Origin of the sequence: Kitasatospora sp. NPDC048545 (assembly GCF_040651155.1) — a bacterium.
Taxonomy (GTDB): domain Bacteria; phylum Actinomycetota; class Actinomycetes; order Streptomycetales; family Streptomycetaceae; genus Kitasatospora.
The window spans coordinates 1-57671 of the sequence record NZ_JBEZIQ010000027.1 but is presented as its reverse complement, the minus strand read 5'-3'; the positions used below and the strand labels follow the sequence as shown (position 1 = coordinate 57671).

Below are 57671 nucleotides of genomic sequence, written 5' to 3'. Positions count from 1 at the left end.
ACACACGGAAGGGCCCGCCCGCTGTCACCAGCGGACGGGCCCTTCACCCACGCGTGTCCTCCGTCGTCAGCGCTTCTTCGCGCCGCGCAGCCGGGCCAGCCGGTCGGACAGACCCCAGGAGGTCACCCGCCACAGCGCCTCGACCACGATGGTGCGGCTCATCTTGGACGCACCCAGCTCGCGCTCGATGAAGGTGATCGGCACCTCGGCGACCTTGAACCCGGCCTTCACCGTGCGCCAGGCCAGGTCGACCTGGAAGCAGTACCCGGCCGAGGCGACCTCGTCCATGCCCAGGCCCAGCAGGGTCTCCTTGCGGAACGCCCGGTAGCCGCCGGTGACGTCCTTGATCGGCACGCCCAGCATCAGCCGGGAGTAGGTCGAGCCGCCGCGCGAGAGCAGCAGCCGCGACTTCGGCCAGTTCACGACCCGGCCGCCCGGCACCCAGCGGGAGCCCAGCACCAGGTCGGCGCCGCGCAACGCGCCCAGCAGCCGGTCCAGCTCCTCGGGCTGGTGCGAACCGTCCGCGTCCATCTCGACCAGGACGTCGTAGCCGTTGTCGATGCCCCAGCGGAAGCCCGCGAGGTAGGCGGCGCCCAGGCCCTCCTTGCCCTTGCGGTGCATGACGTGCACGTTCGAGTCCTCGACGGCCAGCTTGTCGGCCAGCTCGCCGGTGCCGTCGGGGCTGTTGTCGTCGGCGACCAGCACGTGCGCCTCGGGCACCGCGGCACGGACCCGGCCGACGATCCGCTCGACGTTCTCCGCCTCGTTGTAGGTCGGGATGATCACCAGGACCCTGCCGAGATCAGCAAAACTCTGCTGGTTCACGGTCACGTACAAACCTCTCGGCCGATGGCGGGGAATCTCGGAACACCGTCGCCCGCACTCTGGAACGCGGCTGCACCGGCAGCCCCTCCGACGGGATGACCACGGTGGAGAACTGCGCGCAGGGCGGAGACCACTGCGTCCTGGCATCCTACTACCGCGCCCGGGACCCACCGGTCCGTCCATGGCACTCCCACCGGACCCCCGCCGTTTCCCCGTGGGTGACACCGGTCGGCTAGGGTCGATGCCCTTGCCCGTGCCCGGACCGCCCGCACCGCCGGGCCCGCCCCCGGCGATCCGGCACACCCGCCCAGACAGCGAAGGAGTAGGACCGCGCGCATGGACAGGCTCGTCAACACCATCCGCCCGTACGCCTGGGGGTCGCTCACGGCCCTGCCCGAGCTGCTCGGGCAGCAGCCGAGCGGTGAGCCGCAGGCCGAGCTGTGGATGGGCGCCCACCCCGGCGACCCGTCCCGCGCCGACCGCGGGGACGGCCCGCGCCGGCTGGACGAGCTGATCGCGGCCGACCCCGAAGCCGAACTGGGCGCCGCGAGCGTGGCCAGGTTCGGTCCGACCCTGCCGTTCCTCTTCAAGGTCCTCGCCGCGGGCACCCCGCTGTCGATCCAGGCCCACCCCACGCTCGACCAGGCCCGCGCCGGCTTCGCCGCCGAGAACGCCCTCGGCATCCCGCTGGACGCCCCCCGGCGCAGCTACCGCGACGCCAACCACAAGCCCGAGATGGTCTGCGCGCTGGGCGGGTTCGAGGGCCTGTGCGGCTTCCGCCGGCCGATCGAGACCGTCGAGCTGATGGCCCGGCTCGGGGTGCCCGGACTGGACCCGCTGATCGACCTGCTGTGCGTCGAGGACGAGTCCGAGGCGCTGCGCGGCACGCTGGCCGCCATCCTCACGATGGACGAGGACACCGCCACCAAGACCGTCCGGGAGACCGCCGAGGTGCTGGCGGAGCAGGACAGCGGCGACCCGGACTGGTACTACGCCCCGTACGCCCGGATCGCCAGGGACTTCCCGGACGACCGCGGCGTGATCGCCGGCATGCTGCTCAACCACTTCCGGCTGCGGGCCGGCGAGGCGCTCTACCTGGGCGCCGGGGTGCCGCACGCCTACCTGTCCGGCGTCTGCGTCGAGCTGCAGGCCAACTCCGACAACGTGCTGCGGGCCGGCCTCACCCCGAAGCACATCGACGTGCCCGAGCTGCTGAAGGTCGTGGTCTTCGAGGCCGGCGCCCCCGCGGTGCTGACCCCCGTCCCGGTCGGGGCGTCCCCGGGCGAGGAGCTCTACCCCGTCCCGATCGACGAGTTCCGGCTCTCCCGCTTCGCGCTGGACGGCGTCGAGCGCGCGATCGACGGCCGCACCCCGCAGATCCTGCTCTGCACCGAGGGCGGCGTGCGGCTGACCGCCGCCGACGGCACCGTCCTGGACCTCGCCCGCGGTGGGTCCGCTTTCCTGCCCGCGACCGGCGAACCGACCCGCCTGTCCGGCACCGGCACCCTCTTCCGCGCCACGGTGACCATCTGACCCCCTGACGCGCCACGGACCGCGGGCCGGGCGGCGGGAACACTCCCGCCGCCCGGCCCGGGCTCAGTCGGCCTGCTTCCGCTGACCGCCCGGGTCCCCGCCCGGGGCCGTGCCCGGCCCCACCGCCGAACCCGCGGCCACCAGCACCGGCTCCGGCACGGGCCCCTGGGACTGCGCCGGGACGACGGCCACCACGGCCGCCGGCGCCGGCCGCTCCAGGGACTGCGACGGCCACCGCCGGTTCGCCGCCGTGGTCAGCCGGCGGCCCAGGTTCTGGAACGGCAGCTCCACCAGCCGGTACACCGCCCAGCAGACGGCCAGCAGCACCGCGACGTAGCCCGCCACCCACGACCACCGCTCCACGAACGGCATCGCGGCCAGCTTGTCCGGGTAGTTGATGCTGTCCCAGCCGAGCCGCCACAGCAGGAACTTCTTGACCGCCCAGTGCAGCAGGTAGACCGAGTAGCTCACCGCCCCCAGCCACACCAGCGGACGGGGCATCCGCCGGCTGCGCAGCAGGAAGAAGAAGCCGAACGACGCCCACGCCCCCAGGTAGGCGTAGGTCCACGCCGACCAGGTGAAGGTCGAGGTCGCGTTCGCCATCGCGCCCCGGTTGTACATCGGCCCCACGAGGGCGCCCGCCACCACCACGAAGCCGACCGACAGCCAGGCCTCGATCCGCTCGATCTGCCCGTGCTGCGCCCGGTAGATCACCGTGCCCGCGAACATCGTCGCGAAGATGGTGAAGGTCTCGTACGCGGTCGTCCGGCCGTTGGTGAACGCCAGCAGCAGGCCGAGCCCGCCCAGCAGCAGACCGCCGGTCCGGGCCAGGGACGCGTTCCCGCTGAGCATGCAGAACACGCCCATGACCACGACGACCACGGCGGCGACCACGAGGTTCCTGATCGCCTCGACGCTGGTCTGCAGGCTCCACGAGGGCAGCAGGACGCCCAGCACCAGTGCGACCGCCCCGGCCCCGACCGCGATCGGCGCGCTGCGCCGGTGCCAGGCGAAGGTGAAGAGGCTGCTGACGAAGAAGTAGAAGAGCATCTCGTACGTCAGCGTCCACATGATGCTGAGGCCGTTCACCACGCCCAGCACGTCCGTCAGCATCAGGCCGTTGCCCGCCAGCCAGAGCAGGTCGTGGTGGTAGCCGTCGAAGGTGAGGACCTGGTAGTCGTGCGGCAGGACCAGTTCGGCGAAGACCATGGTCACGATCAGCGCCGGGTAGATCCGGAAGACCCGGCCGATCCAGAAGGCCCGGACGTCACCGCGCCGTTCCAGCGAGGCCGGGATGATGTACCCGCTGACGATGAAGAACGCGATGACGCCGTAGAAGCCGAGGTCGAAGTGGGCCGAGACGGTGGCGCCGCCCGGGATCAGCTTCAGGACCTCGAAGTGGTGGGCCGTCACGGCGAGTGCGGCGATCCCGCGCAGTGCGTCCAGCCAGCCGAGCCGGCTCCCCGGCGCGGCGGCCCGGTCGCCCTGCCGCTCCCTCCGCACTCCCCATCGAGCCGGCGATCCCTTGGTCCTCATCCGCCGGAGATTAGCCCATCCGGGTGACCTCGCCCCCGGCCGGGGCCCGCTCCGGGCCCGCATCGGTCGTGCGCGGTCAGTCCCGGGTCATGTCGACGAAGCGCGAGTAGTGGCCCTGGAAGGCCACCGTGATCGTCGCGGTCGGACCGTTTCGGTGCTTGGCGACGATCAGGTCGGCCTCGCCCGCACGCGGCGACTCCTTCTCGTAGGCGTCCTCGCGGTGCAGCAGGATGACCATGTCGGCGTCCTGCTCGATCGAGCCCGACTCACGCAGGTCCGAGACCATCGGCCGCTTGTCGGTGCGCTGCTCGGGGCCACGGTTCAGCTGGGACAGCGCGATGACCGGGACTTCCAGCTCCTTGGCCAGCAGCTTGAGGTTACGGGACATGTCCGAGACCTCCTGCTGGCGGTTCTCGGCCCGGCGGGAGCCGCCGGACTGCATCAGCTGGAGGTAGTCGATGACGACCAGTTTGATGTCGTTGCGCTGCTTGAGCCGGCGGCACTTGGCGCGGATCTCCATCATCGACAGGTTCGGCGAGTCGTCGATGAACAGCGGCGCCTCGCTGACGTCGGGCATCCGCCGGGCGACCCGGGTCCAGTCGTCGTCCGTCATGTTCCCGGAGCGCATGTGGTGCAGCGCGACCCGGGCCTCGGCGGAGAGCAGGCGCATGGCGATCTCGTTGCGCCCCATTTCGAGCGAGAAGATCACGCTCGGCAGCTTGTGCTGGATCGAGCAGGCCCGGGCGAAGTCCAGTGCGAGGGTGGACTTTCCCATGGCGGGGCGGGCCGCGATGACGATCATCTGGCCGGGGTGCAGACCGTTGGTGAGCTGGTCGAAGTCGGCGAAGCCGGTCGGCACGCCGGACATCTGGCCCTGCCGGGAGCCGATCGCCTCGATCTCGTCGAGGGCGCCCTCCATGATGTCCGCGAGCGGCGCGTAGTCCTCGTTGGTGCGCTGCTCGGTGACGGCGTAGATCTCCGCCTGGGCAGCGTTGACGATCTCGTCCACGTCGCCCTCGGACGCGTAGCCCATGCCGGCGATCCGGGTGCCCGCCTCGACCAGGCGGCGCAGCACCGCGCGCTCGTGGACGATCTGGGCGTAGTACTCGGCGTTGGCCGCGGTCGGGACGGAGTTGACCAGGGTGTGCAGGTACGAGGCGCCGCCGACCCGCTGGAGCTCGCCGCGCTTGGTCAGCTCGCCGGCCACGGTGATCGGGTCGGCCGGCTCGCCGCGGGCGTAGAGGTCGAGGATCGCGCCGTGGACCATCTCGTGCGCGGGCCGGTAGTAGTCGGCGGGCTTGAGCACCTCGACCACGTCGGCGATGGCGTCCTTGGAGAGCAGCATGCCGCCGAGGACGGACTGCTCGGCCGCGAGGTCCTGCGGGGGGACGCGCTCGAAGCCGTCCGAGCCGCCCTCGCCGTCGCCCTCGCCCCGGCGCTGCCAGCCGCCGTCCCGCTGGCCGCCTTCGCGCCCGGAGCCGTTCCGGCCGCCCTTGCCGCCCTGGAAGCCGCCGCCCTTCTGGAAGCCGTCGCGGCCACCGCCCTGGCCGCCCTGGCCCCCCTGGCCGCCGCGGCCGCGGGAGACCGGGAGCCGGTCCCCGGGGCTCTCCGGGAAGGGCGCGTCGTCGAAGGCACCGGCCGGGAAGGGGTCCTCGGCGGTCTGCCAGTCCTCTTCCGGCGGCGGGGCGTCGTGGTCGTCGTACTGGGGGCCGGTCACGCGTGTTCCCCGATCAGCGAGTGGTGCGAGTTGGAGCGGGCCTTGCCGGTGGCTGGGTGGAGCGGATCCGCTCCTCTTTGTACGCCACGGCTCCGACAAATCGGACGCCGGGGGCGGTGGGAGTGTCGGTCGGAGGGGCCCACGCTAAGGCGCCGGACGCCCTCGCGCCAAGGCGGTTATCCACAGGGGGTGTGGATGAACGGCCCCTGCCTGTGGAGAACTGCCGCAAAGCTGTGGACACCCCTGTGGACGTCCCTGTGGATAACCGGACGATCGATCCAGCGTCAACCTGCTGACCTGGGATTCCCCCGTACCGGGCCTGTGCATGAGAAATTCTTCACACACCTCCGAACGGCTGTGGGCACCGAGCGGACGAACGGCGCCGCTCAGGATTTCGAGTAATGGTCATAGGCCATCTGTACCTATTACCTGTGGGTGAGTAGCCTGGAGCGCATGACCGCCTCGCCGCCCCACGACACCTCCCGGGCCCCGGCCCCCGCCCCGGCCGGGCGTCGGCACGACCGGGAGATCCTCGCCCTGGCCGTCCCGGCCTTCGGCGCGCTGGTCGCCGAACCGCTCTTCCTGCTGGCCGACTCGGCGATCGTCGGCCACCTCGGCACCGCCCAGCTGGCCGGGGTCGGCGTCGCCTCCGCGGCGCTCACCACCGCGACCGGCGTGTTCGTCTTCCTCGCCTACGCCACCACCGCGGCGGTCGCCCGCCGGATCGGCGCCGGGGACCGCCGGGGCGCCGTCCAGCAGGGCGTCGACGGCATCTGGCTCGCCCTCGGCCTGGCCGTCCCGGTGGTCCTGCTGACCCTGCTGACGGCCCCCTGGGTGGCCGACGTCCTGGGCGCCTCCCCGACCGCCGCGCCCCACGCGGTGACGTACCTGCGGATCAGCTCCCTGGGCATCCCGGCGATGCTCATGGTGCTGGCGGCGACCGGCGTGCTGCGCGGTCTCCAGGACACCCGCACTCCCCTGCTGGTGGCCGTGGCGGGCTTCGCCGCCAACATCGGCCTGAACGCCGGGCTGGTGTACGGGGCCGGGCTCGGGGTGGCCGGCTCGGCCTGGGGCACGGTGGCCGCGCAGACCGGGATGGCCGCCGTCTACCTGGTCGTGGTGGTCCGCGGGGCCCGCCGGGAGCGGGCCTCACTGCGGCCGGACGCGGCGGGCATCCGGGCGAGTGCCAGGGCGGGCGGCCCGCTGCTGGTGCGGACGATCAGCCTGCGCGCGGTGCTGATGATCGCCACCGCGGTGGCCGCGCGGCTGGGCGACGACCGGGTCGCCGCGCACCAGATCACCATGACGCTGTTCAGCTTCCTGGCCTTCGCCCTGGACGCCATCGCGATCGCCGGCCAGGCCATCATCGGCCGCTACCTGGGGGCCTCGGACGTCCCCGGGGCCAGGGCCGCCACCCGGCGGATGGTCGAGTGGGGCATCGGCGCGGGGGTCCTGCTCGGACTGCTGGTGGTGGCCGGCCGGCCGCTGTACGTGCCGCTGTTCACGCCCGATCCGGCCGTCCGGGCGCAGCTGGACACCGCCCTGCTGCTGCTCGCGCTCAGCCAGCCGGTCTCCGGCCTGGTCTTCGTGCTGGACGGGGTGCTGATGGGGGCCGGGGACGGTCCGTACCTGGCCCGGGCGGCGCTGGCGACCCTGGCGGTGTTCGCCCCGGTGGCCTTCGCCGTGCCGGCCACCGGCGCCGGGCTGGCCGGGCTCTGGTGGGCGATGAACCTGTTCATGCTGGTCCGCGCCGGCTTCCTGGTCCGGCGCGCCCGCGGCGGCGCCTGGCTGGTCACCGGAGCGGTGCGCGGGTAGCCGGCACCCGGGGAACGACCGAGGGCCGGGCTCCCGGAGGAGCCCGGCCCTCGGGCCACTGCTACGGAACTCAGGCAGCGACGACCGCGATGTCCAGGTTGGCCTGGACGTCGGAGTGCAGCTTGACCGAGACCTTGTGGGTGCCCACGGTCTTGATCGGCGAGGCGATCGCGACGGCGCGCTTGTCGACCGACGGGCCGCCGGCGGCCTTGATGGCCTCGACGACGTCGGCCTGGGTCACCGAGCCGAACAGACGGCCGGCCTCGCCGGAGCGAACGGCCAGCTTGACCTGGACGCCCTCCAGCTTGCCCTTGACGTCGTTGGCGGCCTCGAGGGTCTGGATCTCGTGGATCTTGCGGGCGCGACGGATGGCGTCGACGTCCTTCTGACCGCCCTTGGTCCAGCGGATGGCGTAGCCACGCGGGACCAGGTAGTTGCGGGCGTAGCCGTCCTTGACCTCGACGACCTCGCCGGCGGAGCCGAGACCCGGCACCTCGTGCGTGAGGATGATCTTCATTACTTGGTCACCCTCTCTTAGCGCGCGGTGCTGGTGTAGGGCAGCAGCGCCATCTCACGGCTGTTCTTCACGGCCGTGGCGACGTCACGCTGGTGCTGGGTGCAGTTGCCGGTGACCCGGCGGGCACGGATCTTGCCGCGGTCGGAGATGTACTTCCGCAGCAGGTTCGTGTCCTTGTAGTCAACGTAGTTGACCTTGTCCTTGCAGAAGACGCAAACCTTCTTCTTCGGCTTGCGAGCAGGCGGCTTCGCCATTGTGTGCTCCATTTGGGGTTCACGGCCCGGCGGGCGTCCGGGGACGCCGACGGCCGGGCCGCACGAAATCTGTCAGCTCTTAGAACGGGGGCTCTTCCGAGTAGCCGCCGCCACCACCACCGGACGGGGCACCCCAGCCGCCGCCCTGGTTTCCACCGGACGGGGCGCCGGAGGCCCAGGGGTCCTCGGAGGGGCCGGACTGGCCGCCGGAGTTTCCACCCCAGCTGCCGCCCTGCTGGCCGCCGCCGCCACCCCAGTTGCCGCCGCCCTGCTGGCCGCCGCCCTGCTGGCCGCCGAAGCCGCCACCGGGGCCGCCGGGACCACCGGACCGGTTGGCCCGGGTGACCTTGGCGGTCGCCGAGCGCAGGCTCGGGCCGACCTCGTCGACCTCGACCTCGAAGACCGTCCGCTTCTCGCCTTCCTTGGTCTCGTAAGACCGCTGGCGCAGTCGGCCCTGCACGATGACGCGCATGCCGCGCTGCAGCGACTCGGCCACGTTCTCCGCCGGCTGCCGCCAGACGTTGCACGTGAGGAAGAGGCTCTCGCCGTCCTTCCACTCGTTCGTCTGACGGTCGAAGGTGCGGGGGGTGGACGCGATGCGGAACTTCGCGACCGCCGCACCCGACGGGGTGAAGCGCAGCTCGGGGTCGTCGACGAGATTGCCGACGAGGGTGATGACGGTCTCGCCTGCCATGGTGGTGATGACCTCTCGGGAAGATGTCCGTTCACCGCTGTTTCACGTGAAACAGCGGACGCGAGCTACCCGAGACCCGAAGGCCTCAGAGGTGGCTCAGTGGGTGTCCGGGCGCAGGACCTTGGTCCGCAGAACCGACTCGCTCAGGCCCATCTGGCGGTCGAGCTCCTTGACGACCTCAGGCGTGGCCTTCAGGTCGATGACCGAGTAGATGCCCTCGGACTGCTTGTTGATCTCGTAAGCCAGACGGCGACGACCCCAGGTGTCGACCTTCTCCACCTTGCCGCCCGCGTTGCGGACGACCGTGAGGAAGTTCTCGATCAGGGGGGAGACAGCGCGCTCCTCGACCGAGGGGTCGAGGATGACCATCACCTCGTAGTGACGCATGGGTAACCCACCTCCTTTGGACTCAGCGGCCACGGTCTCTCCGTGGCAGGAGGGTTGTGCGTAGCGTCGGCACCGGCGCGGTGACGACTCCGGCCCACCGTAGCGGCCGGGTCCGACAGTCGGCCCCGCCCGCCCGCAGGGGCGTCGCCCGGAAGAGGGCGCAAGGGGGCACAGCTACACCAGTGCAGACGGCACAGCCTACCCGCACCCGTACGGCCGAACAAAACGCATAGGGGTTGTGAGAGCGGCCCAAGCGCCGCAATCTGGACGGAACGGGATTCCTGCCCGTTCGTCTCCACGCCTGGAGGTGGGACCAATGGCCCAGTCCGTCCACCGCATGCCCGCGCTCACGCTGAACACCGACGGCCATCCGCACCCCCGCGAGAACACCCTGGTGGCGCTCACCGCCGTCCTGGGCGTGATCGCCTTCACCACCTCGTTCTTCCACGGCCTCCACCTGCTGACCTCGTGGACCGGCCTGGCCGGCATCGTCACGGGGTTCTGGGGCGTGTTCGTCTCGGTCACCACCGCCGAGCGCTTCGTCCTGATGGTCTCGCTCGGCGCCTCCGCGGTCGGCTTCTACCTCGGCATCGCCCGCGGCGGCCTCTGGGGCTGATCCGCCCGGGCCCGCTCCGGCCCCCAGGAACCCTCGGCGCCCCCGTCGCGTATCTGCAAGGAGACAGGTACCGCGACGGGGGCGCCGTCGTGCCCGCCGCGACGGGCGCCCGGACCCCGGACGATAAGGTCAGCCCGAGAACCTGGGGCCCACCGCAGCCCGACCGACGAGGAGCACCGAGCAATGAGCCTGCGCCTGAGGACGATCACCCGCGAGGAGCACCTCGCCTTCATCAGGAGCCGCGCCTCGGCCAGCCACATGCAGGTGCCGTCGTGGGGCGACGTGAAGGCGGAGTGGCGGTCCGAGTCGATCGGCTGGTTCGACGACGCCAACCAGCTCGTCGGCGCCGGCCTGGTGCTCTACCGCCAGCTGCCCAAGCTCAAGCGCTACCTCGCCTACCTGCCCGAGGGCCCGGTCATCGACTGGTTCGACCGCGACCTCGACCGCTGGCTCTCCCCGATGCTGGCGCACCTGAAGTCGCAGGGCGCGTTCTCGGTGAAGATGGGCCCGCCGGTGGTCATCCGCCGCTGGAACGCCCCCACCATCAAGGAGGCCATCGCCGCCAAGCAGGCCAAGCGGCTGCGCGACGTCGAGGCCGACTGGTACGAGCCGCGCGCCTTCGAGGTGGCCGACCGGCTGCGCAAGGCCGGCTGGCTGCAGGGCGAGGACGGCGGCGCCGGCTTCGGCGACGTCCAGCCCCGCTACGTCTTCCAGGTGCCGCTGGCCAACCGCTCGCTGGACGACATCCACAAGAACTTCAACCAGCTGTGGCGCCGCAACATCAAGAAGGCCGAGAAGAGCGGCGTCGAGGTGTACCAGGGCGGCTACGACGAGCTGCCGATCTTCCACCAGCTCTACCTGGTGACCGCCGAGCGCGACCGCTTCACCCCGCGCCCGCTGTCCTACTTCCAGCGGATGTGGAAGGCCCTCACCGCCGAGGACCAGAACCGCATGCGGCTCTACATCGCCTACCACGACGGCGAGCCGCTGGCCGCCACCACGATGCTCGTGGTCGGCGAGCACGTCTGGTACTCCTACGGCGCCTCGGCCAACCACAAGCGCGAGGTCAAGCCGTCCAACGCCATCCAGTGGCGGATGATGCGCGACTCCTACGCCCTCGGCGGCGGGGTGTACGACCTGCGCGGCATCAGTGACACCCTGGACGAGAACGACCACCTGTTCGGTCTGATCCAGTTCAAGGTCGGCACCGGCGGCCAGGCGGCCGAGTACCTCGGCGAGTGGGACTTCCCGCTCAACAAGCTGCTGCACAAGGCCCTCGACCTCTACATGTCCCGCCGCTGAGGAGGCTGACCCGATGACGCTGTCGCTCTACCTCGACACCGAACGCTGGCGCACCCACCAGCGCTCCGTCCTCGCCGAGTTCCCCGGCCTGGTGCCGGTCGCCAAGGGGAACGGCTACGGCCTGGGCAACCACCGGCTGGCCGAGGAGGCGACGCTGCTGGGCACCGGTGTGCTCGCCGTCGGTACCGCGTACGAGGCCGCCGACGTCGCCGAGTGGTACGGCGGCGAGCTGCTGGTGCTCACCCCCTACCGGGTCGGCGAGGAGGTCCTGCCGCTGCCGCACGCCCGGGTGATCCGCACGGTGGCGAGCGTGGCCGCGCTGCGGACGCTGCACGGCACCCGGGTGGTGCTGGAGTGCATGACCACCATGCGCCGCCACGGCGTGAGCGCCGCCGACCTGAGCACCGTCGCCGCCGAGCTGGACGGCGTCAGCTTCGAGGGCCTGGCGCTGCACCTGCCGATGGACCGGCCGGACGGCTCCAGCCCGGTCGAGGAGGTCGCGTACTGGGTGGACACCGCCCGCGCGGCCGGCATCCCGGTGCACACCGTGTTCGTGAGCCACCTCGGCGCGGCGGGCATGGAGCAGCTGGCCCAGCGCTACCCGGGGACGGTCTTCCGGGCCCGGATCGGCACCCGGCTCTGGCTGGGCGACCACGCCGCGCTGGAGGTCCGCGCCACCGTCCTGGACGTCACCCCGCTGAAGAAGGGCGACCGCTACGGCTACCGCCAGCACCCGGCGCCGGCCGACGGCCACATCCTGGTGGTCGCCGGCGGCACCGCGCACGGCATCGGCCTGGAGGCGCCCAAGTACGTGCAGAGCATGGCCTCGCGGGCCAAGGGCATCGCCCGGGCCGGGCTGGCGACCGTCAACAAGACCAAGTCGCCGTTCCACTGGGCCGGCAAGCAGCTCTGGTTCGCCGAGCCGCCGCACATGCAGGTCTCGCTGCTCTTCCTGGACGGCGAGACCGAGCCCCCGGCGATCGGCGAGGAGCTCGGTCTCCAGGTCCGCCACACCACCACGCACTTCGACCGCGTGGTGGACCGCTAGGCCTGGGTCCTCGTGGCCGACAAGCCGTGACCCGTCGGACGTGACGGGTCACGGCTTGTCGGCCGGCTCCAGCAGTTCCGGCTCTCCCAGCCACTGCTCGGAGCCGGCCGGCGCGTACGCGGCGTAGGTCTCCTCCTCGCGCAGCCGCCGGGCGGTGCCCAGCACGAACACGTCCGGGGCGTGGTCGAGCACCCCGCCGGAGGGGTCGTCGCTGCCGTCCCAGCGGACCGGGTCGCGGTCCGGGTGCAGGACGTCGCGCACGACCAGGGCGACCAGGTAGAGCGTGCCGATCAGGTGCAACCCGATCGCGAAGTGGTACCAGGCCTCGCCGATCCCGTGCTGCTTGGGCCCGGTGACGAAGCCCAGGTGGGACCAGATGCCCAGGGTGTAGAGCACCTCGCAGGCCTGCCAGACCAGGAAGTCCCGCCAGCGCGGCCGGGCCAGCACCGCGAGCGGCAGCAACCAGAGCGCGTACTGCGGCGAGTACACCTTGTTGACCAGCACGAACAGCGCGACCACCAGGAAGGCCAGCTGCACGAGGCGCGGGCGGCGCGGCGCGGAGAGCCCGAGCCACGCTATGGCCAGGCAGCCCAGCACCATCAGCACCCCGATGTAGAGGTCGAGGTCGGCCAGCCCCACGCCGCGGGTCTGCATCAGGATCAGCCAGAACGAGCCGTAGTCCTCGCCGCGGTGCTTGCTGAACACGTAGAAGGTCGACCAGCCCTGCCAGTTGGCGAGCATGATCGGCAGGTTGACCACCAGCCAGGCGCCCACCGCGCCGCCCAGCGCCACCCGGAACTCGCGCCACTTGCCGGCCCGCCAGCAGAGCACCAGCAGCGGGCCGAGCAGCAGCAGGGGGTAGAGCTTGGCGGCGGTGGCCAGCCCGATGAAGACGCCGGCCCAGCCCGGCCGGGAGCCGGACCACCAGGCCACCGCCACGGCGGCCAGCGCGACCGCGAGCAGGTCCCAGTTGACCGTGCCGTTGAGCAGCAGGACGGGCGCGAGCGCGAACATCAGCGCGTCCCAGGGGCGGCGCCGGTGGGTGCGGGTGAGCGCCACCACCGCGACCACCGCGCAGGCCATCAGCAGCCCCGCGTTGACCGCCCAGAACCACTGCTCCTGGCTCTGCTGGTTGCCCCCGCCGGGCGTCAGCCAGGCCGCGACCTGCATGAACAGGCCGGTCAGCACCGGGTACTCCAGGTACTGCAGGTCCCCCGACGAGCCCGGGATGCGGTCCACGTACGGGTGCAGCCCGGACGCGAAGCCGCGTCCGGAGAACAGGTGCGGGATGTCGCTGTAGCAGGCGTGGATGTACTGCGGCGAGCCCGGCTGGAACCAGGCCTGCTCGTAGCAGGGCAGCTTCTGCACCATGCCGAGCACCGAGACCACGATCACCGCGAGCGCCAGGAAGCGCGCCGGGATCCACCAGGAGACGCCGAGCAGCGCCCTGCGCCCGGGAGGCCCGCCGAACACCTCGCTGCCGGCCGCCGCCACCGGGTCCTCGTCGGCCGGGACGACCACGGTGTTGACCGGCGGGGCGGCCGTGGCGACGGCTGCCGGGGTGGGCCCTGCGGCGGCGCCGGGCCCTGCCGGCCCGGCGGTTTCGTCACGATCGCTCGACGTCATGCCGGACATCCTGCCGCACCATTCCCGCCGGGACGAGGAGGACCCCGCCACGGTCTGCGGGGGTCCGCAGCGGCGGGGTCCGCGAACCGTGACGAAAACGGCGGTGGCGGCCCTCCGAGGAGGGCCGCCACCGCCGTTGCGGTTCTCGTCCGGGTACTACCCCCCCGGCGGGCCGGGCGGGGTGGTCTGGGTCGGCTTGCCGGACGGCTTCCCACCGCCGCCCGGTGTCGTGGTGTCCGTGGGGGTCGGCGGCGGCGTCTGGCAGCCGGGCAGGCCCGGGATCAGACAGGTGTTGGTCGGGTGCGGGGGCTTGGTCTTGGTCGCGGTCGGCTGCGGGTCGCCGGGGCAGTCCACGCCGGGCACGCAGCTCTGGGTCTGGGTCGGCTGCGGCTGGGCGGGCTGCGTCGGCTGCTGGGTCTGCGGCGGGGCCGACGGGCTGTCCGCCGTGGTCGGCGTCTGCACGGGCGTGGCCGTGGACGGCGCACCGGAGGAGTCGACCTCGGTGCCGACCGGCTGCGGGTTCGGGAAGTCCAGCTTCTTCTCGTTGGCCAGCGCGACCTTCATGTAGCGGGTGAAGACGTCGGTCGGGATGTCACCACCGTGGATGGACGCCTTGCCGCCGGTGCCGTTGAGCGACTGCCGCTCGTGCTTGGACGGGTCCTCGCGCCACATCGCGACGCTGGTCACCAGCTGCGGGGTGTAACCGACCCACCAGGCCGACTTGTTCTGGTCGGTGGTACCGGTCTTGCCCGCCACCGGGCGGCCCAGCGCGAGGGTCTTGGTACCGGTGCCCTTCGCGGCGACGTTCACCAGGACGTCGGTGACGTTGTCGGCAACCGCAGGCTCCAGCGCGACCTTGGCGTCCTTCTTGGCGAAGCCCGGGCGTTCGACGCCGTTCAGCTCGACCTTGGTGACCGAGTACGGCTCGGACTCCTTGCCGCTGGCCGCCAGGGTGCCGTAGGCGGTGGCCATCCGGATCGGGCTGATGGTGGAGGTGCCGAGCGGGAAGGTCGCGGTCTTCGGATCCGCGAGGCTCTCCTTCCGGACGCCCATCTGCACCGCGATGTCGGCCACGTTCTGGCCGCCGACGTCCTGGTTGAGCTGGACGAACGGCACGTTGTACGAGTACTGCATGGCCTGCCGCAGCGAGACGTAGCCGTGCTTGCTGGCGTCCTCGTTCTTCTGGTGGTACGGCTTGCCGTCGTCGCCGATCACCAGCGAGCCGTCCGGCTTGCGGATCTCGGACATGTCGTCGGCCAGGTAGCGGCTGTCGGCGTTGATCCGCTTCGGCTTGCCGTCGTCGCCCTTCGCGGTCTGCACGCCGACCTGCATCGCGGTCGCCAGCACGAACGGCTTGAAGGTCGAGCCGACCTGGACGCCGGAGGCGTCGGCGTTGTTGTCGAAGTGGCCGTTCTCCACGCCGTCGCCACCGTAGAGGGCGATGATCGCACCGTCGCCGGGGCGGATGCTGGCGGAGCCGAACTGGATGTTGGTGTCGTTGTCCGGGCGCTTCTGCGGGTCGAGGTTCTCCGCCTTGACGTCGTCGACGGCCTTCTTCAGGGCGTCGACCTTGTCCTTCTCGAAGGTCGTGTAGATCTTCAGACCGCCCTTGTCGATCACCTGCTGGGTGACCGCCTTGTCGGTGTTCATCACGTACTTGTTGGCGGTGTCGACCAGGTAGCTGACCTCACCGTTCATGTTGGAGCTGGGCTTCAGCGGGACCGGGTCCGGGAACGCGGTGCACTTGGCCCGCTCCTCCGAGGTGACGGCCTTGATCTTCACCATGTTGTCGAGGATCCAGGACCACCGCCCCTCGGCCCGCTCCTTGTTGGCCGGGTTGGTGGGGTCGTAGTAGGCCGCACCCTTGAGCAGGCCGGCCAGCATGGCGCTCTGACACAGGTTGAGGTCCTTGGCGTCCACCCCGTAGTACGCCTGGGCGGCGGCCTGGGCCCCGTTCGCGCCGCGACCGAACCAGCTGGTGTTCAGGTAGCCCTTGAGGATCTCCTCCTTCCCCTGCTGCTGGTCGATCTTCAGCGTGATGAAGAACTCCTTCACCTTGCGGCTGATGGTCTGTTCCTGGCTCAGGTAGGCGTTCTTCACGTACTGCTGGGTGATGGTCGAGGCGCCCTGGGTCTCCCCTCCCTTCGCCATGTTGTAGACGGCGCGGAGCATGCCCTTGGGGTCGATGCCGTGGTCGGTGCGGAAGTCCTGGTTCTCCGCGGCGATGACGGCGTTCTGCAGGTTGGGGCTGATGTCCGGGAGCTCGACGATCTGACGGTTCGTCTGGCCCTTGCGGGTCATCTCGGAGCCGTCGGCCCAGTAGTAGATGGTGTTCTGGCCCTGCACCAGCTTGTTCAGCTCTGGGACCTGGGTGGTCTGGTACAGGTAGAACACCAGGCCGACGAAGCAGCCGAAGACCAGCAGGAAGCCGCTCAGCCACTGCTTCCAGGACGGCAGCCAGCGCCGGATCCCGGTCTTGCCGAACCGCGGGTAGTCGATGAAGCGCTTCTTGCCGGGTCCGGCGGCCGCGGCGGACGCCGCGGCGGCACCGCTCCGGCCGCCCCCCTTGCCCTTCTTCTGGGCGGCCTTGCGCATCTCCGCCCGGGTCATCCGGGGTTGCTGAGCGGTCTCCCGAACGCCCTGCGGGCGCCGACGACCGATCCCGGGCGAGCTCAGCTCGTCCGGATCGGGCCCTCCCCGACGGCCGCCGCCTCCCGGGGGCTGCTGCCCGTCACCGCCCGGGTCGGGCGTCCTTCGCCGTCGATCGCTCATCTTGCAGCCACTCCTCGCCAGGCGTCTCCAGCCTGAAGGCAGGGTTCACGTCGGATGCCCGCAAACCGCCTGACTCCCGGAGGTGGTCCTCGTGCACACGCGACAGCGTACGCAGCACGGAAATACAACTAATCGGGCATCATTCGCCAATAACCGCAAAACGGCGACAGATCATTACACGGCCGTTGCCAAGCTCACCCGCGCGTCGGCTTGTGATCACATTCACGCGTGCCCCCCTTGCCCGTTCCCGGGGTCGGGTTTACTGTTCTCGATATATCGAGCCGATACATCGAAGCGGAATACCGCCGGATGCAGCGGCCGGACGGAAGCCGAGAGGGAGGAGGACCGCGACAGTGGGCAGGCGCTCAGGAGTGCTGGAGTTCGCCGTTCTCGGCCTGCTCCACGACGCTCCGATGCACGGCTACGAGCTGCGCAAGCGGCTCAACATCCTGCTCGGCACGTTCCGGGCGCTCTCCTACGGAACGCTCTACCCCTGCTTGAAGAGCCTGGTCGCCCAGGGTTTCCTGGTCGAGGACAACCCGGACGTCGAGTACGTCCCGGCCACCGCGCTCAACGGCAAGCGGTCCAAGATCGTCTACCGACTCTCGGCCGAGGGGAAGCAGCGCTTCGAGGAGCTGCTCGCCGACTCCGGCCCGGACGCCTGGGAGGACGAGCACTTCGGCGTCCACTTCGCGTTCTTCGGCCAGACCGACCGGGCCGTCCGGATGCGCGTCCTGGAGGGACGCCGCAGCCGGCTGGAGGAGCGCCTGGAGCGGATGCGCAACTCGCTGGCCCGCGCCCGCGAGCGGTTCGACGACTACACCGTCGAACTCCAGCGGCACGGACTGGAGTCGGTGGAGCGCGAGGTCCGCTGGCTCAACGAGCTGATCGAGACCGAGCGGTCCAACCGCACCGGCCGGACCGGTCCCGCCACCGGCGGCGACTCCGCCGGTGCACCCCACAAGACTTCGGACGGCCGTGGCCAGGAGACCGGGTCCTCGGACCCGTCCGGGCCACCGTACGACCGCCCGGGGCGCTCCGCCCAGGAGCGCTGACACCGCGCCAGCCCTGTGCCGCGCGGCAGGAGTGGGCGCCTCGCGCCCTTACACAGCAGTCATCGAAGATGCAGGACGAGGTGCCGCCGGTCACGGCGGCCCTCATGAGATCACAGGGAGCAACCGGAATGGGTTCGGTTCGCGTAGCCATCGTGGGCGTGGGCAACTGCGCCGCGTCGCTGGTGCAGGGTGTCGAGTACTACAAGGACGCCGACCCGGCCGGCAAGGTCCCCGGCCTGATGCACGTCCAGTTCGGTGACTACCACGTCAGTGACGTGGAGTTCGTCGCCGCCTTCGACGTCGACGCCAAGAAGGTCGGCTTCGACCTGGCCGACGCCATCGGCAACAGCGAGAACAACACCATCAAGATCTGCGACGTGCCGCCGACCGGCGTCACCGTCCAGCGCGGCCACACCCTCGACGGCCTGGGCAAGTACTACCGCCAGACCATCGAGGAGTCGGACGAGGCCCCGGCCGACGTCGTCCAGGTCCTGAAGGACCAGAAGGTCGACGTCCTGGTCTGCTACCTGCCGGTGGGCTCCGAGGCCGCCGCCAAGTTCTACGCCCAGTGCGCCATCGACGCCAAGGTCGCCTTCGTGAACGCCCTGCCGGTGTTCATCGCGGGCACCAAGGAGTGGGCGGACAAGTTCACCGAGGCCGGCGTGCCGATCGTCGGTGACGACATCAAGTCCCAGGTCGGCGCCACCATCACGCACCGCGTGATGGCGAAGCTCTTCGAGGACCGCGGTGTCATCCTCGAGCGCACCATGCAGCTGAACGTCGGCGGCAACATGGACTTCAAGAACATGCTCGAGCGCGAGCGCCTGGAGTCCAAGAAGATCTCCAAGACCCAGGCCGTCACCTCGCAGATCCGCGACCGCGAGCTGGGCGCCAACAACGTCCACATCGGTCCCTCGGACTACGTGGCCTGGCTGGACGACCGCAAGTGGGCCTACGTCCGCCTGGAGGGTCGCGCCTTCGGTGACGTCCCGCTGAACCTGGAGTACAAGCTCGAGGTCTGGGACTCCCCGAACTCCGCGGGTGTCATCATCGACGCCGTGCGCGCCGCCAAGATCGCCAAGGACCGCGGCATCGGCGGCCCGATCCTGTCGGCCTCCTCGTACTTCATGAAGTCCCCGCCGGTCCAGTACTTCGACGACGAGGCCCGCGAGAACGTCGAGAAGTTCATCCGCGGCGAGGTCGAGCGCTGAGTTCAGGGCACCACGCGGACCGGTCGCTCCGCAGCGGGTCGCACCGTCGGACCCGTGTGCTGAGCGACTGATCCCCCCTGGCTCCACCGAAGGGCCCACGATCACCGGATCGTGGGCCCTTCGTGTTTTCCCGGCCGATGTTTCACGTGAAACAGCAGCCCGTTCCATGGCACTCTGGGCGGGTGGCGATCACCGAGAACGGCAGCACCCACCAGTCCGCGCACCGCGCCACGCTCCTCGACCTGCTCCGGGGCCGGGACTTCCGGCGGCTGCTGACCGCCCGGGTGCTCTCCCAGCTCTCGGACGGGGTCTTCCAGGTCTCGCTCGCCGCCTACGTGGTCTTCTCCCCCGAGAAGCAGTCCTCCCCCACCGACATCGCCTCGGTGCTGGCCGTGATGCTGCTGCCGTTCTCGGTGATCGGCCCGTTCGCCGGGGTGCTGCTGGACCGCTGGCGCCGACGCCAGGTGCTGTACTACGGCAACCTGGCCCGCTTCGGGCTGGGCCTGGTCACCGGTGGGCTGCTCCTGGCCGAGGCGCCGACCGAGCTGTTCTTCGCCTCGGCCCTGCTGGTCACCGCGCTCAACCGGTTCATCCTCGCCGGTCTGTCCGCCGCCCTGCCCCGGGTGGTGGAGCAGGACCAGCTGGTCACCGCCAACGCGCTCTCCCCCACCCTCGGAACGGTCGCCGCCGCCTCAGGCGGCGGCATCGGCTTCCTGCTGCACCAGGTGATGACGCCCGGACCGAAGGCGGACGCCGCGCTGGTGACGGTCGCCTCGCTGCTCTACCTGTCGGCCGCGCTGGCCGCCCGCCGGATGGACCGCGACCTGCTCGGCCCGGACCAGCACGCCGACCGCCCGGCACTCGGCCAGGCGCTGGTCCGGGCCGCCGTCGAACTCGGCGCCGCGGTGCGCCACCTGGTGCGGGACTGCCGGCCCGCCGTACACGCGCTGGCGGCGGTGACCGCGGCCCGGTTCTGCTACGGCGTGCTGATCGTGGTCGTGGTGATGCTCGCCCGGTACACCTTCAACGACCCGGCCGACAGCGCCGCAGGCCTGGTCAGCCTCGGCCAGGCCGTCGGCCTCTCCGCCGCCGGCTTCTTCGTCGCCGCGGTGGTCAGCCCCTGGTGCACCCGGAAGCTCGGTCTGGCCGGCTGGATGACGGCCTGCCTGATCGCCCCGGTGGTCTTCGTCCCCGCCCTCGGCCTGAGCTTCACGCTGGTGCCCTGCCTGATCGCCGCCCTGCTGCTCGGGGTGGTCACCCAGGGCACCAAGATCTGCGCCGACACCGTGGTCCAGGAGTCGGTCGAGGACGAGTTCCGCGGCCGGGTCTTCGCCATCTACGACGTGCTGTTCAACGTCGCCTTCGTGGCCGCCGCCATGGTCACCGCCCTGGTGCTGCCGCTGTCCGGCCGCTCCGGTGCGGTGGTCGTCGGCGTCGCCGCGGTGTACGCCCTCACCGCGGTCCTCTACCTGCGCGCCGCCCGCCGCCACCCGATCCCCTGACCGGTCCTCCACGAATCCCCCCGGACTCGGGACCGATGGCGTCCGACCGAGTCGCTAAGGTGTCAGACCTGTCGGAACGACAGCACTCTGTCTCGGGGGACGAACTGATGAGCACACCGCCCAACCAGTACGGGCCGCCACCGCCGGTTCCGGCGGGGCCGCACGCCGCACCGTACGGCGGTGCGCCCGTTCCCCCGCCGGCCGCGCCGTACGGACCGCCGCCCGGTTACGGGCAGCCGCAGCCCGCCCCGGGCGGCTACGGAGCGCCGCCGTCGTACGGGCAGCAGCCGTACGGGCACCAGCCCTACGGACAGCAGCCGCCTGCCGGGGCGTACGGCTACCCGCAGCCCACCGCTCCGGCACCGACGGCGCCGCCCGCCAAGAAGAGCGGCATCTCCAAGCTGAAGATGGTCGGACTGGCCGGCGGCGGCCTGGCCCTGGCGGTCGGGTACTTCGTGGCCGGGCCGAGCGTCAGCAGCGCCAAGCCGGGCGACTGTGTGCGGGTGAGTGGCTCCCGCGACGTCGAAATCGTCAAGTGCACTGATTCCAAAGCGAATTACCGCGTACTGTCGAAGTTCGAAGGCACCACCGACGTGAACCGCTGCAAGCAGACGCCGCAGACCACGAGCGCCGTCTCGGGCAAGAGCGGCCGCCGCTGGAACAAGAAGCGGTACGTGCTCTGCCTCGGTCCGATGGCGCCCGCCACCACCGGTGTCCCGCCGGTGAAGAAGTCCTGAACTCTTCCACCACTCCGTCCCCGGGGGACCAACTTGTCCGTTCCGCCTCCGCCCCAGATGCCGTACGGTCCGCCGCCCGGCGATGGCAACCCGTACTCCTCCGGCGGCGCCTACGGCGCTCCGCCCCCGCCGCCCGGCCAGCCCGGCTACGGCTACCCGAGCGCCCCGCCGCCGGAACAGCCGTACGGCTACCAGCAGCCCGCGCCCGGCTACGGCTACGGGTACCCGCCGCAGGGCCCGACGGACGGCCTGACCTGCCGGTTCTGCGGCGGCTACCCGGCGGTGAACGCCACCGTCCGCGGCCACCAGGGCCTGATCGTGGCCTACCGGATGCTGCGGATGTCCGGCCCGTTCTGCCGGACCTGCGGCACTGCCACCGTGCGCGACATGTCCGCCCGGACACTGGTCCAGGGCTGGTGGAGCCTGATCTCGTGGCTGCTGACGCCGATCACACTGCTGCTGAACCTCGGCCCGCACAACCGCATCAGCCGACTGCAGCCGCCCGTCCCGGGCAGCCACGGCCCGCAGCTCGACCCGGGCGTGCCGCTGGCCCGCCGCCCGCACATGGCGATGCTTCTGGTGCCGGTCTCGCTGGCGGTCACCGTCGTCCTCGCCGCCACCGGGGTGCTCGGCCCGTCGAAGAACGACGACCCGAGCAACCCGATCACCGCGGCGCCGTCGCCGTCCCCGTCGGCGTTCACCTTCACGCCCTCGCCGCCGCCGGCCTTCCCCTCGCCGACCTTCACGATGCCGGTACTGCCGAGCATCACCCTGCCGCCGGTCACCACCCCGACCGACGACGCGGACAGCGTGGACACGGCCAAGGCGGGCGACTGCCTGCGCAACGAGAACGGCCCCGCCGGTGAGACCACCGACACCCACCCGAAGGTCTCGGTGCTGCCCTGCACCGACACCAAGGCGCAGTACAAGGTGATCTACAAGTACCCCGCCACGTCCGACGAGAAGGTCTGCGAGAAGCAGCCCAAGTCGGACAGCTGGTACACCCGCACCTACACCAACTTCCCGTCCCTGAACTACGTGCTCTGCCTGAAGAAGCTCAAGTAGCCCGCCGCACGCGCGAGGGGTGGCCCCGGCCGAGTGCCGGGACCACCCCTCGCGTCGTGTCAGGAACCGGAACCGGAGCCGGAGCCGGCGTCAGCCCTGCTGCCCGGCCCACCAGGCGCGCAGCGCCGCGACCGCCTCGTCTTGCTCCATCGGGCCGTGCTCCAGGCGGAGTTCGAGCATGTGCTTGTACGCCTTGCCGACCGACGGACCGGGCTTGAGGGCGAGCAACTCCATGATCTGGTTGCCGTCCAGCGCCGGGCGGACGGCGTCCAGCTCCTCCTGCTCCTTCAGCTCGGCGATCCGCGTCTCCAGACCGTCGTAGGTTCGGGAGAGCGTGGCCGCCTTCTTCTTGTTGCGGGTGGTGCAGTCGGAGCGGGTCAGCTTGTGCAGGCGCTCCAGCAGCGGCCCGGCGTCGGTGACGTAGCGGCGCACCGCGGAGTCGGTCCACTCGCCGCCGCCGTAGCCGTGGAAGCGCAGGTGCAGCTCGACCAGGCGCGAGACGTCCTCGGTGAGCTCCTTGGAGTACTTGAGCTCCCGCATCCGCTTGCGGGTCATCTTGGCCCCCACCACCTCGTGGTGGTGGAAGGAGACCCGGCCGTCCGACTCGAAGCGGCGGGTGCGCGGCTTGCCGATGTCGTGCAGCAGCGAGGCCAGCCGCAGGGTGAGGTCCGGGCCGTCCTGCTCCAGCGCGACGGCCTGCTCCAGGACGGTCAGCGAGTGCTCGTAGACGTCCTTGTGCCGGTGGTGCTCGTCGCGCTCCAGCCGCAGCGCGGGCAGCTCGGGCAGCACGTACCCGGCCAGGCCGGTGTCGACCAGCAGCCGCAGGCCCTTCACCGGGTGCTTGGCCAGCAGCAGCTTGTTGAGCTCGGCCTGGACCCGCTCGGCCGAGACGATGGTGATCCGCTCCGCCATCGCGGACATCGCGGCGACCACCTCGGGCGCCGGGTCGAAGTCGAGCTGGGCGGCGAAGCGGGCGGCCCGCATCATCCGCAGCGGGTCGTCGGAGAAGGACTCCTCCGGGGTGGCGGGGGTGCGCAGCACCCGGGCCTCCAGGTCCGCCAGGCCACCGTGCGGGTCGACGAAGCCGCGGCCCGGCAGGTCGACGGCCATCGCGTTGACCGTGAAGTCCCGGCGGACCAGGTCCTCCTCGATGGTCTCGCCGTAGGTCACCTCGGGCTTGCGGGAGGTGCGGTCGTACGCCTCGGAGCGGTAGGTGGTGATCTCGATCAGGAAGGAGCCCTCGGGGGTGTCCTTGCGGGCACCGACGGTACCGAAGGCGATGCCGACGTCCCAGACCGCGTCCGCCCAGCCCTTGACCAGCTTGAGCACCTGCTGCGGGCGGGCGTCGGTGGTGAAGTCCAGGTCGTTGCCGAGCCGGCCGAGCAGCGCGTCCCGGACCGAGCCGCCGACCAGCGCCAGCCGGTGACCGGCCGCCTCGAAGCGGCGGGCGATCTCGTCGGCGACCGGCGACACCCGCAGCAGCTCTTGCAGCCCCAGGGTCTGGGCCTCGCTCAGGCCTGGGACGGCCCGGGCGGCGGTGCTGGGACGGTCGGTGCGCGTGGTGGGCTCATTGGCAGTGGACACGGCTCACAAGGGTACGTGCCCCGGCAGGTCAACCGCCCGCGCGTTTTGGGCGTCTCACCCCACAGCCCGCAACACTGCACCGCAGGCTGCATCGTTACCATGCCGGTGGACGAGTCTCGGGCACCGGACAGGGGATGCGGTGCCGCGTGCCGCCACGGCCCGCGGAACTCCTGCGCCGGCGGTGCGGCGACGGCGTCGGGCGAACGCTCCCGAGCGTCGAGAATGGCAAGAGCTCCAATCGAGGGACGTCGGGCGCGACCGCGCCGGACGGGACGAACAGCATCAGCAGCAAACGATCGAGAACGGCGAGGGCGAAGCGAGTGAGCGAGCCGGCACGGCACTCGGGCCTGGGGGCGCACCGACAGCCTGGACGGGCCGAACGCCCCACCGGGGGACGTCATCCGGTCCGCCGGGCGGGCCTGCGCCTCGCCGCCGCCTGCGCGGCCGCCCTGACCCTCTTCACGGCCGCCCCGGCCGGCGCGCTGCCGGCCGGCGGCAACCCCCGGCCGGCCGCGGACTCCACCGCCTCGGCCGAGTACCCGGTGGTCCTGAGCATCGAGTCGCTGGCCCCGCAGGTGGCCGTCCCCAACGGCACCGTGACGATCACGGGGCACGTCACCAACGCCGGCAAGTCGGCGCTGAAGGGCGCCCACGCCGCCGTCCGCAAGCCGTACTCCGGCAAGCCGCTGGACCGGCGCAGCGACCTGGCGAACGTGGCCGGCCGCACGACGCCGATCGGCACCGACGGCGTGGAGCTGGACAGCCCCCAGTACGCGCTGCCCGAGCTGAACCCCGGCCAAACCCTGCCGTACACGCTGAGCGTCGCGGTGAACGACCTCGGGCTGTCCTCCAGCGGGGTGTACGAGCTCGCGGTGGACGCCTGGGGCTCGACCGCCGACAACTCGCACGACCGGGCCCTGGGCATCGCCCGGAGCTTCCTGCCGTACAACCCGGGCGGCGCCGAGGCGCAGCCGACGAAGGTCGCCACGCTCTGGCCGCTGGTGCACGCGCCGGTGCTGGCCGCGCAGACCGTCGCCGACACCGGCGACCAGTCCACCTCGGTGCTGCGCGACGACAGCCTGGCCGCCGAGTTCGCCCCCGGCGGGCGGCTGTACGAGCTGGTCGACACCGGTTCCAAGCTGCCCGGCCTGACCTGGGTGATCGACCCGGACCTGGTGGACGCCGCGTTCGCGATGACCAAGCCCTACCGGGTGCAGAACCCGGGCACCGAGTCCGCGGGCAAGCCGGCCAGGGACGACAACACCGTCCCGGGCACCGGCACGGCCGCCGCCACCGCCTGGCTGGACAAGCTGCGGACCGCCGTCGCCAAGCCGGACAGCCAGGTGGTCGCGCTGCCCTACGCCGACCCGGACCTCGCCTCGATCGCGCACAACGGGGCCGACCTGCCCGGCATGTCGACCGCGCTCAACAAGGCCGCGACGGCCGGCCGGCTGACCGTCGAGGGCCGGCTCTCCGTGGACACCCGCTCCGACGTCGCCTGGCCCTACCAGGGCTACGTCGACCAGCGGATCACCGGCCTCGCCCAGCAGGCCGGCAGCGGGCTGGTGCTGGCCAACGGGGCGAGCATGCCGGAGCCGGACTCGCTGAACTACACCCCGAGCGCGGTGCGCCCGATCGGCAACGGGCAGAGCGCGGTGGTCGCCGACGAGACGGTCTCCGGGCTGTTCCAGCAGGACCTGAGCTCCGCGAAGGACCAGACCGACGCGACCCAGCGCTTCCTCGCCGAGACCTTCGCGATCACCCACGAGCAGCCGCAGAACCAGCGCGGCCTGCTGGTCATGCCGCCGCGCGAGCTGAGCGTCAACACCGCCAAGGTGCTGGCGAACGCCCTCCAGGCGGCGGCCGGCAAGTGGATCGCCCCGACCAAGCTGGACGGGGTGGCCCAGTCCTCGCCCGACCCGAAGGCCAACACCGGCGTCCCGGCGGCGGCCGACTACCCGACCCAGGCCCGCGCCTCGGAGCTGTCGGCGGCCGACCTCAGCGGCACCGACCGCATCCAGTACGACCTGGACACCCTGATGCGGGTGCTCACCCTGCCGCAGCGGGTGCGCGGCCCGTTCAACGCCGCCATGGCCCGCTCGCTGTCCACCGAGTGGCGCACCCGGGCACCGGCCGGCGGCGCCTACCGGCAGGGCGTCAAGATGTACCTGCAGGAGCTGACCAAGGCCGTCCAGGTGCCGCCGAAGCGCGTGGTCACCCTGGCCGGCGACACCGGCCAGCTGCAGGTCAGCGTCCGCAACGACCTGACCCAGACGGTCACCAACCTGAAGCTGGTGCTCACCTCGACCCAGCCGAACAGGCTGCGGGTGAGCAAGGAGGAGGAACTGGTCCTCCCGGCCTCGCAGAGCGCCACCCTCCGCTTCCAGGCCGAGGCGCACAACAACGGGCCGGTCAACATGACCGCCCAGCTGTGGACCACCGGCCCCAACCCGCGGGCGTACGGCGAGGCCCAGACCTTCAGGGTCGAGGTCACCTCGGTGACCAACGGCGTGCTGTACGTGTTCGCGGGCGCCGGCCTCCTGCTGCTGCTGGCCGCGCTGCGCTTCATGCGCCAGCGCAAGCGCCGGGACGGCCGGCCGCACGAGGACGGCGACCAGCCGGTCGGGGACGCCCCGCAGGCGGGCGGCGGGGCCGTCGCGGAGCCGGAGGCGGACGGGGCCGACGGGACGCCCGGGGACAGCGGGTCCGACGGGTCCGGGCCGGCGGACGACTCCGCTGGTGACGGTCCCGCGCAGACACCGCGCGGCAGCAGCCCGGATGGCCGGGTTAGGGCCGCCAGTGATGAGAAGGTTGGTCCTTGATACCGCCGACCCCCCGTGACGCCGGGCCGGCCTCCCCCACGACAGCGAAGAGGTGACATGACCGGGCGCAGCGAGGAGCGGCCGCCGGGCCGCGGTGAGAGCCGGCCGGGTGCCGAGTCGCCGTCCGGCGACTGGTACGTGGCCGACACCTACGCCCAGGACCCGTACGCGGCCGACGCGTACGGGACCCCGCAGGACGGCCAGGACCCGTACGGCCTGCGGGCCGGGCGACCCGCCGGGCCGGAGCAGCAGGCCGCCGCGTACGACGTGCCGCCGCAGCTGCCGCCGCAGGGCGGCGGCTACCCGATGCCGGTGCCGCCGACCCCGTACCCGGCGGCGGAGCAGTTCTCGCCCCCGGTGCCGCCGACGCAGCCCGGCTGGGACACCCCGCCGCAGGCCGGTTGGCAGCCGGAGCAGCCCGCGGCCCCGGCTCCGGCCGGCGGCCGGTGGGGCGGTGCCGAGCAGCAGCAGTCGCAGCCACAGCAGCCACAGCAGTCGCAGCAGTGGGAGCCGGGCCCGGCTCACTCCGCCTGGGACAGCGAGACCACCGAGTACGTCGGGGTGGACGCGCTGTTCGGCGGCCGGCAGGCGCAGGCCGCGGCCCAGCCGCCGGTTCCGCAGCCCGCCCCGGCCCCGCAGACCGCCGCCCCGGGCACCCCGGGGGCCGTGCCGCCCGGCGCGCAGGCCGGTCCCGCGCCGTACCCGCCGGTGGTCGGTTACCCGGGGCAGCCGCAGCACGGCGGTCCGGGCGGGCAGCGTCCCTTCGTGCCGCCGATCGAGTTCGACCCGCCGCTCTCCGAGGAGGAGGCCACCATGCAGGTGGCCGCCGTCGCGGTGCCCCCGGCGGTCGAGCCGCTGGCGGAGCTCGCCGAGAAGCACGCCGCGCAGCCGCAGCCCGCGGCCGCCCCGGCGGCCGGCGGGGGCGGCAAGGTCGCCAGCCTGCTGAACTCCAGCGCGATCATGGCGGCCGGCACCCTGGTCTCCCGCGGCACCGGCTTCGTCCGGACCATGGTGATCACCCTGGCCATCGGCGTCGGCGTGATGGGCGACTCGTACAACGCGGCGAACACCCTGCCGACCCTGCTGTACATCCTGATCGGCGGCGGCGCGCTGAACGCGGTCTTCGTGCCGCAGCTGGTGCGCAGCATGAAGAACGACGAGGACGGCGGCACCGCGTACGCCAGCCGGCTGCTCACCCTGGTGATGGTCGGGCTCGGCGGCGTGGTGTTCCTGGCGGTGCTCGGCGCACCGGTGCTGGTCCAGCTGATCGCCCACCCGATGATGTCCAACCCGGAGCGGGCCGACACCACGGTGGCGCTGGCCCGCTACTGCCTGCCCACGATCTTCTTCATGGGCATCCACGTGGTGATGGGCCAGATCCTCAACGCCCGCGGCCGGTTCGGCGCGATGATGTGGACCCCGGTCCTGAACAACATCGTGGTGATCTTCACCTTCGCCGCCTACATCTGGGTCTACGGCGGGTTCGGCACCACCCACGTCACCCCGGAGGCCATCTCGCCCGAGGGCGTCCGGCTGCTCGGCCTCGGCACCCTGATCGGCCTGGTCGTCCAGTCGCTGGCGATGATCCCGTACCTGCGGGCGGCCGAGTTCCGCTTCCGGCCCCGCTTCGACTGGCGCGGCCACGGCCTGGGCAAGGCCGCCCGGCTGGCCAAGTGGACGTTCTTCTTCGTGCTCGCCAACCAGGCCGGCTACCTGGTGATCACCCAGCTGTCGACCAACGCCGGCGACGCCGCCGCGGCGGCCGGCCACACCGGCGTCGGCCTGGCCGCGTTCTCCAACGCCCTGCTGATCTGGCAGCTCCCGCAGGCCGTGATCACCGTCTCGATCATGAGCGCGGTGCTCCCCCGGCTCTCCCGGGCGGCCGCCGACGACGACGCCGGAGCCGTCCGCGACGACATCTCCTACGGTCTGCGCACCACCGCGGTGGCGGTCGTCCCGGGCGCGTTCCTGTTCCTGTCACTCGGTCCGGTGATCGGCCGTTCGATCTACGCGGTCGGCGGCAACGAGTCCGTCCTGAACGACGCCACCAACGTCGGCCTGATGCTCTCCGCCTTCGCCCTGGGCCTGATCCCGTACTCGGCCCAGTACGTGATGCTGCGCGGCTTCTACGCCTACGAGGACACCCGGACCCCGTTCTCCAACACCGTCTGGGTCGCCGTCTGCCAGGCGACCTTCTCGGTGCTGTGCTGGCTGCTGCTGCCCGCGCAGTGGACGGTGATCGGCATGGCCTTCGGTTACGGGTTCGCCTACGCCATCGGGGTGATGGTGGCCGTGCCGAAGCTGAAGAAGAAGATCGGCGGGCTGGACACCAAGCGGATCGGCAAGACGTACAGCCGGCTGGCCGCCGCCTGTGTCCCCGCCGCGCTGGTGGGCCTCGGCGCCAGTCTGGCGGTCCAGCAGGTGCTCAGCGGCTGGCTGGGGAGCATCGCCTCCCTGGTCGTGGCCGGCGGCCTGCAGCTGGGTGTCTTCGTGCTCATCGCGAAGCGCCTGCGGATCGAGGAACTGAACGCCATGCTGGGCATGGTCCGCGGCCGACTGGGCCGCTGACCGTCGCTTCGACGGCCGGACGAGCGGGCGCCCTGACCGGGCGTCAACCGGAGCGGACAGCTCCGCCGCTCGTCCGGCCTACTGCTGGGCCGCCGGCCGAGCCGGTGCAACCCGGCGGCGAGGTGGCGACCCGGTGTCCTATCTGCACCACATCTCTCCACCGGTGGGCAACCGAGCGGGGCCCTCAGAGGTCGTACCCGGGGGAGAAGAGTGGGCACAATTGTCCTGGAGCACGGGGCCGCCAAACCCCCGGACTCCAGCGACTCTCTCAGCCGGGGCGACACAAGGGGAGGCAGGACCACGGTGGCTGATGGCACCAAGGCGGTCGTCGACACGTCGGCAGCTGACACGGCGGCGGACGAAGCCGCGCTGGCCGCGGCGATCGACGGGCTCGCCGTCGCGAAGGACGCCGACGGGCGCGCCTCCGCCGGCGGCGGCAAGGGCGCCTCCACCGCTGCCGCCGTTCCCGGGCGGACCGCCGGTGACGTCGACGGGGACACCCACGACGGCCCCGACAGGGGATCCGGGAGCTCCACCGACTCCGGTGACCCCGGTGGCTCCGACGACTCGGACGGCTCCGACGCGGACCGCGACCCGGACGGTCCGGCGGTCTCCGTCAGCGAGGAGACCTCGGAGATCACCGCGCCGCTCTCGGTCCAGGAGATCGCCGCCGAACTGGCCGCCGGCGCAGCGGGGAAGAAACCCGCCCCCGCGCAGGCCCCCGCGAAGCGCCGTCCCACCGACCCGCAGCCCACGGTCGACCCGCGCGACACCGCCACCCTCCCGCGCACCCTTCCCGCCCCGCAGCGCCGCAGCGGCGACATGATCGGCCACCGGTACCTGCTGGAGGAGTGCATCTCCCAGACGGACACCTTCAGCAGCTGGCGCGCCGTCGACGAGAAGCTGCGCCGGGCCGTCGGCGTCCACCTGATGGCCTCCGGCCACCAGCGGGCCCGCAAGGTGCTGGCCGCGGCCAAGTCCGCCGCCCTGCTCGGCGACCCGCGCTTCGTCCAGGTCCTGGACGCCGTCCAGGAGGGCGAGCTGGTCTACGTCGTGCGGGAGTGGCTGCCGCACTCCTCCGACCTGGCCAAGCTGCTCGCGGACGGCCCGCTGGAGCCGCACGAGGCGTACCAGATGGTCCGCCAGGTCGCCGACGCGGTCGCGGCCGCCCACCGGCGCGGCCAGGCCCACCTGCGGCTCACCCCGCGCTGCGTGCTGCGCACCGACAGCGGCCAGTACCGGATCAACGGCATCGCGGTGGACGCCGCCCTGCGCGGGCTGCCCGTCGAGGGGACCACCGAGGACGCCCAGCGCTCCGACACCCGTGCGATCGGCGCCCTGCTGTTCGCCGCGCTCACCCACCGCTGGCCGTACCCCGAGGACCGCTACGACCTCCGGGGCCTCCCGAAGGGCCTCCAGAACGTCGCGCCGGACCAGGTCCGCGCCGGCGTCCACAAGGGCCTGTCCGAGCTCGCGGCGCGCGCCCTGTTCGACCACCCGCCGCACCACGCCGAGCCGATCACCACCCCGGAGGAGCTGGTCCGGGCGATCGCACAGATGCCCCGGATCCGCCGGCCCGAGCCGGAGCTGCCCGCCTACCCGGCGCCGCCCCGGCACAACACGCACGCCCTGCCGACGGCCCCCAACCCGACCCGGGTCGCCGACACGACCGTCGCGCCGCTGCCCGCCTCCTCCCGCCCGGCCTCGACCCGGCGCACCCGGCGGCGGCTGCGGCGGGTGGCCAAGGCCACCGCCTGGACCGTCGCCCTGGGCGCCATCGGCGTCGCCTCCTGGCAGTTCGTCGACAACCTGCGCAACAACAACGGCGCCGTCGCCTCCCCGCTGCCCTCGGCCAGCAGCGCCGCGCCGACCACCCCGCACCCGACGACGCACACGCCAGTGCCGATCGCGATCAAGGAAGCGCAGTCGTACAACCCGCTGGGCGACGGGCCGGAGGGCACCGAGAGCATCGGGAAGTCCATCGACGGCGACCCGAACACCGCCTGGACCACCGGCTGGTACTACGACCAGTTCGGCCCCAAGGCACCCGCCCTGAAGCCGGGCACCGGCCTGCTGATCGACCTCGGCTCGCCGCAGTCGGTCTCCGCGGTGAACGTCCAGTTCAGCGGCGGCGAGCAGGCCGCGGAGCTCCGCCTGCCCACCTCGGCCGCCGCCGCCAACCCGATGGCGGCCAAGCCGGACGGCTTCACCGTCGTCGGCAAGAAGAGCGGGACCAACGTCGAATACACCCTCGACAACCCGGTCACCACCCGCTACCTCTTGATCTGGCTGACCAGCCTGACCAAGGATTCCGACAGCAAGTTCCGCGGCCACGTCGCCGAGGTCAAGGTCTCCGGCTGACCCGACGACCGGGCCGCCGTCGGGCGGCAAGCGGACACGGCGAGACGAAGGGGTGGCGGTGACGGACAGCGTGGACCGGACGGACGACGACGCGGCGCTGCTCGCCCGGCACGTGGCGGGCGACCGGGAGGCCTTCGGCCTGCTGGTGAACCGCCACCGCGACCGGCTCTGGGCGGTCGCCCTGCGCACCCTGGGCGACCGCGAGGAGGCCGCCGACGCGCTCCAGGACGCCCTGGTCTCCGCGTTCCGCGCCGCCGCCGGCTTCCAGGGCCGCTCGGCCGTCACCACCTGGCTGCACCGGATCGTGGTCAACGCCTGCCTGGACCGCGCCCGCCGCAGTGCCACCCGCCGCACCACCCCGCTCGACGAGGACCCGCAGCGGCTCGACACCCTGGTCGGCGCCGCCGAGCCGGCCGACTCCCCGGTGGTCCGCGCCGAGCTGCACCGCGAGGTGACCGCGGCCCTCGACGAACTGCCCGTCGAGCAGCGGGCCGCGCTGGTCCTGGTCGACATGCAGGGCTACCCGGTCGCCGAGGCCGCCGAGCTGCTGGGCGTCCCCGTGGGCACCGTGAAGAGCCGCTGCGCACGCGGCCGGGCCCGGCTGCTCCCCCTGGTGCGGCACCTGCGCGAGAACGACGACGGGCCGGACGTTTCACGTGAAACACCGGGCGCCCCGGGTTCGGCCCCACCACGGCGGGGCACCCCGGGTTCGGCCCCACCACGGCGGGGCACCCCGGGGAACCCGACGGCGCCCCGCACCGTCACAGGGACGAGCCCGAACACCGGTCGGACGGTTCTGGAAGGAGACGCGAGCACACGATGACCGCCCCCCTCCCCTCCCCCGACCCCACGGGGGACCACCCCCCGGTCGAGCAGCTCGCCGACCTCGCCGAGGGACTGGTCGAGTCCCCCGGGGCCGTCACCGCGCTGCGCCGGCACCTGGACGGCTGCGCCGAGTGCCGGGAGACCGTCGACGCCCTCGTCGAGGTCCAGGCGCTGCTCGGCGACGTGGAGACCCCGCCGATGCCCGCCGACGTCGCCGCCCGGCTGGACGCCGCGCTGGCGCAGGCCGCCGCCGGGGACGGCTCCCCGGAGGCCACCGGATCGTCCGGGAGCGCCCCCGGGGACGACCGCGCGCCCGGGCACCGGCCGCAGCAGGCCCCGGCCGCCGAACGTCGGGCCGCCACCCCGGCCCCGCCCGCGCGGGCCGCCTCGGGGGCCTCCGCGCCGCCCGCACGGCCCTCCGGCGCCACCGGTCCAAGCCGCTCCCGCCGCCGGCGGTTCGCCCTGCTGCTCGGCACCGCGGCCGCCCTGGCCGCCCTCGGCCTCGGCGGGGCCCTGCTCCTGAACCCCGACGACAACTCCGGCGGCCCCTCGGTCACCGCGGGCGCCCCGGCGGGCACCGCCGCCGCCGACCAGAGCGCCCGCACCCCGCACACCGCGAGCACCGGAACCACCTACCGCGCCGACGAACTCGCCGCCCAGGTGCAGCAGTTGCTGGCCCGCTCGGAGACCCCGCCGGGGTTGCGCCCGACCGGGCAGGCCAAGCCCCAGAGCGTGCTGCCCGCCGAGGGCGCCCGCCCGGAACCTTCCGCCTCGGCCTCCCCGCCGCCCTCGCCGTCCTGCCCGGCCCCGGCCCCCGGCACCCCGCTGGCCACCGACCGGGGCAGCTACGACGGCGCCCCGGTCGACGTCCTGGTCTACCCGGTGCCCGGCCGGGTGGACCTCGTGGACGTCTACCTGCGGTCCCCCGACTGCGGTCCGGTGGTCCTGCACCAGAGCGTTCCCAGCCGCTGACCAGTGGTTCCCATGCGATCCACGTCCAGCACGGCACGCCGCTCCCGGAGTCCGGGCACGTGGTACTGATCCGCCTGGGAATGCGAGACACTGGTCAGTCGTTGTCCCGGGCGGCGGAGCAGGACCGCCCTCCCCGCAGCAAACGCGGGTCGCGATGCGAACCAGGAGAAGCAGTGAGCGACGTCCGTAACGTGATCATCATCGGTTCCGGCCCGGCCGGGTACACGGCTGCGCTCTACACGGCCCGTGCCTCCCTCAGGCCGCTGGTCTTCGAGGGGGCCGTCACCGCCGGTGGTGCGCTCATGAACACCACCGAGGTCGAGAACTTCCCGGGCTTCCGGGACGGCATCATGGGCCCCGAGCTGATGGACAACATGCGGGCCCAGGCCGAGCGCTTCGGCGCCGAGCTGATCCCCGACGACATCGTCGCGGTCGATCTCACCGGTGACGTCAAGACCGTCACCGACTCCGAGGGCAACGTGCACAGGGCGCGCGCCGTGATCGTCACCACCGGCTCCCAGCACCGCAAGCTCGACCTGCCGAACGAGGACAGGCTCTCCGGGCGCGGCGTCTCCTGGTGCGCGACCTGCGACGGCTTCTTCTTCCGCGACCAGGACATCGCGGTGGTCGGCGGCGGTGACACCGCTCTGGAGGAGGCGACCTTCCTCTCCCGCTTCGCCAAGAGCGTCACGATCATCCACCGCCGGGACACGCTGCGCGCCTCCAAGGCGATGCAGGAGCGCGCCTTCGCGGACGAGAAGATCCGCTTCGAGTGGGACAGCGCGGTCGAGGCGATCCACGGCGACCCGAAGCTGACCGGCGTCACCCTGCGCGACACCACCACCGGTGAGACCCGCGAGCTGGCCGTCACCGGCCTGTTCATCGCGATCGGCCACGACCCGCGCACCGAGCTGTTCAAGGGCCAGCTGGACCTCGACGCCGAGGGCTACCTCAAGGTCGAGGCCCCCTCGACCCGGACCAACATCCCGGGCGTGTTCGGCGCCGGCGACGTCGTGGACCACACCTACCGCCAGGCCATCACCGCCTCCGGCACCGGCTGCTCCGCCGCGCTGGACGCCGAGCGCTACCTGGCCGCGCTGGACGACCTGGAGGCCAAGGCCGCCGCCGTGGCGGTCTGACCCCCGGGCCACCGACCCACCCCCTCGGGGGTGTTCCCCGTGGAACACCCCCGCCCCGGCCGGGCAGAAACAGAACGGGCCCACCCGTTGTTCTCCTGGCAGCAGCCCCCTCCGTCCGAACCCGAGGAGTTCCCGTGGCCGGCGCCACCACCACCGTCACCGACGCGTCGTTCAAGTCCGACGTCCTGGAGAGCGACAAGCCCGTGCTCGTCGACTTCTGGGCCACCTGGTGCGGCCCGTGCCGCCAGGTCGCCCCGATCCTGGACGAGATCGCGGCCGAGCACGGCGACAAGCTGACCATCGCCAAGCTCGACGTGGACGCCAACCAGGCGACCGCCGCCCAGTACGGCGTCATCTCGATCCCGACCCTGATCCTGTACAAGGGCGGCGAGCCGGTGAAGTCCATCACCGGTGCCCGTCCGAAGGCCGCGCTGCTGCGCGAGCTGGACGGCTTCATCTAGGTCGGACCGTCGACCGCACGGCGGCGGGGCTCCCCGGGTGGGGAGCCCCGCCGCCGTTCTTCGTCCCGCTCCCGCGGTCCCCGCCGCGCCACCCGGCCCCCGGCCCGTTCAGAACGGCCGCAGCGCCGGCTCCTTGCGCCCGCCGCCGAGCAGCCGCTCCAGCGCCCCCTCCACGTCCCCGCGCCAGGAGAGCGTGGTCCGCGCCTCCAGCCGCAGCCTCGGGTAGCGGGCGTGCGGCCGGACGGTCCTGAAGCCGACCGCGAGCAGGTGGTCGGCCGGCAGCACGCAGCTGATCGGCAGCCTTCCGGCCGAGCCGAAGGCCTCGATCGCCCGCACCCCGCGCCCGATCAGGTCCTTGGCCACCGTCTGCACCAGCACCCTGCCGAGTCCCTGGCCCTGGTAGCCCGGCAGCACCCGGCTGACCATCAGCTGGACGGCGTCCGGCGAGACCGGACTGGTCGGGAAGGACTGCGAGCGGGGGACGTAGGCGGGCGGCGCGTAGAGCACGAACCCCGCGGGCCGGTCGTCCACGTAGACGAGCCGACCGCAGGAACCCCACTCCAGCAGCACCGTGGAGATCCACCCCTCCTTCTCGAGCTCCGGCTTCCCGGACTCCACCGCCTCCTTGGCGCTGACCGGATCCAGCTCCCAGAACACGCAGGAGCGGCAGCCGGCCGGGAGGTCCCCCAGGTTGTCCAGCGTCAGCGGAGCGATCCGGCGTCCCATGCCCGTACCTCCTCCTCCACCTCACGGTCGAGCATTCCCCCACGAACACCGATGGGTGCATGTTTCACGTGAAACAGCGCTCACGTGAAGCACGCACCCATCGGTCCGGTGCCCTCGGCCCGAAGCCCGGCTCAGCCCTGCGACAGCCGCAGACCGTCCTCGCCGGGGGCCATGCCCTCCAGGATCCGGTTGAGGTCCTCCACCGAACCGAACTCCAGCACCACCTTGCCCTTGCCCAGCTTGCCGCCGCGCTGCGAGACCTCGACCTTGACCCGGGTGTCGAAGCGGTCCGACAGCCGGCTCGCCAGGTCGTTGAAGGCCGGGGAGAGCAGCTTGCCCGCCTTGGGCGCCTGGCGCTTGGGGTTCTTCCCCTCCTCCGGGCGCATCAGCAGGACGATCTCCTCGACGTTGCGCACCGTGAGGGCCTCGGCCACGATCCGCGCGGCCAGCAGCTCCTGCTGCGCGGCGTCCGGCACCCCGAGCAGCGCCCGGGCGTGCCCGGCCGTCAGCGTTCCGGCCACCAGCCGGGTCTGCACGGTCGGGGGGAGCTTCATCAGCCGCAGGGTGTTGGAGACGTGCGCGCGCGAGCGGCCGATCCGGTCGGCCAGCTCCTCGTGGGTGCAGGAGAAGTCCCGCAGCAGCTGGTCGTAGGCGGCAGCCTCCTCCAGCGGGTTCAGCTCGGCCCGGTGCAGGTTCTCCAGGAGGGCGTCCAGCAGCAGCTTGTCGTCCTCGGTGGCCCGGACGATCGCCGGGATCCGTTCCAGCCCGGCCTCCCGGGACGCGCGCCAGCGGCGCTCGCCCATGATCAGCTCGAAGCTGTCGACGCCGACCTGGCGCACCACGATCGGCTGGAGCAGACCGACCTCCTTGATGGAGGTGACCAGCTCGGCCAGCTTGTCGTCGTCGAAGACCTCGCGCGGCTGGCGCGGGTTGGGGGTGATCGCGTCCAGCGGCAGCTCGGCGAAGTAGGCACCGGCCGGCTGCGCCTGCTCGGCCTGCTCGGCCTGCTTCTCGGCGGCCGCCCGGGCCGCCACCGTGCCGCGGCCGCTCGGCAGCGGCGGCACCGCGCCCGGCGCCACCGGAGCGGCCGGTGCGGGCGCGGTGGGCGCGGGCTTCGCCGCCGCCGCCCCGCCGTCCACCGGCGCGGCGGGGCGGATCAACGCCTCCAGCCCTCGACCCAGACCCCTGCGACCACTCACTGATGACCCTCCGTCGTGCCGTGCTGTGCCACCGGGGCACCGTGCCCCTGCTGGCCGTCCCGCTGCTGACCCACCAGCGAGCCGCCCTGGCCCACCGCACGCAGCGCGAGCTCGCGGGCGGCCTCCAGGTAGGAGAGCGCCCCGGTCGAGCCCGGGTCGTAGGTGAGCACCGTCTGCCCATAGCTGGGCGCCTCCGAGATGCGCACCGAGCGGGGGATCGCCGTGCTCAGCACCTCTTGCGGGAAGTGGGTCCGGACCTCTTCGGCGACCTGGGCGGCCAGCCTGGTCCGGGCGTCGTACATGGTGAGCAGGATGGTCGACACGTGCAGCGCGGGGTTGAGGTGGGCGCGCACCAGCTCGACGTTGCGCAGCAGCTGGCCGAGGCCCTCCAGCGCGTAGTACTCGCACTGGATCGGGATCAGCACCTCCTGGCCGGCGACCAGGGCGTTGACCGTCAGCAGGCCCAGCGAGGGCGGGCAGTCGATCAGGATGTAGTCCAGCGGCTGCTCGTACGCCGCGATGGCGCGCTGGAGCCGGCTCTCCCGGGCCACCAGGGAGACCAGCTCGATCTCGGCACCGGCGAGGTCGATGGTGGCGGGGACGCAGAACAGCCCCTCGACGTCGTGCACCGGCTGCACCACGTCGGCCAGGGGCTTGCCCTCCACCAGGACGTCGTAGATGGACGGCACGTCGGCGTGGTGGTCGATGCCCAGTGCCGTGGAGGCGTTGCCCTGCGGATCGAGGTCGACGACCAGGACGCGCAGCCCGTGCATGGCCAGCGAGGCGGCCATGTTCACGGTGGTGGTGGTCTTGCCGACCCCGCCCTTCTGGTTGGCGACCACGATCACCCGGGTGGCGGCGGGTCGGGGCAGACCCTCTCCCGCTCGGCCGATCGCCTGGACCGCAGCCTGGGCAGCCCGTGCGATGGGCGTGTCATCGATCTGGTCGATGGTCTCCGAGTCCTGCATGGGGGTCAGTGTTTCACGTGGAACCGGAGCGGCAACAGTCGCAGCCCGGAAGAGGCCGAGCCCGCGGCGGAGCCGCAAATCGAGACTGTCCGAGAGCGAGGGGCGACGTTTCACGTGAAACACCATGCCCGCTATGCCCTAAATCTGACGTTGCGACACTCCGGTGCCCCGGGGGTGCTCCACCGGACACCGGACGGGGCCCGCCCGCCACCCCGGACGACGAGGGGCGGACGCCCCTCCCGTGGAGGAGGCGTCCGCCCGTGTCCGTGCGTGTCCGACGTCACCCGGTCAGCGGGTGCGGCGCCGCCCGCCCCGGCCGCGCTCGCCGTTGCGGGCGCTCGCGGTACGGCCCGCCCGGGCCGCCTTCGCCCGCCGGGTCGCGGCCTTGACACCGCCGGGGCTCTCCCCCGCCTTGACCTGGACCACCCGGGTCGAGGTCTCCAGGGTGCCCTCGCCGACCGAGATCACGCTCCACTCGACCGCACCCAGTTTGGCCAGACCGGCGCGCGAGTCGGCGAGCTCCTGCTCCGCGCTGTCCCCCTTGAGCGCCAGCATCTGGCCGTGCGGGCGCAGCAGCGGCATGCCCCAGCCGGCCAGCCGCTCCAGCGGCGCCACCGCCCGGGCGGTCACCACGTCGACCGCGAGCTTGCCGACCATCTCCTCGGCGCGGCCGCGCAGCACCGTGACGTTGTCCAGTCCCAGTTCCCGGACGACCTCCTCCAGGAAGGTGGTCCGGCGCAGCAGCGGCTCAAGCAGCGTCACCGAGACGTCCGGCCGGGCCAGCGCCACCGGGATGCCGGGCAGGCCGGCGCCGGAGCCGACGTCGCACAGGGAGGTGCCGTCGGGCAGCAGCTCGGCCAGCACCGCGCAGTTGAGGACGTGGCGGTCCCAGAGCCGGGGCACCTCACGCGGCCCGATCAGCCCGCGCTGGACGCCCGCGGTGGCCAGCAGCTCGGTGTACCGGACCGCGGCGTCGAAGCGGTCGCCGAAGACCTCCCGGGCGGCAGCCGGTGCCTCGCCCGGCCCGACCGCCTCGCTCGGCACAGCCACCTCGGCGGCCCGCCCCTCGGCGGCCGGGTCCACGTCCTCCCCCGGCCGGCCGGCAGCCGCGTTCTCCGTGTCCATCTCGACCTCTCCGATCCCCGGATCCACCGACCCGCTCAACGCACTGTTTCACGTGAAACGTCTCCCGCCGGGTCGCTCCCCGCGGAAGGGACGACGACCCCGCCCGCACGAGGCGGACGGGGTCGCGTCCGGTGAAGCTCTCCGGCCGCCGTGGCGGCCGGTCATCGACCTGCCGGCCTCAGGCCGGCAGCACGACCACGCACCGCTGGGGCTCTTCGCCCTCGGACTCGCTGCGCAGACCGGCCGCGGCGACCGCGTCGTGGACGACCTTGCGCTCGAACGGCGTCATCGGCCGCAGCTTGACCTGCTCGCCGCTGCTCTTCGCCTGCTCGGCGGCCTCGGCACCGAGCGTGGCCAGCTCGGTGCGCTTGCGGGCCCGGAAGCCGGCAATGTCCAGCATGAGGCGGCTGCGCTCGCCGGTCTCCCGGTGGACAGCCAACCGGGTCAGCTCCTGCAGGGCCTCCAGCACCTCGCCGTCCTGGCCGACCAGGCGCTGCAGCGCGCGGTCGTTGCCGTCGCTGACGATGGAGACCAGGGCACGGTCGCCCTCGACGTCCATGTCGATGTCACCGTCGAGGTCCGCGATGTCGAGCAGACCCTCCAGGTAGTCCGCCGCGATGTCGCCCTCCTGCTCCAGGCGGGAGACGAGGTTCTCGTCGGCGCTGGCGGCGGCCTCGGCCTCGACGGCGGAGATGGTGCCTTCCGTCACTGATGGACTCCTTCGGGGATGGGCCCGTCGAACGGGCCGGGAACGAAGCTCTTCGCAGCTGTCACGTCAGGCCCCGGGACCGGGTCAGGACTTCTTCTTCGGCCGCTGGCCACCGCGCTTCGGCTGCTGCCGGGTGCCCTGCTTGGTACCGGCGGGCTTGGTCGCGGCCTGCTTGGCGGCCGCCGGCTTGGTCTCCGGCTCGGCCGGGACGGCGTCGGCGGGTTCCTCGGCCGGGGTGTCCTTGCCGGGCTCGCCCTGCTGGCCGGCGGTGCCGTGCTGGCGCTGTGCCTTGGACTGCCGGCGGGGCTGCTGGCGGCGGGCCTGCACCGATTCCTCGACCACCGCGGACGCGGCGGACGCGGCGTTGAGCGCGTCCTTGGACGGGGGCAGCATCCCCCAGAGCGCACCCTTGATCTCCGTGCCGTCCGGACGCAGTCGGCCGGCCTTCTTCAGCCGGGCCTGGCGCTCCTCCCAGGCCTTGCTGCCCGGGGTCGGGTTGTTGTGGATGACGATCAGCTGCTGGCCCATCGACCAGACGTTGGTGGTCAGCCAGTAGACCAGGACGCCGACCGGGAAGTTGATGCCCATCACGGCGAACATGACCGGGAAGACGTACATCAGCATCTTCTGCTGCTGCATGAACGGCGTCTTCACCGTGAGGTCGACGTTCTTGGTCATCAGCTGGCGCTGGGTGACGAACTGCGACAGCGACATCATGATGATCATCACCGCGGTGACGATCTTGACGCTGGTCTCGGTGCTGCCGACGAAGGTCGCGGAGAGCGGGGCACCGAAGATGTGCGCCTTGCCGGCGCTCACCAGCAGGTCACCGTGGATGACGCCGATGTCCTGGCCCTTGGCGACCTTGGCGAGCACCCCGTAGAGGGCGGTGAAGAACGGCGCCTGCACGATGATGGGAAGGCAGCTGGAGAACGGGTTGGTACCCGCCTCCTTGTACAGCTTCATCATCTCTTCGGACTGGCGCTGCCGGTCGTTCTTGTAGCGCTCCTGGATGGCCTTCATCTTCGGCTGGATCGCCTGCATGGCCCGGGTCGCCTTGATCTGCTTCACGAAGAGCGGGATCAGGCAGATCCGGATGACGACCACCATCGAGGCGATGGAAAGACCCCAGGCCCAGCCACCGTCCGGGTTGAAGACGTGGCTGTACAGCGAGTGGAACTGGACGATGATCCAGGACACCGCTGTGTACAGGGGATTCAGGAAGGAGAAGGTCACCGGTCAGGCTCCTTGGACAGGTGGATCGGCCGTGCGGGGCCAATGGGCGCCGGGCCCTCGGGGTCCGGACCGGCGGGGGGTGCGGTCACCGGCACTCCGGCGGCGGACCGGCTCTTCAGCCAGTCTCGCAACCGCCGGTGCCACACCGGGTGCTTGCGCGGCGGGACGTGATCGACCCCGCCGGGCGTCCACGGATTGCAGCGCAGGATGCGCCACGCGGTCAGCCCGCCGCCCTTGACCGCCCCGTGCACCTTCACGGCCTCGTAGCCGTAGTGCGAGCAGGAGGGGTAGTAACGGCAGACCGGACCGAGCAGTGGGCTGATCGTCCACTGGTAGACCCTGATCAGACCCATCAGCAGGTACTTCATCGCCCTGCTCCCGTCGGCGCCGTGGCGGCGGGCTCAGCCTTCAGCAACCGCTTCAGCGCCGCGTCCAGGTCACGTTCGAGGTCCTGGTACGAGGCGGACGCGGCCTGGGGCAGCGCACGCACCACTATCAGGCTACCGGCGGGCAGCCTGGACAGACGATCACGGATGAGATGGCGCAACCGGCGCTTGACCAGATTGCGAACGACCGCCGGGCCGACGGCCTTGCTCACGACGAAACCCGCACGCGCCGAAGGAGTCCCCTCGGCGACGTGCGGGCGGGAGTCGCTGGTCCGGTCGGTCTGCCCCTGCGGGTCACCGTCTCTGTTGAGATGGACGACCAGAAGGGGCCGGCCGGCCCGACGACCGCGTTTCACCGCGGTCGCGAAGTCCTGGCGCCGCCGCAGCCGATTCTCGGAGGGCAGCACAACAGACTCTGGCGCGGATCAGGCGGACAGGCTGGCGCGGCCCTTGCCACGGCGGGCAGCCAGGATGGCGCGGCCGGCGCGGGTACGCATACGCAGCCGGAAGCCGTGGGTCTTCGCGCGACGACGGTTGTTCGGCTGGAAGGTGCGCTTGCTCACTCGGGGGCTCCTGAGGTGAATCGTAGGATGACGGGGGGTCGCTTGGCCGTCACCGTGCGTCCGCGTGATCTCCCCTGATTCGGAAATCCGGCCCATCGCCCCAGTTCGGCTGGGGTCTGAGGCAATCCACGGCGCCCGTGCTGCGCGCCTTATGGAGCGGGTGGACCCGCGGACATGCGGCAGCGGCCATCGACAACTCGACCTGGTTACGGTACGCGGGACGGGGTCCGAGGGTCAAACCCGCCGTCTTCGACCCGGTTTACCCACAGCCTGTGGACAACGACTTGATCCGGCTCTGTTCGCTGACTACCGTTGCAGGACTTGTCTGGTTTGTTCTTGGAAAGCGTGCACCAGTGGCTGATGTCAACAGCGACCTCGTCCCGGTCTGGGCCAGGGTCGTCGAGCGGCTGGTCAGCGACCCCGATGTCGGGGAGATGGACAAACAGTGGGTGCAGCGCACCCAGCCGATGTGGATGATGCACGACACCGCCCTGCTGGCGACCCCGAACGAGCGGGCCAAGCAGGTGCTGGAGGGTCGGCTGCTGCCGCAGCTCACCGAGGCCCTCAGCCGCGAGCTCGACCGCCCGGTCCGGATCGCCGTGATGGTCGACGCCAACGCCGTGCCGACCACCCCCGCCCCCCAGGCCCCCGCCGAGCCGTACCCGGGCCCGGCCGAGGACGCCGGCGGCTACGGCGGCCAGGACTACCAGCAGCCCTACGAGCAGGACCAGCCGTACGAGCAGCGCCAGCCGTACGAGCAGGACCAGCCGTACCAGCAGGACCCGGCCTACGGGCAGGACTACGAGCGCCCCCGCTACGACACCGGCGGCTACGAGCAGCGCCCCGCGCCCTACGGCGGCCCCTCCGCCGGCCCGCAGGGCTGGCCGGGCTACCAGGACCAGCCCGTCCGCTACGAGCCCGAGGAGCCCGCCTCCCGCCCCGCGCCGCGTCCCGTCCCGGGCCCGCCCTCGACCACCCAGGGCGATCTCTTCGGCGGCGCCTACGGCCCCGGCCCGAACGAGCAGCCGCGCGGCGGCACGGGCCGCCGCACCGCCGGTTCCCGCCCCTCCGGCGGCCGCCCCGCGGAGAAGGCCGTCCCGGAGCGCCCCGCCGTCCCCGGCGTGCCCGCCCCGCCCGGCGCTCCCCCGGCCGGCGGCTCCCGCAAGGACGAGCCGGCCGCCCGGCTGAACCCCAAGTACCTGTTCGACACCTTCGTCATCGGCGCGAGCAACCGCTTCGCGCACGCGGCGGCCGTGGCGGTCGCCGAGGCGCCGGCCAAGGCGTACAACCCGCTCTTCATCTACGGCGAGTCCGGGCTGGGCAAGACCCACCTGCTGCACGCCATCGGGCACTACTCGCGCAGCCTCTTCCCGGGCACCCGGGTGCGCTACGTGTCCTCCGAGGAGTTCACCAACGAGTTCATCAACTCGATCCGGGACGGCAAGGCGGACACCTTCCGCCGCCGCTACCGGGACATGGACATCCTGCTCGTGGACGACATCCAGTTCCTCGCGAGCAAGGAGTCCACGCAGGAGGAGTTCTTCCACACCTTCAACACGCTCCACAACGCGAACAAGCAGATCGTCCTCTCGTCGGACCGGCCGCCCAAGCTGCTGACCACGCTGGAGGACCGGCTGCGCAACCGCTTCGAGTGGGGACTGATCACCGACGTCACCCCGCCGGAGCTGGAGACCCGGATCGCGATCCTGCGCAAGAAGGCGATCCAGGAGCAACTCAACGCTCCCGCCGACGTGTTGGAGTTCATCGCGTCCCGGATCACCCGCAACATCCGGGAGTTGGAGGGCGCGCTCATCCGGGTCACCGCCTTCGCCAACCTCAACCGGGCGCCGGTGGACCTGGAGTTGGCCGGGATCGTCCTCAAGGATCTGATCCCCGGTGGCGACGAGGACGCCGGCCCGGAGATCACCGCGCAGGTCATCATGCAGCAGACCGCCGCGTACTTCGGCCTGGGCGTGGACGACCTCTGCGGATCCTCGCGCAGCCGCGTGCTGGTGACGGCCCGCCAGATCGCGATGTACCTGTGCCGGGAGCTCACCGACCTGTCGCTGCCGAAGATCGGCGCGCAGTTCGGCGGCCGCGACCACACCACGGTGATGCACGCGGACCGCAAGATCCGCTCGCTGATGGCCGAGCGCCGCTCGATCTACAACCAGGTCACCGAACTCACCAACCGCATCAAGAGCTAGCGGCGGCCGCACCCGCGGCCGGAGGGCGTCAGGAGCGATCCTGACGCCCTTTTTCGCGCATCCGCAGGTGTGCACCGAGCGCCGGCTGGGCAGGAACCCGGTCGACGGACGGTCCACCAGTCCACAGCCCGCGCCGAACAACTGACCGGTGATTCGAAAACCCGGGGCGCGCAAGGCCGTTGTCCACAGGATGGGTGGCTTCTCCACCGTCCACAGGCCGGGGAGCCCGGAGTTATCCAGAATTCGTCCACAGGCCCGTCGCCGCTACGCTCTTCCGCGCAGGTCAGGTGCCTGTGGACTTGTGCACAACGGTTATCCACAGGGTGTGGACAATTGACGGGCCACCAGTGGGCCGTCCGGGTTGTCCACCGGTTGTCCCCAGGGCCGGGCCGGTTATCCCCAGGTTGTCCACAGCGGCGTCCACAGTTCGACAACCGTGTGTCGGCGTTCATGCCCTGGTGTGAAAGGCGTCACGAAAAGTTGACCGGCGCCCGTGGATAACCGGGCCCGGATCTGGGGACAGCCCTGGGGATAACCTGTGGATACCCTGCGTGCCCTGTGGGTAACGCTCGGCTGTCCACAGCGCGGCCTGCCCGTCCACAGCCGCCGTCCACAGCGACTGTGGACAAAATTCGGGCCCTGACCTGCGGAAACGGGGTTATCCACGGTTTCCACAGGCCCTACTACTACCACTACACAGATAGACCGTGGACTTGCTTTCAAAGTGGGTGGGCCCCGAATCTGTGGACAACGCGTCCGGCCGTGGGCCCCGACACTTGTTCGGCTTGCTTCCGCCCGTCTGCCCCGTCTGTCGGCGGAGTACGTCAGACTGTCCTTGCGACTGGAAGCGGAGTGAGCAGAGCTCGGCGGACAGGCGGACCGACGATCAAGATCAGACGAACCAGAGTGCGAGCGGGAGCGCTCGATCCAGGAGGCGGTTACCGGTGAAGTTCCGGGTGGAGCGTGACGTCCTCGCGGAGGCGGTGGCCTGGGCTGCCCGCAGCCTCCCGGCACGGCCGCCGGTGCCGGTGCTGGCCGGCCTGCTGCTGACGGCGCAGGAGGGCAGCCTGGCGCTGTCCGGCTTCGACTACGAGGTCTCGGCCCGGGTCGAGCTGGAGGCGGACGTCGAGGAGGCCGGCACCGTCCTGGTCTCCGGCCGGCTGCTGAACGACATCTCCCGCAACCTCCCCAACCGGCCCGTGGAGATCTCCACCGACGGCCAGCGGGTCAGCGTGGTCTGCGGCAGTTCCCGCTTCACCCTCCCCACCCTCCCGGTGGACGAGTACCCGACGCTGCCCCAGATGCCGACCGCCACCGGCACCGTCGCCGGGGACGTCTTCGCCTCCGCTGTCAGCCAGGCCGCGGTCGCCGCCGGCCGGGACGACACCCTCCCGGTGCTCACCGGCGTCCGGGTCGAGATCGAGGGCGACCGGATCACCCTGGCCGCCACCGACCGCTACCGCTTCGCCGTCCGCGACCTGCTGTGGAAGCCCGAGCAGTCGGACATCTCCGCGGTCGCCCTGGTCCCCGCCAAGACCCTGCAGGACATCGCCAAGTCCCTGGGCAGCGGCGACACCGTCTCCATCGCGCTGTCCTCGGGCGGCGCGGGCGAGGGCCTGATCGGCTTCGAGGGCGCCGGCCGCCGGACCACCACCCGGCTGCTGGAGGGCGAGTTCCCCAAGTTCCGCAGCCTCTTCCCGACCGAGTTCAACGCGGTCGCCGCGATCCAGACCCAGCCCTTCCTGGAGGCGCTCAAGCGCGTCTCGCTGGTCGCCGAGCGCAACACCCCGGTCCGCCTCAACTTCGAGGAGGGCGTGCTGACGCTGGAGGCCGGCTCGGGCGACGACGCCCAGGCCACCGAGCGGATCGAGGCCTCGCTGGAGGGCGACGCCATCTCGATCGCGTTCAACCCGGGCTACCTGGAGGAGGGCCTCAAGGCCATCGACTCCGCCTACGCCCAGCTCAGCTTCACCACCCCGACCAAGCCCGCCCTGCTCAGCGGCAAGGTCTCGGTGGACGCCGAGGAGGACAAGGCCTACCAGTACCTGATCATGCCGGTCCGCCTCTCCGGCTGATCCCGCCGTACGTGTCCCGTCCACAGGCTGTGCACACCCGCTGTGCACAGCCTGTGGACGTCTCCCCCGGTCGGCCTGACCACAGGCGGGCGCCGATGGTTCAGCGCGTAGGCTCAGGGCGTGCGGCAACGGCGCCGCCGGCAGGCACGTCACCACAGGTAAGGACTTGGTCATGGAGCTCGGCCTCATCGGTCTCGGCAAGATGGGCGGCAACATGCGCGAGCGGATCCGCCGCGCCGGCCACACCGTCATCGGCTACGACCGCAATCCGGACATCTCCGACGTCGAGAGCCTGCAGGAGCTCGTCACCAAGCTGCAGGGCCCGCGCGTGGTCTGGGTGATGGTCCCGGCCGGTGCCGCGACCCAGGCGACCGTCGACGAGCTCGCCGAGCTGCTCTCCCCCGGCGACGTGGTCGTCGACGGCGGCAACTCGCGCTGGACCGACGACGTCAAGCACGCCGAGACGCTGGCCGCCAAGGGCATCGGCTTCGTCGACTGCGGTGTCTCCGGCGGTGTCTGGGGCCTGGAGAACGGCTACGCGCTGATGTACGGCGGCGACGCCGAGTACGTCGCCCGGGTCCAGCCGGTCTTCGACGCGCTCAAGCCCGAGGGCGACGCCGGCTCGGTGCACGCGGGCGCGGTGGGCGCCGGCCACTTCGCCAAGATGGTCCACAACGGCATCGAGTACGCGATGATGCAGGCCTTCGCCGAGGGCTGGGAGCTGCTGGAGGCGGCCCCCGAGGTCACCGACGTGCGCGAGGTCTTCCGCAGCTGGCAGGAGGGCACGGTCATCCGCTCCTGGCTGTTGGACCTGGCCGTCCGGGCCCTGGACGAGGACGAGCACCTGGCCAAGCTGCGCGGCTGGGCCGCGGACTCCGGCGAGGGCCGCTGGACCGTCGAGGCCGCGATCGACCACGCCGTGCCGCTGCCGGCGATCACCGCCTCGCTGTTCGCCCGCTTCGCCTCCCGGCAGGACGACTCGCCGCAGATGAAGATGATCGCCGCGCTGCGCAACCAGTTCGGCGGCCACGCGGTCGAGTCGAAGTAGTCCCCACCGGGGCGCGAGCCCCGGTCCATCCACAGAAGGCGGGCGCAGTCCACAGCCATGCACGTCGCGCACCTGTCGCTCGCCGACTTCCGGTCGTACGCCCGGGCCGAGGTTCCCCTCGACCCGGGCGTGACGGCCTTCGTGGGGCCCAACGGCCAGGGCAAGACCAACCTGGTCGAGGCGATCGGTTACGTCGCCACCCTGGGCAGCCACCGGGTCGCGACCGACGCCCCGCTGATCCGGCTGGGCGCCGAGCGGGCGGTGATCCGCACCTCGGTGGTGGACCGCGGCCGTTCCACCTTGGTCGAGCTGGAGCTCGCCCCGGGCAAGGCCAACCGGGCCCGGATCAACCGCTCCGACAACGTCCGCCCGCGCGACGTGCTGGGCCTGCTGCGCACCGTGCTGTTCGCTCCGGAGGACCTCAGCCTGGTCAAGGGTGACCCGGGCGAGCGCCGGCGCTTCCTGGACGAGCTGCTGACCGCCCGTGCGCCCCGGCTGGCCGGTGTGCGGCAGGACTACGAACGGGTGCTCAAGCAGCGCAACGCCCTGCTGAAGACCGCCGCGATGGCCCGTCGGGCCGGTGGCGGCAAGGGCGCGGACCTGTCCACCCTGGAGGTCTGGGACGGTCATCTGGCGCGCGCCGGAGCCGAGTTGACGGCCTTCCGGATCCAGCTGGTGGCCGCCCTGCAGCCGCTGGTGACGGCGGCCTACGGGCAGTTGGCCCCCGGTGGCGGCGAGACCTCCCTGGAGTACCGCAGTTCCTTCGAGGGCGAGCTGCCGACCAGCCGGGAGCAGGCCGAGGAGCAGTTGCTGCGGGCGCTGCAGGCGGTCCGCAAGCAGGAGGTCGACCGCGGCCTCACCCTGGTCGGCCCGCACCGCGACGAGCTGGTGCTCAGGCTCGGCCCGCTGCCCGCCAAGGGCTACGCCAGCCACGGTGAGTCCTGGTCGTACGCGCTCGCGCTGCGGCTGGCTTCGTACGAACTGCTGCGGTCCGACGGCGGCGAGCCGGTGCTGATCCTGGACGACGTGTTCGCCGAGTTGGACGCGGCCCGTCGGGACCGGCTGGCGGAGCTGGTGGCCGACGGCGAGCAGGTGCTGGTGACCGCGGCGGTCGCCGAGGACGTGCCGAAGGCCCTGGCCGGTGCCCGGTTCGCGGTGGCCGACGGGGCCGTGGACCGCGTCGACGCCTGACCGTCCGGCCTCCTGGCTGCAGGACGACCACCGCCGCGATCCGCGGCGTCCGGGCGCTCACGTAGGCTGGAAGGCTCGACGGGCGCGCGACCGTGACCGTTGTCCACAGGCTGGGGAAAGGAGATCGCCGTGAGCGATCCGGCGGGGACCGAACGCCCCCTCCCCGGGCCCGGCGCCCCCGAGCCGACCGGTGCCGACCTTGCCCGCTCCGTGCTCCGGGCGGCCCGCGCCCAGGCCCGCCAGCGCGGTGAGCAGGTTCAGCAGAAACGTGAGGCCAAGCGGCACGGGCTGCGCAGCGGAGCCCGTTCGGACGGCCGGGACCCGGTCCCCCTGGGGGCGGCGCTGAACCGGTTGCTGACGGAGCGCGGCTGGGAGTCCTCGGCCGCCGTCGGCGGGGTGATGGGGCGCTGGCCGCAGATCGTCGGCCCGGACATCGCCGCGCACTGTCATCCCTCTTCCTACGACGAGGCGGCCGCGGTGCTCACCGTGCAGTGCGACTCCACCGCATGGGCCACTCAACTCCGTTGGCTGGCGCGGCAGTTGGTGGCCCGTCTGAATCACGAGCTGGGCCACGGCACGGTCAGGACCATCAAGGTGCTGGGCCCGGCCGCACCCGCCCGCGGCTACGGCCGGCTGCGCGCGCCGGGAAGCAAGGGACCGGGCGACACCTGGGGGTGACCGGTGCGCCCGCCCGCCCCCCGGGGGACGGATCGGATGGCGATCTTCCGGAACCCCTGACAGCCCTCCCAGGCGCTCTGGGGCCCCCGGGCGAGTATCGGGACACGTGCGGAGGGGATTCAGGGCGGCGTATCTGCCTTCAAGGGCTGCCAAACGCCCATCTCTGTCAGTCGTACCGGTAGACTGAGAGCCAAACACTGTTGCTAGTGGCAACCGAGTCGAAACGCCGTGGTCGCACGCTCGCCCGCACGGGGCGGGGATGCGGCCCGTGCTGTGCCAGAGAGGGCGCTTCGTGGCCGATTCCGGCAACCCCAGCCAGACCCCAGACCAGTCCGACCAGGCTTCCTACACCGGTAGCAACATCCAGGTGCTGGAAGGCCTCGACGCCGTCCGCAAGCGCCCCGGCATGTACATCGGTTCCACCGGTGAGCGTGGCCTGCACCACCTGGTGCAGGAGGTCGTGGACAACTCCGTCGACGAGGCGATGGCGGGGTACGCCGACACCATCGACGTCACGATCATGGCCGACGGCGCGATCCGCGTCGTCGACAACGGCCGAGGCATCCCGGTCGACATCGTCCCCGGCCAGGACAAGCCGGCCGTCGAGGTCGTGCTCACCGTCCTGCACGCCGGCGGCAAGTTCGGCGGTGGCGGCTACGCCGTCTCCGGCGGTCTGCACGGCGTCGGCGTCTCCGTCGTGAACGCGCTGTCCACCAGGCTCTCCGTGGAGATCCACAAGGACGGCAGCATCTGGACCCAGGACTACAAGATGGGTGCCCCGGCCGCCCCCCTGGCCAAGGGCGAGGCGACCGAACGGACCGGCACCACGGTCACCTTCTGGGCCGACGCCGACATCTTCGAGACCACCGTCTACTCCTTCGAGACGCTCTCCCGGCGCTTCCAGGAGATGGCCTTCCTCAACAAGGGCCTGTCGATCTCGCTGACCGACGAGCGCCCGGAGCACGTGGACGAGGAGGGCAAGCCGCTCACCGTCACGTACAAGTACGACGGCGGCATCGCCGACTTCGTCGCCCACCTCAACTCCCGCAAGGGCGAGGTCATCCACCCCTCGGTGATCGACTTCGAGGCGGAGGACAAGGACAAGGCGATCTCGGTGGAGATCGCGATGCAGTGGAACTCCTCCTACACCGAGGGGGTCTACAGCTTCGCCAACACCATCCACACGCACGGCGGCGGCACCCACGAGGAGGGCTTCCGCGCCGCGCTGACCGGCCTGGTCAACCGCTACGCGCGGGACAAGAAGCTGCTCCGCGAGAAGGACGACAACCTCTCCGGCGAGGACATCCGCGAGGGCCTGACCGCGATCATCTCGGTCAAGCTCGGCGAGCCGCAGTTCGAGGGCCAGACCAAGGACAAGCTCGGCAACACCGAGGCCAAGACCTTCGTCCAGAAGGTCGTCCACGAGCACCTGAACGACTGGCTGGACCGCAACCCCACCGAGGCCTCGGACATCATCCGCAAGTCCATCCAGGCCGCCACCGCGCGCGTCGCTGCCCGCAAGGCCCGCGACCTCACGCGTCGCAAGGGCCTGCTGGAGTCCGCCTCGCTGCCGGGCAAGCTCTCGGACTGCCAGTCCAAGGACCCGTCCGAGTGCGAGATCTTCATCGTCGAGGGTGACTCCGCCGGCGGCTCGGCCAAGCAGGGACGCGACCCGCGCACCCAGGCCATCCTGCCGATCCGCGGCAAGATCCTGAACGTCGAGAAGGCCCGGATCGACAAGGTGCTGCAGAACACCGAGGTCCAGGCGCTGATCTCGGCCTTCGGCTGCGGCATCCAGGAGGACTACGACGAGTCCAAGCTGCGGTACCACAAGATCGTCCTGATGGCCGACGCCGACGTCGACGGGCAGCACATCCGCACCCTGCTGCTCACCCTGCTGTTCCGCTTCATGCGGCCGCTGGTCGAGTCCGGGTACGTCTACCTCGCCATGCCGCCGCTGTACAAGATCAAGTGGGGCAAGGACGACTTCGAGTACGCCTACTCCGACCGCGAGCGCGACGCGCTGATCGCGGCCGGGGTCGGGGCCGGGCGCCGGCTCCCCAAGGACGACGCGATCCAGCGCTTCAAGGGTCTCGGCGAGATGAACGCCGAGGAGCTCCGGATCACCACCATGGACGCCGAGCACCGGCTGCTGCTCCAGGTCACCCTGGAGGACGCCGCCCGCGCCGACGAGCTGTTCTCCGTGCTGATGGGCGAGGACGTCGAGGCCCGCCGCTCCTTCATCCAGCGCAACGCCAAGGACGTCCGCTTCCTGGACGTGTGACGCCTGCAGCCCAGGCCCCGCACGTACCAGTCCGCGTGAAAGGAAACTGACCACCAGTGGTCGACGACAACCGTCCCGAAGGCGAACAGCCCGAGACCCCAGAGGCCGCCGAGGCCACCGCCCAGGCGACCATGCGGATCGAGCCGGTCGAGCTCGAGACCGAGATGCAGCGCTCGTACCTCGACTACGCGATGAGCGTGATCGTCAGCCGAGCGCTGCCCGAGGTCCGCGACGGCCTCAAGCCGGTGCACCGCCGCGTGCTCTACGCGATGTACGACGGCGGGTACCGCCCCGAGAAGGGCTACTACAAGTGCGCCCGCGTCGTCGGCGACGTCATGGGCAACTACCACCCGCACGGCGACACCTCGATCTACGACACCGTGGTCCGGCTGGCCCAGCCGTGGTCGCTGCGGATGCCGCTGGTGGACGGCAACGGCAACTTCGGGTCCCCGGGCAACGACCCGGCCGCGGCCATGCGCTACACCGAGTGCAAGATGATGCCGCTGGCCATGGAGATGATGCGCGACATCGACGAGGACACCGTCGACTTCGCCGCCAACTACGACGGCCGCTCGCAGGAGCCGACCGTCCTGCCCGCGCGCATCCCCAACCTGCTGGTCAACGGTGCCACCGGCATCGCGGTCGGCATGGCCACCAACATCCCGCCGCACAACCTCCGTGAGGTCGCCTCCGGTGCGCTCTGGGCGCTGGAGCACCCGGACGCCTCCAACGAGGAGCTGCTGGAGGCCCTGATCGAGCGGATCAAGGGCCCCGACTTCCCCACCGGTGCGCTGATCGTCGGCCACCGCGGGATCGACGACTACTACCGCACCGGCCGCGGCTCGGTCACCATGCGCGCCGTCGTCGAGGTCGAGGAGATCCAGGGCCGCCAGTGCCTGGTGATCACCGAGCTGCCGTACCAGGTCAACCCGGACAACCTCGCGCTGAAGATCGCCGACCTGGTCAAGGACGGCCGGGTCGCCGGCATCGCCGACGTCCGCGACGAGTCCTCGTCCCGCACCGGCACCCGCCTGGTGGTCGTGCTCAAGCGCGACGCGGTCGCCAAGGTCGTGCTGAACAACCTGTACAAGCACACCGAGCTGCAGACCAACTTCGGTGCCAACATGCTGGCCCTGGTCGACGGCGTGCCGCGCACCCTGTCGCTCGACGCCTTCATCCGGCACTGGGTCAACCACCAGGTCGAGGTCATCGTCCGGCGCACCACCTTCCGCCTGCGCAAGGCCGAGGAGCGCGCCCACATCCTGCGCGCCCTGCTCAAGGCCCTGGACCTGATCGACGAGGTCATCGCGCTGATCCGGGCCTCGGCGAGCGCCGACGCCGCCCGCACCGGCCTGATGGGCCTGCTCGACATCGACGAGCTGCAGGCCAACGCCATCCTGGAGATGCAGCTCCGCCGCCTGGCCGCCCTGGAGCGCCAGCGGATCACGGACGAGCACGACGAGCTGCAGCGCAAGATCGACGAGTACAACGCGATCCTGGCCTCGCCGACCCGCCAGCGGGAGATCATCTCCGAGGAGCTCACCGCGATCGTCGAGAAGTACGGCGACGACCGGCGCTCCACCCTCATCCCGTCCGACGGCGACCTCTCCATCGAGGACCTCATCGCCGAGGAGGACATCGTCGTCACGATCACCCGTGGCGGCTACGTCAAGCGGACCCGCTCCGACCTCTACCGCTCGCAGAAGCGCGGTGGCAAGGGCGTGCGCGGTGCCCAGCTGAAGCAGGACGACATCGTCGACCACTTCTTCGTGACGACGACCCACAACTGGATCCTGTTCTTCACCAACAAGGGCCGGGTCTACCGCGCCAAGGGCTACGAGCTGCCGGACGCCGGCCGCGACGCCCGCGGCCAGCACGTCGCCAACCTGCTGGCCTTCCAGCCGGAGGAGCACATCGCCCAGGTGATGGCCGTCCGGACCTACGAGGACAAGCCGTACCTGGTCCTCGCCACCCGGGCCGGCCTGGTGAAGAAGTCCCCGTTGAAGGACTACGACTCCCCGCGCTCCGGCGGCCTGATCGCGATCAACCTGCGCCAGGACGAGGAGGGCCGGGACGACGAGCTGATCGGCGCCGAGCTGGTCTCCTCCGAGGACGACCTGCTGCTGGTCTCCAAGAAGGCCCAGTCGATCCGCTTCACCGCGACCGACGACGCCCTGCGGCCCACCGGCCGCGCGACCTCCGGCGTCAAGGGCATGGCCTTCCGCGAGGACGACGAACTGCTCTCGATGAACGTCGTCCGTCCGGGCACCTACGTCTTCACCGCCACGGACGGCGGGTACGCCAAGCGCACCGGCGTGGACGAGTACCGTGTCCAGGGACGCGGCGGTTACGGCACCAAGGCGGCGAAGATCGTCGAGGGCCGCGGCTCGCTCGTCGGCGCACTCGTGGTCGACGAATCCGACGAGATCATGGCGATCACCCTCTCGGGTGGGGTGATTCGCACAAGGGTTTCCGAGGTTCGTGAAACCGGACGTGACACGATGGGCGTCCAACTGATCAACCTCGGGAAGCGCGACGCGGTCGTGGGCATGGCCCGCAACGCGGAAGCCGAGGACGAGGAGACTGCGGAGGACGAGGTCGCTGGCACCGAGTCCACCGAGACGGCCGAGGGTGCGGAGACGGTGGTCGACGGAGACGTCGAGGCCTGAAACGAACCGCAGACCGGTGATGCCGCGTCCACAGAGAGGACGCGGCGCCACCGGACGCCGACCAGTTCCGGGCAATCCCGCCGGGCGCTGGATGACGAGTGACGAAGCAGGGCGGCGCCGCCGCCCTGGTGGGAAGTGCGGGAGGACCAGGTGAGTGGAGCCACGGGTGCTGCGGGAGGAACCTCCGGCGGCCGTCCGGGCGCGCAGGGCGGGGGGTCGTACGGCGGCGTACCGCAGCCGCCGACCGAGCACTCGGCCGCGTCCACCTCGCTGATGCCGTCGGCCGGGGGCGCGGGGCAGAGCGGCGCGGCCTACGGCGGTCAGACGCCTCCGCCGCCGGGCGCCGCGGCGTCCGGCTCGGGGGGCTTCTCCCAGCCGACCACGTACGCCAAGGGGCAGCCGACCCCGGCCCGGGGCACCCGGACCTCCGGCAACACGCCGCCGGGCGGCACCCCCGTCCCCGGGGCGGCCCGCCGCCCCGCCGGCGCGCCCGCGGCGGCCGGTCCCGGCCTCGGCCGGACCCGCAAGGCCCGGCTGCGGGTGACCAAGGTCGACCCGTGGTCCGTGATGAAGGTCAGCTTCCTGCTGTCGCTGGCCGTCGGCATCATCATCATCGTGGCCTCGGCCGTGCTGTGGATGACGCTGGACTCGCTCGGCGTCTTCGACTCGCTGAGCAAGACCCTCAAGGACGTCACGGGCTCCGACAGCACCGGCGGCGTCAACCTCATGGACTACGTCGGCTTCGGCAAGGTGATGACCTTCACCACGCTGATCGCCGTGGTCGACGTCGTCCTGCTGACCGCGCTGTCCACCCTCTCCGCGTTCATCTACAACGCGGCGGCCGGCTTCACCGGCGGCGTCGAGCTGACCCTGGCCGAGGAGGACTGATCCCGGCCGGGTCCTGACCCGCGCTCAGTTCCCCGTCCACGGACGGAATGTACGGGCCCCACCGGCTGTTGCAGCCGGTGGGGCCCGTTCGGCATTCGGGTGACAGCCGGCACCCCGCGGCGTGCCGCCCGGAAGCCGGTCGGCCGCGGTGGGATTAGCTGGGTGGCGCCCGTTCCGCGCCTGGGAGTGCCGCAGGCCGCCCCCGGTCCGCCCGACCGGGCCGGGTGGGTTCAGCAGGACGACTGGACGGAGGCGCCGCGGTGGCGAAGCTCGCAGGTCAACTGGTCGAGGCCCTGGAAGGGCTGCTGGGGGTTCCGGTACCGCTGCGGGTCCGGGTCTGGGACGGCAGCGTCGCCGGGCCGCCGGGGGCGCCCACCGTGGTCCTGCGCAACCGCCGGGCACTGCGCCGCTTGCTCTGGCAGCCCGGCGAGCTGGGCCTCGCCCGCGCCTACGTCGCCGGGGACCTGGAGGTCGCCCCCGGCACCGACCTCTACGAGGTGCTCTCGGCGGTCGGCCGGTTCGCCGAGCGGCCGGAGATCCGCACGCTCGCCCTCGGACCGCGCGACGTCCTCGGCGCCGGGGGCCGCCGGGTCCTCGCGGCCGCCCTGCGGGCCGGGGCGCTCGGCCCCGAGCCGGTGCCGCCCCGGGAGGAGGTCAGCAGGGCCCGGGAGCGGCTGCACAGCCGCAACCGGGACCGCGCGGCCATCAGCCACCACTACGACGTCGGGAACGACTTCTACGGCCTCGTGCTGGGCTCCTCGATGGTCTACTCGTGCGCTTACTGGACGCCGGGGGCGAAGAGTCTGGAAGCCGCCCAGGAGGCCAAGCTCGACCTGATCTGCCGCAAGCTCGGTCTGCGGCCCGGGATGCGCCTGCTGGACGTCGGCTGCGGCTGGGGCTCACTCCTGCTGCACGCGGCGGAGCACTACGGGGTCATCGCGGTCGGCGTGTCCATCTCCACCGAACAGGTCGCGCTGGCCCGCGCCCGGGTCGAGGCGGCCGGCCTGACCGACCGGGTCGAGGTCCGGCTCCAGGACTACCGGGAGATCACGGACGGGCCGTTCGACGCGATCTCCAGCGTCGGGATGGCCGAGCACGTCGGCTCCGAGCAGTACCGGATCTACGCGGAGGGCCTGTACCGGCTGCTGGCCCCCGGCGGCCGGCTGCTCAACCACCAGATCGCCCGCCGCCCCGACCACCCCGGTGAGCCGCACCGCACCAGCCCCTTCATCGACCGCTACGTCTTCCCCGACGGCGAGCTCTCCCCCGTCGGTTCCACCGTGGCCCGGCTGGAGGAGGCCGGCTTCGAGGTCCGGGACGTCGAGTCGCTGCGCGAGCACTACGGGCTGACCCTGCGCGAGTGGGTGGCCAACCTGGAAGCGCACTGGACGGAGGCCGTCCGGTTGGTCGGCCGGGGCCGGGCCCGGGTCTGGCGGCTGTACATGGCGGCCTCCGCGCTCGCCTTCGAGCAGAACCGGATCGGGATCAACCAGGTCCTCGCCGTTCGCGGCACCGAGGGTGGGTCGGCGGGCCTCCCGCCGACCCGCGAGGAGTGGCTGCTGCGCCCCGCCGCCGGCACGCCGCAGCTGTTCGCCGGGATCCCCGCCGCGGCCCCGGCCGATCCGGATTTGGGGGATCGGCCGTCGGTCCGCTAATCTTTCAGTGCGGCGAGGGCCTATAGCTCAGACGGTTAGAGCGCTTCCCTGATAAGGAAGAGGCCACAGGTTCAAGTCCTGTTAGGCCCACCACCGCGAAGGCCCCGGAGTGATCCACTCCGGGGCCTTCGACGTTTTCGCGGATCGGCCGGATTCCGGTACGCTTTCTGTTCGGCGAGGGCCTATAGCTCAGACGGTTAGAGCGCTTCCCTGATAAGGAAGAGGCCACAGGTTCAAGTCCTGTTAGGCCCACCTCCCCGAAGGCCCCGGAGTGATCCACTCCGGGGCCTTCGACGTTTTCGGGCTGTTGAGCAGGCCGACGGAGGCGGCGCCCGGGCCGTACGGGCCCGGCCCGCACGGGCCCTCCCCGGGCCGGTCGCACCCGGGCGGAGCGGCCGGTAGGAGGTGCTGCGTCAATCCTCGGACCGGACCGCCGGGTTGGCCGCACCGGTGGCTGGTCACGATTGGGACACCGGTGTGTATCATCGGCCGCAAGGGCGGTCTGGCACCCGGCCGCCCGTTCGCGCTCGAAACACAACTGGACTCGTCGGCCCGGTCAGTCAGGCCGGATCCGGCTCTTGAGTCCACCAACGCAAGAAGGACGAGGTCCCGCGGTGAAGAAGCTTCTCCTGGTCGCCCTGGTCGCCCTCGGCGGCTTCTTTGTCTACCGTCAGGTCCAGGCGGACCGCGCCGAGCAGGACCTGTGGACCGAGGCCACCGACCCGGTCCCGGCCGGTCGCTGAATCCGGGCGATCTGACGATCGACGGTCTTCGGAGGCGCCGACCCGCGCCTCCCGGGCCGGCCGGCCCGGTCGACCGACCGGACCGGCCGCACCCGGGGAACGGCACTGCCGACGGGGGACGGCGCTGGGAAACGCGCCGGAACCCGGTACGCTAGTGCCCGTTGGCACGCGCGGTGCCGTCGAGGGGCATTAGCTCAGTTGGTAGAGCGCTGCCTTTGCAAGGCAGATGTCAGGAGTTCGAGTCTCCTATGCTCCACAGTTCGTAGCAGTCACCGATCGGCCGCCGGAGGTCGTCGATCCCGAGGTCGTGGGGCCGGACGTGGTGGAGCCCGAGGTGGTCGAGCCGGACGTCGTGGGGCCGGACGTCGTGGGGCCCG

General features: G+C 71.7%; 46 protein-coding genes and 3 tRNA genes. 30 read left to right on the top strand and 19 right to left on the bottom strand.

Annotated elements, in window-relative coordinates; all coding sequences use genetic code 11:
* Nucleotides 1–66 precede the first annotated feature (66 nt).
* Nucleotides 67–831, bottom strand: a complete 765-nt coding sequence (locus AB0D10_RS24705; RefSeq protein ID WP_360260061.1) for a polyprenol monophosphomannose synthase — start codon at nucleotides 829–831, stop codon at nucleotides 67–69.
* Nucleotides 832–1161: 330 nt separating this feature from the next.
* On the opposite strand from AB0D10_RS24705, the gene manA reads away from it, so the two are divergent.
* On the top strand, nucleotides 1162–2358 hold the full coding sequence (gene manA / locus AB0D10_RS24700) for a mannose-6-phosphate isomerase, class I (RefSeq protein WP_360260059.1): 1197 nt from the start codon (nucleotides 1162–1164) through the stop codon (nucleotides 2356–2358).
* A 63-nt stretch (nucleotides 2359–2421) separates the two neighbouring features.
* Here manA and AB0D10_RS24695 read toward each other — a convergent pair whose 3' ends face one another.
* A complete protein-coding gene (locus AB0D10_RS24695) occupies nucleotides 2422–3894 on the bottom strand; it encodes an acyltransferase (RefSeq protein WP_360260056.1) in 1473 nt (490 codons plus the stop codon).
* A gap of 76 nt (nucleotides 3895–3970) precedes the next feature.
* Nucleotides 3971–5611, bottom strand: coding sequence for a replicative DNA helicase (gene dnaB / locus AB0D10_RS24690; protein WP_360260053.1), 1641 nt, complete (start codon nucleotides 5609–5611; stop codon nucleotides 3971–3973).
* 453 nt (nucleotides 5612–6064) lie between these two features.
* On the opposite strand from dnaB, the gene AB0D10_RS24685 reads away from it, so the two are divergent.
* The gene (locus AB0D10_RS24685) at nucleotides 6065–7426 is read left to right on the top strand and encodes an MATE family efflux transporter (RefSeq protein ID WP_360260051.1); all 1362 of its coding nucleotides are present in this window, start codon (nucleotides 6065–6067) and stop codon (nucleotides 7424–7426) included.
* A 70-nt stretch (nucleotides 7427–7496) separates the two neighbouring features.
* On the opposite strand, the gene rplI is transcribed toward AB0D10_RS24685, so the two are convergent.
* From rplI to rpsF, 4 genes are all read right to left on the bottom strand, one after another.
* On the bottom strand, nucleotides 7497–7943 hold the full coding sequence (gene rplI, locus AB0D10_RS24680; protein ID WP_360260049.1) for a 50S ribosomal protein L9: 447 nt from the start codon (nucleotides 7941–7943) through the stop codon (nucleotides 7497–7499).
* 17 nt (nucleotides 7944–7960) lie between these two features.
* Nucleotides 7961–8197 carry a 30S ribosomal protein S18 gene (gene rpsR, locus AB0D10_RS24675; protein ID WP_030059640.1) on the bottom strand — a complete coding sequence of 79 codons (237 nt, stop codon included), beginning with the start codon at nucleotides 8195–8197 and terminating at the stop codon, nucleotides 7961–7963.
* 79 nt (nucleotides 8198–8276) lie between these two features.
* The gene (locus AB0D10_RS24670) at nucleotides 8277–8891 is read right to left on the bottom strand and encodes a single-stranded DNA-binding protein (RefSeq protein WP_360260047.1); all 615 of its coding nucleotides are present in this window, start codon (nucleotides 8889–8891) and stop codon (nucleotides 8277–8279) included.
* A 96-nt stretch (nucleotides 8892–8987) separates the two neighbouring features.
* Entirely contained in the window at nucleotides 8988–9278 is a 291-nt protein-coding gene (gene rpsF / locus AB0D10_RS24665; RefSeq protein ID WP_063348486.1) for a 30S ribosomal protein S6, read from the bottom strand.
* A 316-nt stretch (nucleotides 9279–9594) separates the two neighbouring features.
* Between rpsF and AB0D10_RS24660 the strand changes: the two genes are divergently transcribed.
* The 3 genes from AB0D10_RS24660 (at nucleotide 9595) to AB0D10_RS24650 (ending at nucleotide 12244) form a co-directional block, all read left to right on the top strand.
* Nucleotides 9595–9894 carry a hypothetical protein gene (locus AB0D10_RS24660; RefSeq protein WP_360260044.1) on the top strand — a complete coding sequence of 100 codons (300 nt, stop codon included), beginning with the start codon at nucleotides 9595–9597 and terminating at the stop codon, nucleotides 9892–9894.
* Nucleotides 9895–10077: 183 nt separating this feature from the next.
* Nucleotides 10078–11196: a peptidoglycan bridge formation glycyltransferase FemA/FemB family protein gene (locus AB0D10_RS24655; RefSeq protein ID WP_360260042.1), complete on the top strand. Its 1119-nt coding sequence runs from the start codon at nucleotides 10078–10080 to the stop codon at nucleotides 11194–11196.
* Nucleotides 11197–11209: 13 nt separating this feature from the next.
* The gene (locus tag AB0D10_RS24650; protein WP_360260039.1) at nucleotides 11210–12244 is read left to right on the top strand and encodes an alanine racemase; all 1035 of its coding nucleotides are present in this window, start codon (nucleotides 11210–11212) and stop codon (nucleotides 12242–12244) included.
* A gap of 48 nt (nucleotides 12245–12292) precedes the next feature.
* Here the strand turns inward: AB0D10_RS24650 and AB0D10_RS24645 are convergent, their stop codons facing one another.
* Together AB0D10_RS24645 and AB0D10_RS24640 are read right to left on the bottom strand one after the other, a co-directional pair.
* Nucleotides 12293–13870 carry a glycosyltransferase 87 family protein gene (locus tag AB0D10_RS24645; protein ID WP_360260036.1) on the bottom strand — a complete coding sequence of 526 codons (1578 nt, stop codon included), beginning with the start codon at nucleotides 13868–13870 and terminating at the stop codon, nucleotides 12293–12295.
* A 156-nt stretch (nucleotides 13871–14026) separates the two neighbouring features.
* Entirely contained in the window at nucleotides 14027–16480 is a 2454-nt protein-coding gene (locus AB0D10_RS24640; protein ID WP_360260033.1) for a transglycosylase domain-containing protein, read from the bottom strand.
* A gap of 515 nt (nucleotides 16481–16995) precedes the next feature.
* On the opposite strand from AB0D10_RS24640, the gene AB0D10_RS24635 reads away from it, so the two are divergent.
* From AB0D10_RS24635 to AB0D10_RS24615, 5 genes are all read left to right on the top strand, one after another.
* Nucleotides 16996–17697, top strand: coding sequence for a PadR family transcriptional regulator (locus AB0D10_RS24635; protein ID WP_360260031.1), 702 nt, complete (start codon nucleotides 16996–16998; stop codon nucleotides 17695–17697).
* Between the two features lie 128 nt (nucleotides 17698–17825).
* Nucleotides 17826–18908, top strand: a complete 1083-nt coding sequence (locus AB0D10_RS24630) for an inositol-3-phosphate synthase (protein ID WP_360260029.1) — start codon at nucleotides 17826–17828, stop codon at nucleotides 18906–18908.
* A gap of 182 nt (nucleotides 18909–19090) precedes the next feature.
* Nucleotides 19091–20410: an MFS transporter gene (locus AB0D10_RS24625; protein WP_360260027.1), complete on the top strand. Its 1320-nt coding sequence runs from the start codon at nucleotides 19091–19093 to the stop codon at nucleotides 20408–20410.
* Nucleotides 20411–20517: 107 nt separating this feature from the next.
* A complete protein-coding gene (locus tag AB0D10_RS24620; RefSeq protein ID WP_360260024.1) occupies nucleotides 20518–21147 on the top strand; it encodes a hypothetical protein in 630 nt (209 codons plus the stop codon).
* Nucleotides 21148–21204: 57 nt separating this feature from the next.
* Nucleotides 21205–22212: a hypothetical protein gene (locus AB0D10_RS24615; protein ID WP_360260023.1), complete on the top strand. Its 1008-nt coding sequence runs from the start codon at nucleotides 21205–21207 to the stop codon at nucleotides 22210–22212.
* A 90-nt stretch (nucleotides 22213–22302) separates the two neighbouring features.
* On the opposite strand, the gene AB0D10_RS24610 is transcribed toward AB0D10_RS24615, so the two are convergent.
* Nucleotides 22303–23727: a CCA tRNA nucleotidyltransferase gene (locus tag AB0D10_RS24610; protein WP_360260185.1), complete on the bottom strand. Its 1425-nt coding sequence runs from the start codon at nucleotides 23725–23727 to the stop codon at nucleotides 22303–22305.
* A 389-nt stretch (nucleotides 23728–24116) separates the two neighbouring features.
* Between AB0D10_RS24610 and AB0D10_RS24605 the strand changes: the two genes are divergently transcribed.
* From AB0D10_RS24605 to trxA, 7 genes are all read left to right on the top strand, one after another.
* Entirely contained in the window at nucleotides 24117–26618 is a 2502-nt protein-coding gene (locus AB0D10_RS24605; protein ID WP_360260021.1) for a DUF6049 family protein, read from the top strand.
* Nucleotides 26619–26675: 57 nt separating this feature from the next.
* Nucleotides 26676–29186 carry a murein biosynthesis integral membrane protein MurJ gene (gene murJ, locus AB0D10_RS24600; RefSeq protein WP_360260019.1) on the top strand — a complete coding sequence of 837 codons (2511 nt, stop codon included), beginning with the start codon at nucleotides 26676–26678 and terminating at the stop codon, nucleotides 29184–29186.
* 303 nt (nucleotides 29187–29489) lie between these two features.
* Nucleotides 29490–31547, top strand: a complete 2058-nt coding sequence (locus tag AB0D10_RS24595) for a protein kinase family protein (protein ID WP_360260016.1) — start codon at nucleotides 29490–29492, stop codon at nucleotides 31545–31547.
* Nucleotides 31548–31605: 58 nt separating this feature from the next.
* On the top strand, nucleotides 31606–32370 hold the full coding sequence (sigM, locus tag AB0D10_RS24590) for an RNA polymerase sigma factor SigM (RefSeq protein WP_360260014.1): 765 nt from the start codon (nucleotides 31606–31608) through the stop codon (nucleotides 32368–32370).
* Entirely contained in the window at nucleotides 32367–33344 is a 978-nt protein-coding gene (locus AB0D10_RS24585) for a hypothetical protein (RefSeq protein WP_360260011.1), read from the top strand. Before sigM ends, AB0D10_RS24585 begins: the two co-directional genes overlap by 4 nt.
* Before the next feature lie 173 nt (nucleotides 33345–33517).
* Nucleotides 33518–34483, top strand: a complete 966-nt coding sequence (gene trxB / locus AB0D10_RS24580; RefSeq protein ID WP_360260009.1) for a thioredoxin-disulfide reductase — start codon at nucleotides 33518–33520, stop codon at nucleotides 34481–34483.
* Between the two features lie 134 nt (nucleotides 34484–34617).
* Complete coding sequence (gene trxA / locus AB0D10_RS24575) at nucleotides 34618–34944, top strand: thioredoxin (protein WP_360260006.1); 327 nt, start codon at nucleotides 34618–34620, stop codon at nucleotides 34942–34944.
* 108 nt (nucleotides 34945–35052) lie between these two features.
* Here trxA and AB0D10_RS24570 read toward each other — a convergent pair whose 3' ends face one another.
* The 9 genes from AB0D10_RS24570 to rpmH form a co-directional block, all read right to left on the bottom strand.
* A complete protein-coding gene (locus AB0D10_RS24570; RefSeq protein WP_360260004.1) occupies nucleotides 35053–35670 on the bottom strand; it encodes a GNAT family N-acetyltransferase in 618 nt (205 codons plus the stop codon).
* 131 nt (nucleotides 35671–35801) lie between these two features.
* Nucleotides 35802–36869 (bottom strand): ParB/RepB/Spo0J family partition protein, encoded by a 1068-nt coding sequence (locus AB0D10_RS24565; protein WP_360260002.1) that lies wholly within the window; start codon nucleotides 36867–36869, stop codon nucleotides 35802–35804.
* On the bottom strand, nucleotides 36866–37837 hold the full coding sequence (locus tag AB0D10_RS24560; RefSeq protein ID WP_360259999.1) for a ParA family protein: 972 nt from the start codon (nucleotides 37835–37837) through the stop codon (nucleotides 36866–36868). Before AB0D10_RS24560 ends, AB0D10_RS24565 begins: the two co-directional genes overlap by 4 nt.
* A 288-nt stretch (nucleotides 37838–38125) precedes the next feature.
* A complete protein-coding gene (gene rsmG, locus AB0D10_RS24555) occupies nucleotides 38126–38962 on the bottom strand; it encodes a 16S rRNA (guanine(527)-N(7))-methyltransferase RsmG (RefSeq protein ID WP_360259997.1) in 837 nt (278 codons plus the stop codon).
* A gap of 178 nt (nucleotides 38963–39140) precedes the next feature.
* Entirely contained in the window at nucleotides 39141–39671 is a 531-nt protein-coding gene (locus AB0D10_RS24550; RefSeq protein WP_360259995.1) for a R3H domain-containing nucleic acid-binding protein, read from the bottom strand.
* Nucleotides 39672–39755: 84 nt separating this feature from the next.
* On the bottom strand, nucleotides 39756–40907 hold the full coding sequence (yidC, locus tag AB0D10_RS24545) for a membrane protein insertase YidC (protein WP_360259993.1): 1152 nt from the start codon (nucleotides 40905–40907) through the stop codon (nucleotides 39756–39758).
* Nucleotides 40904–41275, bottom strand: a complete 372-nt coding sequence (gene yidD, locus AB0D10_RS24540) for a membrane protein insertion efficiency factor YidD (protein WP_360259990.1) — start codon at nucleotides 41273–41275, stop codon at nucleotides 40904–40906. Before yidD ends, yidC begins: the two co-directional genes overlap by 4 nt.
* Nucleotides 41272–41700 carry a ribonuclease P protein component gene (gene rnpA / locus AB0D10_RS24535; RefSeq protein ID WP_360259987.1) on the bottom strand — a complete coding sequence of 143 codons (429 nt, stop codon included), beginning with the start codon at nucleotides 41698–41700 and terminating at the stop codon, nucleotides 41272–41274. Before rnpA ends, yidD begins: the two co-directional genes overlap by 4 nt.
* Nucleotides 41701–41718: 18 nt before the next feature.
* Nucleotides 41719–41856, bottom strand: a complete 138-nt coding sequence (gene rpmH / locus AB0D10_RS24530) for a 50S ribosomal protein L34 (RefSeq protein WP_030059672.1) — start codon at nucleotides 41854–41856, stop codon at nucleotides 41719–41721.
* Nucleotides 41857–42209: 353 nt separating this feature from the next.
* Here rpmH and dnaA point away from each other — a divergent pair, with 353 nt between their 5' ends.
* The 13 genes from dnaA (at nucleotide 42210) to AB0D10_RS24465 (ending at nucleotide 57550) form a co-directional block, all read left to right on the top strand.
* Nucleotides 42210–44063, top strand: a complete 1854-nt coding sequence (gene dnaA, locus AB0D10_RS24525) for a chromosomal replication initiator protein DnaA (protein ID WP_360259985.1) — start codon at nucleotides 42210–42212, stop codon at nucleotides 44061–44063.
* 944 nt (nucleotides 44064–45007) lie between these two features.
* Nucleotides 45008–46138, top strand: a complete 1131-nt coding sequence (gene dnaN, locus AB0D10_RS24520; protein ID WP_360259983.1) for a DNA polymerase III subunit beta — start codon at nucleotides 45008–45010, stop codon at nucleotides 46136–46138.
* A gap of 172 nt (nucleotides 46139–46310) precedes the next feature.
* Nucleotides 46311–47186: a phosphogluconate dehydrogenase (NAD(+)-dependent, decarboxylating) gene (gnd, locus tag AB0D10_RS24515; protein WP_360259980.1), complete on the top strand. Its 876-nt coding sequence runs from the start codon at nucleotides 46311–46313 to the stop codon at nucleotides 47184–47186.
* A gap of 57 nt (nucleotides 47187–47243) precedes the next feature.
* A complete protein-coding gene (gene recF, locus AB0D10_RS24510; RefSeq protein ID WP_360259978.1) occupies nucleotides 47244–48377 on the top strand; it encodes a DNA replication/repair protein RecF in 1134 nt (377 codons plus the stop codon).
* A gap of 129 nt (nucleotides 48378–48506) precedes the next feature.
* Nucleotides 48507–49055: a DciA family protein gene (locus AB0D10_RS24505; protein WP_360259976.1), complete on the top strand. Its 549-nt coding sequence runs from the start codon at nucleotides 48507–48509 to the stop codon at nucleotides 49053–49055.
* A 268-nt stretch (nucleotides 49056–49323) separates the two neighbouring features.
* Nucleotides 49324–51339 carry a DNA topoisomerase (ATP-hydrolyzing) subunit B gene (gene gyrB / locus AB0D10_RS24500; RefSeq protein ID WP_360259974.1) on the top strand — a complete coding sequence of 672 codons (2016 nt, stop codon included), beginning with the start codon at nucleotides 49324–49326 and terminating at the stop codon, nucleotides 51337–51339.
* A gap of 56 nt (nucleotides 51340–51395) precedes the next feature.
* The gene (gyrA, locus tag AB0D10_RS24495) at nucleotides 51396–54008 is read left to right on the top strand and encodes a DNA gyrase subunit A (RefSeq protein ID WP_360259972.1); all 2613 of its coding nucleotides are present in this window, start codon (nucleotides 51396–51398) and stop codon (nucleotides 54006–54008) included.
* A 150-nt stretch (nucleotides 54009–54158) separates the two neighbouring features.
* Complete coding sequence (locus tag AB0D10_RS24490) at nucleotides 54159–54896, top strand: DUF3566 domain-containing protein (protein WP_360259970.1); 738 nt, start codon at nucleotides 54159–54161, stop codon at nucleotides 54894–54896.
* Nucleotides 54897–55156: 260 nt separating this feature from the next.
* Nucleotides 55157–56551 (top strand): cyclopropane-fatty-acyl-phospholipid synthase family protein, encoded by a 1395-nt coding sequence (locus AB0D10_RS24485; protein ID WP_360259968.1) that lies wholly within the window; start codon nucleotides 55157–55159, stop codon nucleotides 56549–56551.
* Nucleotides 56552–56567: 16 nt separating this feature from the next.
* Nucleotides 56568–56644 (top strand) — tRNA-Ile (locus AB0D10_RS24480).
* 85 nt (nucleotides 56645–56729) lie between these two features.
* Nucleotides 56730–56803, top strand: a tRNA-Ile gene (locus AB0D10_RS24475).
* Between the two features lie 362 nt (nucleotides 56804–57165).
* Complete coding sequence (locus AB0D10_RS24470; protein WP_014137031.1) at nucleotides 57166–57294, top strand: DLW-39 family protein; 129 nt, start codon at nucleotides 57166–57168, stop codon at nucleotides 57292–57294.
* A gap of 183 nt (nucleotides 57295–57477) precedes the next feature.
* A tRNA-Ala gene (locus AB0D10_RS24465) sits at nucleotides 57478–57550 on the top strand.
* The last annotated feature ends 121 nt before the right edge of the window (nucleotides 57551–57671 follow it).

Excerpts from the sequence above, each read along its gene's own strand:
- manA (WP_360260059.1), top strand. The coding sequence starts at position 1,162 with ATGGACAGGCTCGTCAACACCATCCGCCCGTACGCCTGGGGGTCGCTC.
- AB0D10_RS24695 (WP_360260056.1), bottom strand. The coding sequence starts at position 3,894 with ATGAGGACCAAGGGATCGCCGGCTCGATGGGGAGTGCGGAGGGAGCGG.
- AB0D10_RS24685 (WP_360260051.1), top strand. The coding sequence starts at position 6,065 with ATGACCGCCTCGCCGCCCCACGACACCTCCCGGGCCCCGGCCCCCGCC.
- rplI (WP_360260049.1), bottom strand. The coding sequence starts at position 7,943 with ATGAAGATCATCCTCACGCACGAGGTGCCGGGTCTCGGCTCCGCCGGC.
- rpsR (WP_030059640.1), bottom strand. The coding sequence starts at position 8,197 with ATGGCGAAGCCGCCTGCTCGCAAGCCGAAGAAGAAGGTTTGCGTCTTC.
- AB0D10_RS24670 (WP_360260047.1), bottom strand. The coding sequence starts at position 8,891 with ATGGCAGGCGAGACCGTCATCACCCTCGTCGGCAATCTCGTCGACGAC.
- rpsF (WP_063348486.1), bottom strand. The coding sequence starts at position 9,278 with ATGCGTCACTACGAGGTGATGGTCATCCTCGACCCCTCGGTCGAGGAG.
- AB0D10_RS24660 (WP_360260044.1), top strand. The coding sequence starts at position 9,595 with ATGGCCCAGTCCGTCCACCGCATGCCCGCGCTCACGCTGAACACCGAC.
- AB0D10_RS24655 (WP_360260042.1), top strand. The coding sequence starts at position 10,078 with ATGAGCCTGCGCCTGAGGACGATCACCCGCGAGGAGCACCTCGCCTTC.
- AB0D10_RS24650 (WP_360260039.1), top strand. The coding sequence starts at position 11,210 with ATGACGCTGTCGCTCTACCTCGACACCGAACGCTGGCGCACCCACCAG.
- AB0D10_RS24645 (WP_360260036.1), bottom strand. The coding sequence starts at position 13,870 with ATGACGTCGAGCGATCGTGACGAAACCGCCGGGCCGGCAGGGCCCGGC.
- AB0D10_RS24640 (WP_360260033.1), bottom strand. The coding sequence starts at position 16,480 with ATGACCCGGGCGGAGATGCGCAAGGCCGCCCAGAAGAAGGGCAAGGGG.
- AB0D10_RS24630 (WP_360260029.1), top strand. The coding sequence starts at position 17,826 with ATGGGTTCGGTTCGCGTAGCCATCGTGGGCGTGGGCAACTGCGCCGCG.
- AB0D10_RS24620 (WP_360260024.1), top strand. The coding sequence starts at position 20,518 with ATGAGCACACCGCCCAACCAGTACGGGCCGCCACCGCCGGTTCCGGCG.
- AB0D10_RS24615 (WP_360260023.1), top strand. The coding sequence starts at position 21,205 with ATGCCGTACGGTCCGCCGCCCGGCGATGGCAACCCGTACTCCTCCGGC.
- murJ (WP_360260019.1), top strand. The coding sequence starts at position 26,676 with ATGACCGGGCGCAGCGAGGAGCGGCCGCCGGGCCGCGGTGAGAGCCGG.
- AB0D10_RS24585 (WP_360260011.1), top strand. The coding sequence starts at position 32,367 with ATGACCGCCCCCCTCCCCTCCCCCGACCCCACGGGGGACCACCCCCCG.
- AB0D10_RS24570 (WP_360260004.1), bottom strand. The coding sequence starts at position 35,670 with ATGGGACGCCGGATCGCTCCGCTGACGCTGGACAACCTGGGGGACCTC.
- AB0D10_RS24560 (WP_360259999.1), bottom strand. The coding sequence starts at position 37,837 with ATGCAGGACTCGGAGACCATCGACCAGATCGATGACACGCCCATCGCA.
- rsmG (WP_360259997.1), bottom strand. The coding sequence starts at position 38,962 with ATGGACACGGAGAACGCGGCTGCCGGCCGGCCGGGGGAGGACGTGGAC.
- yidD (WP_360259990.1), bottom strand. The coding sequence starts at position 41,275 with ATGAAGTACCTGCTGATGGGTCTGATCAGGGTCTACCAGTGGACGATC.
- gnd (WP_360259980.1), top strand. The coding sequence starts at position 46,311 with ATGGAGCTCGGCCTCATCGGTCTCGGCAAGATGGGCGGCAACATGCGC.
- recF (WP_360259978.1), top strand. The coding sequence starts at position 47,244 with ATGCACGTCGCGCACCTGTCGCTCGCCGACTTCCGGTCGTACGCCCGG.